45 protein-coding genes, 1 tRNA gene and 1 riboswitch (1 of these 47 running past the window's edge) are annotated in these 57,671 nt (G+C 34.9%); of the genes, 13 read left to right on the top strand and 33 right to left on the bottom strand.

The window, feature by feature from the left end; all coding sequences use genetic code 11:
* The 4 genes from DXU93_RS14960 to DXU93_RS08755 all read right to left on the bottom strand — a co-directional run.
* Positions 1-190, bottom strand: a 190-nt coding sequence (locus DXU93_RS14960; protein ID WP_133296833.1) for a hypothetical protein, incomplete at its 3' end; no start/stop codon positions are given.
* Complete coding sequence (locus DXU93_RS08745) at positions 187-468, bottom strand: T9SS type A sorting domain-containing protein (protein WP_116880906.1); 282 nt, start codon at positions 466-468, stop codon at positions 187-189. The genes DXU93_RS14960 and DXU93_RS08745, both read right to left, overlap by 4 nt.
* Before the next feature lie 19 nt (positions 469-487).
* Positions 488-1,237: a hypothetical protein gene (locus tag DXU93_RS08750; protein WP_116880907.1), complete on the bottom strand. Its 750-nt coding sequence runs from the start codon at positions 1,235-1,237 to the stop codon at positions 488-490.
* Positions 1,234-3,345: a T9SS type A sorting domain-containing protein gene (locus DXU93_RS08755; RefSeq protein WP_123776093.1), complete on the bottom strand. Its 2,112-nt coding sequence runs from the start codon at positions 3,343-3,345 to the stop codon at positions 1,234-1,236. Before DXU93_RS08755 ends, DXU93_RS08750 begins: the two co-directional genes overlap by 4 nt.
* Positions 3,346-3,546: 201 nt before the next feature.
* Between DXU93_RS08755 and DXU93_RS08760 the strand changes: the two genes are divergently transcribed.
* The 3 genes from DXU93_RS08760 (at position 3,547) to DXU93_RS08770 (ending at position 6,716) form a co-directional block, all read left to right on the top strand.
* Positions 3,547-4,113 carry an AraC family transcriptional regulator gene (locus tag DXU93_RS08760; RefSeq protein ID WP_116880909.1) on the top strand — a complete coding sequence of 189 codons (567 nt, stop codon included), beginning with the start codon at positions 3,547-3,549 and terminating at the stop codon, positions 4,111-4,113.
* Between the two features lie 138 nt (positions 4,114-4,251).
* Positions 4,252-6,477: a heavy metal translocating P-type ATPase gene (locus tag DXU93_RS08765; protein ID WP_116880910.1), complete on the top strand. Its 2,226-nt coding sequence runs from the start codon at positions 4,252-4,254 to the stop codon at positions 6,475-6,477.
* A gap of 26 nt (positions 6,478-6,503) precedes the next feature.
* On the top strand, positions 6,504-6,716 hold the full coding sequence (locus DXU93_RS08770; RefSeq protein WP_116880911.1) for a heavy-metal-associated domain-containing protein: 213 nt from the start codon (positions 6,504-6,506) through the stop codon (positions 6,714-6,716).
* Between the two features lie 64 nt (positions 6,717-6,780).
* Here the strand turns inward: DXU93_RS08770 and DXU93_RS08775 are convergent, their stop codons facing one another.
* From DXU93_RS08775 to DXU93_RS08815, 9 genes are all read right to left on the bottom strand, one after another.
* The gene (locus tag DXU93_RS08775; RefSeq protein ID WP_116880912.1) at positions 6,781-7,287 is read right to left on the bottom strand and encodes a hypothetical protein; all 507 of its coding nucleotides are present in this window, start codon (positions 7,285-7,287) and stop codon (positions 6,781-6,783) included.
* A gap of 15 nt (positions 7,288-7,302) precedes the next feature.
* Complete coding sequence (locus DXU93_RS08780; RefSeq protein ID WP_116880913.1) at positions 7,303-7,584, bottom strand: hypothetical protein; 282 nt, start codon at positions 7,582-7,584, stop codon at positions 7,303-7,305.
* A gap of 108 nt (positions 7,585-7,692) precedes the next feature.
* Complete coding sequence (locus DXU93_RS08785) at positions 7,693-9,045, bottom strand: T9SS type A sorting domain-containing protein (protein ID WP_165851371.1); 1,353 nt, start codon at positions 9,043-9,045, stop codon at positions 7,693-7,695.
* A gap of 138 nt (positions 9,046-9,183) precedes the next feature.
* Positions 9,184-11,472, bottom strand: coding sequence for a LamG-like jellyroll fold domain-containing protein (locus tag DXU93_RS08790; RefSeq protein ID WP_116880915.1), 2,289 nt, complete (start codon positions 11,470-11,472; stop codon positions 9,184-9,186).
* A 179-nt stretch (positions 11,473-11,651) separates the two neighbouring features.
* Complete coding sequence (locus DXU93_RS08795) at positions 11,652-14,438, bottom strand: GEVED domain-containing protein (RefSeq protein ID WP_116880916.1); 2,787 nt, start codon at positions 14,436-14,438, stop codon at positions 11,652-11,654.
* Positions 14,439-14,758: 320 nt separating this feature from the next.
* Entirely contained in the window at positions 14,759-17,638 is a 2,880-nt protein-coding gene (locus DXU93_RS08800; protein ID WP_116880917.1) for a GEVED domain-containing protein, read from the bottom strand.
* A gap of 194 nt (positions 17,639-17,832) precedes the next feature.
* Entirely contained in the window at positions 17,833-20,703 is a 2,871-nt protein-coding gene (locus DXU93_RS08805) for a GEVED domain-containing protein (protein ID WP_116880918.1), read from the bottom strand.
* 230 nt (positions 20,704-20,933) lie between these two features.
* The gene (locus DXU93_RS08810; protein WP_205679250.1) at positions 20,934-23,402 is read right to left on the bottom strand and encodes a TonB-dependent receptor; all 2,469 of its coding nucleotides are present in this window, start codon (positions 23,400-23,402) and stop codon (positions 20,934-20,936) included.
* Between the two features lie 82 nt (positions 23,403-23,484).
* Positions 23,485-23,582: riboswitch (TPP riboswitch) on the bottom strand.
* Between the two features lie 24 nt (positions 23,583-23,606).
* Positions 23,607-24,056, bottom strand: coding sequence for an SRPBCC family protein (locus tag DXU93_RS08815; RefSeq protein WP_116880919.1), 450 nt, complete (start codon positions 24,054-24,056; stop codon positions 23,607-23,609).
* A gap of 142 nt (positions 24,057-24,198) precedes the next feature.
* Between DXU93_RS08815 and DXU93_RS08820 the strand changes: the two genes are divergently transcribed.
* A complete protein-coding gene (locus DXU93_RS08820; protein ID WP_116880920.1) occupies positions 24,199-24,351 on the top strand; it encodes a YqaE/Pmp3 family membrane protein in 153 nt (50 codons plus the stop codon).
* A 110-nt stretch (positions 24,352-24,461) separates the two neighbouring features.
* Positions 24,462-26,603: a hypothetical protein gene (locus DXU93_RS08825; RefSeq protein ID WP_116880921.1), complete on the top strand. Its 2,142-nt coding sequence runs from the start codon at positions 24,462-24,464 to the stop codon at positions 26,601-26,603.
* Between the two features lie 73 nt (positions 26,604-26,676).
* On the opposite strand, the gene DXU93_RS08830 is transcribed toward DXU93_RS08825, so the two are convergent.
* The 4 genes from DXU93_RS08830 to DXU93_RS08845 form a co-directional block, all read right to left on the bottom strand.
* Positions 26,677-27,375 carry a CoA transferase subunit A gene (locus tag DXU93_RS08830; protein ID WP_116880922.1) on the bottom strand — a complete coding sequence of 233 codons (699 nt, stop codon included), beginning with the start codon at positions 27,373-27,375 and terminating at the stop codon, positions 26,677-26,679.
* A gap of 11 nt (positions 27,376-27,386) precedes the next feature.
* The gene (locus tag DXU93_RS08835; protein WP_116880923.1) at positions 27,387-29,918 is read right to left on the bottom strand and encodes a transglycosylase domain-containing protein; all 2,532 of its coding nucleotides are present in this window, start codon (positions 29,916-29,918) and stop codon (positions 27,387-27,389) included.
* Between the two features lie 165 nt (positions 29,919-30,083).
* Positions 30,084-30,836 (bottom strand): uroporphyrinogen-III synthase, encoded by a 753-nt coding sequence (locus DXU93_RS08840; RefSeq protein ID WP_116880924.1) that lies wholly within the window; start codon positions 30,834-30,836, stop codon positions 30,084-30,086.
* Between the two features lie 36 nt (positions 30,837-30,872).
* On the bottom strand, positions 30,873-31,526 hold the full coding sequence (locus tag DXU93_RS08845; RefSeq protein WP_116880925.1) for a DUF4271 domain-containing protein: 654 nt from the start codon (positions 31,524-31,526) through the stop codon (positions 30,873-30,875).
* Positions 31,527-31,683: 157 nt separating this feature from the next.
* On the opposite strand from DXU93_RS08845, the gene DXU93_RS08850 reads away from it, so the two are divergent.
* The gene (locus DXU93_RS08850) at positions 31,684-32,883 is read left to right on the top strand and encodes an acyl-CoA dehydrogenase family protein (RefSeq protein WP_116880926.1); all 1,200 of its coding nucleotides are present in this window, start codon (positions 31,684-31,686) and stop codon (positions 32,881-32,883) included.
* A 211-nt stretch (positions 32,884-33,094) separates the two neighbouring features.
* Positions 33,095-33,168, top strand: a tRNA-Ile gene (locus DXU93_RS08855).
* Positions 33,169-33,860: 692 nt separating this feature from the next.
* Here the strand turns inward: DXU93_RS08855 and DXU93_RS08865 are convergent.
* The 6 genes from DXU93_RS08865 to DXU93_RS08890 form a co-directional block, all read right to left on the bottom strand.
* Entirely contained in the window at positions 33,861-34,568 is a 708-nt protein-coding gene (locus tag DXU93_RS08865; RefSeq protein ID WP_116880928.1) for an energy transducer TonB, read from the bottom strand.
* Positions 34,569-34,666: 98 nt separating this feature from the next.
* Positions 34,667-35,356 (bottom strand): response regulator transcription factor, encoded by a 690-nt coding sequence (locus DXU93_RS08870; protein WP_116880929.1) that lies wholly within the window; start codon positions 35,354-35,356, stop codon positions 34,667-34,669.
* On the bottom strand, positions 35,349-36,977 hold the full coding sequence (locus DXU93_RS08875; protein ID WP_123776094.1) for a sensor histidine kinase: 1,629 nt from the start codon (positions 36,975-36,977) through the stop codon (positions 35,349-35,351). Before DXU93_RS08875 ends, DXU93_RS08870 begins: the two co-directional genes overlap by 8 nt.
* A 176-nt stretch (positions 36,978-37,153) precedes the next feature.
* The gene (locus tag DXU93_RS08880) at positions 37,154-38,167 is read right to left on the bottom strand and encodes a radical SAM/SPASM domain-containing protein (protein ID WP_116880931.1); all 1,014 of its coding nucleotides are present in this window, start codon (positions 38,165-38,167) and stop codon (positions 37,154-37,156) included.
* A gap of 52 nt (positions 38,168-38,219) precedes the next feature.
* Positions 38,220-40,619, bottom strand: a complete 2,400-nt coding sequence (locus tag DXU93_RS08885; protein WP_116880932.1) for a DUF5686 family protein — start codon at positions 40,617-40,619, stop codon at positions 38,220-38,222.
* A gap of 2 nt (positions 40,620-40,621) precedes the next feature.
* Positions 40,622-41,713: a peptidylprolyl isomerase gene (locus DXU93_RS08890; protein WP_116880933.1), complete on the bottom strand. Its 1,092-nt coding sequence runs from the start codon at positions 41,711-41,713 to the stop codon at positions 40,622-40,624.
* A gap of 217 nt (positions 41,714-41,930) precedes the next feature.
* Here DXU93_RS08890 and DXU93_RS08895 point away from each other — a divergent pair, with 217 nt between their 5' ends.
* A complete protein-coding gene (locus tag DXU93_RS08895; protein WP_116880934.1) occupies positions 41,931-43,049 on the top strand; it encodes a glycosyltransferase in 1,119 nt (372 codons plus the stop codon).
* A 206-nt stretch (positions 43,050-43,255) separates the two neighbouring features.
* On the top strand, positions 43,256-44,218 hold the full coding sequence (locus DXU93_RS08900) for an OmpA family protein (RefSeq protein ID WP_116880935.1): 963 nt from the start codon (positions 43,256-43,258) through the stop codon (positions 44,216-44,218).
* A gap of 179 nt (positions 44,219-44,397) precedes the next feature.
* On the opposite strand, the gene DXU93_RS08905 is transcribed toward DXU93_RS08900, so the two are convergent.
* The 9 genes from DXU93_RS08905 to gcvH all read right to left on the bottom strand — a co-directional run bounded on the left by DXU93_RS08905 (position 44,398) and on the right by gcvH (position 52,340).
* Complete coding sequence (locus DXU93_RS08905) at positions 44,398-45,201, bottom strand: ABC transporter permease (protein WP_116880936.1); 804 nt, start codon at positions 45,199-45,201, stop codon at positions 44,398-44,400.
* Positions 45,198-46,094: an ABC transporter ATP-binding protein gene (locus tag DXU93_RS08910; protein ID WP_116880937.1), complete on the bottom strand. Its 897-nt coding sequence runs from the start codon at positions 46,092-46,094 to the stop codon at positions 45,198-45,200. Before DXU93_RS08910 ends, DXU93_RS08905 begins: the two co-directional genes overlap by 4 nt.
* Before the next feature lie 66 nt (positions 46,095-46,160).
* On the bottom strand, positions 46,161-47,663 hold the full coding sequence (locus DXU93_RS08915; RefSeq protein WP_116880938.1) for a hypothetical protein: 1,503 nt from the start codon (positions 47,661-47,663) through the stop codon (positions 46,161-46,163).
* A complete protein-coding gene (locus DXU93_RS08920) occupies positions 47,663-49,225 on the bottom strand; it encodes a hypothetical protein (protein ID WP_123776095.1) in 1,563 nt (520 codons plus the stop codon). Before DXU93_RS08920 ends, DXU93_RS08915 begins: the two co-directional genes overlap by 1 nt.
* A 7-nt stretch (positions 49,226-49,232) precedes the next feature.
* Positions 49,233-50,051 (bottom strand): 3'(2'),5'-bisphosphate nucleotidase CysQ family protein, encoded by an 819-nt coding sequence (locus DXU93_RS08925; protein WP_116880940.1) that lies wholly within the window; start codon positions 50,049-50,051, stop codon positions 49,233-49,235.
* Entirely contained in the window at positions 50,044-50,775 is a 732-nt protein-coding gene (gene deoC / locus DXU93_RS08930) for a deoxyribose-phosphate aldolase (RefSeq protein ID WP_116880941.1), read from the bottom strand. The genes DXU93_RS08925 and deoC overlap by 8 nt, the downstream gene beginning before the upstream one ends.
* A gap of 92 nt (positions 50,776-50,867) precedes the next feature.
* The gene (locus DXU93_RS08935) at positions 50,868-51,536 is read right to left on the bottom strand and encodes an energy transducer TonB (protein ID WP_116880942.1); all 669 of its coding nucleotides are present in this window, start codon (positions 51,534-51,536) and stop codon (positions 50,868-50,870) included.
* Positions 51,537-51,578: 42 nt separating this feature from the next.
* Positions 51,579-51,956, bottom strand: a complete 378-nt coding sequence (locus tag DXU93_RS15195) for a VanZ family protein (RefSeq protein WP_123776096.1) — start codon at positions 51,954-51,956, stop codon at positions 51,579-51,581.
* Positions 51,957-51,959: 3 nt separating this feature from the next.
* Complete coding sequence (gcvH, locus tag DXU93_RS08945) at positions 51,960-52,340, bottom strand: glycine cleavage system protein GcvH (protein WP_116880944.1); 381 nt, start codon at positions 52,338-52,340, stop codon at positions 51,960-51,962.
* Positions 52,341-52,679: 339 nt separating this feature from the next.
* Here gcvH and prfB point away from each other — a divergent pair, with 339 nt between their 5' ends.
* The 3 genes from prfB (at position 52,680) to DXU93_RS08960 (ending at position 55,662) form a co-directional block, all read left to right on the top strand.
* The gene (gene prfB / locus DXU93_RS08950; RefSeq protein WP_116880945.1) at positions 52,680-53,765 is read left to right on the top strand and encodes a peptide chain release factor 2; all 1,086 of its coding nucleotides are present in this window, start codon (positions 52,680-52,682) and stop codon (positions 53,763-53,765) included.
* A gap of 71 nt (positions 53,766-53,836) precedes the next feature.
* Entirely contained in the window at positions 53,837-54,811 is a 975-nt protein-coding gene (locus DXU93_RS08955) for a hypothetical protein (protein WP_116880946.1), read from the top strand.
* Between the two features lie 188 nt (positions 54,812-54,999).
* On the top strand, positions 55,000-55,662 hold the full coding sequence (locus tag DXU93_RS08960) for an SCO family protein (RefSeq protein WP_116880947.1): 663 nt from the start codon (positions 55,000-55,002) through the stop codon (positions 55,660-55,662).
* A gap of 64 nt (positions 55,663-55,726) precedes the next feature.
* Here DXU93_RS08960 and DXU93_RS15040 read toward each other — a convergent pair whose 3' ends face one another.
* On the bottom strand, positions 55,727-55,867 hold the full coding sequence (locus DXU93_RS15040) for a hypothetical protein (RefSeq protein ID WP_165851372.1): 141 nt from the start codon (positions 55,865-55,867) through the stop codon (positions 55,727-55,729).
* Between the two features lie 132 nt (positions 55,868-55,999).
* Here DXU93_RS15040 and DXU93_RS08965 point away from each other — a divergent pair, with 132 nt between their 5' ends.
* Positions 56,000-57,671, top strand: partial view of a BamA/TamA family outer membrane protein gene (locus tag DXU93_RS08965; protein ID WP_123776097.1) — the 5' portion only. The gene runs 20 nt beyond the window's last position; the window shows 1,672 of its 1,692 coding nt (coding positions 1-1,672); its start codon is at positions 56,000-56,002; its stop codon lies off the right edge, out of view.

Below are 57,671 nucleotides of genomic sequence, written 5' to 3' on the forward strand. Positions count from 1 at the left end.
TCTTTTGTCTTTGAAAAACAACTCCCAATTCTCCTTTTACAGAATTGTAAGTATTGCCATTTTCTGCAGAATATAATAAAGGTCCATAAAGGCTAAATGAGGTTTTCACAACTAAACCCATATTTCTATCTTCCTGCGAATTAGCAAATCCAGTTATCAAAAATATTATTATAAATATTAATACTCTCATAGCTTAATCAGTTTAAAGGATCTATTTTGATTGATAAAAGTGAGGATGTACATGCCGCTTGAAAAGTTCGCAGTGTTCACTCTTGATTGTCCCTTCTCAATTTCATAGTTACCTATAACTTTTCCTTTTGCAGACTTTAAAACCATTTGGTCTTTTTGAGGACTTCGGATAGAGATATGATTTTGGAATGGGTTAGTAGAAAATTCTGCAACACCTGTGAAACCAAGGGTCATTTTCCTCTCATAAGCCATTTTTATATTTGGATTCTCGGGTTTCATATTTTCAATTTACGGAAAATTATTGGGGTTTGGGTTTGTTTTTAAAAGAGAAGGAGTAAGCTAAGCCTAATTGTACATCGAGCATGTGGAAATAATGAGTTTCTGAGGGAACCTTTTTTAACTTTTCATAAATATCCTCATCTTCTTTCCATTCGGCATACTTTGTTTTCATTATTCTTAAACCGTATCCTACACCAAGATTGACATTAAAATTTTTATTAATCTTAAAAGTGTAACCACCAGTTACACTGCTGATAAATGGCGTAGAAATATAGAAGTAAGACCAATACTCTGTTTTAGGTGATGGATATCCATTAAGAAGAAGGGGATAATCCCTAAAACCATAAGAGTCATTTAAATAGGCAGACCTTGAGTTTGTTGAAACTTCACTAGAGATAAGAAATGAAATATAAGGTGAGAATCGTGTGTTTCTATTGAAAATTATAGCCCCTCCTCCTCCTAAGAAGTGACTCCTATATTTAAAAAACTTTTTGTTAAGTATGCTACCAAAGAAATCACTAGGAATAAAATTACCTGATAGTTGATAATTTACGAAAAAGTTAATTTTGCTTTTCTTAGTAGACAATTCCATACCTAAACTTGTATTAATACCTAGAAAGGACTGTTCAATGTAAGTTGTATTAAAGGATTTATGAAAAACATAAAATGAATTGGTGTTTGAAATGGAAACAACCGGTTTTAACTCAACTTGTGTCAAAACATGTAAAGAAGAAATAAAGCAAAATAAAATTAAAGTTTCTCTAATCATCGTTTTACAATTTTAAAAGTTTCACCTTGTCCAACGAAACGAACAAAATATATCCCACTCGTTAATGCTTCAGTTTGTAAACGATTTTGGCCACTTGAAATCCTTTCCTTTAGAATAATTCTTCCAGTAGGATCCTTAATTATCATCTCATCATCAACTGGACTTTCTACAATAAAGTAATCTTCAAAAGGGTTAGGGTAAACTTTTAGTGAAGGCGCTTGAGTCAAGGTATCATGGTCAATAGCTAAAAACTCCTTTAAAAATACATCTGTTGAATCTTCTGTGATATCGTTGTTTTGCATCATGCCGTTATAATCTTCACTTTTGGCTACAAACCAAATTACAGGTCTGTTTTGCCAATGTTCTTCAACATAGAGTTCGGGGTAGCGGAGTTTAAGCTTACCTCCAATTGAGCTTAATTTGTTATCTGTAGAGATATATTGGATTGTACCATTTATATCTCCATAAAAATCAACATCATAAGTTTTTAAAGTTAAAACGTCATCAACTTTTAACACTTCTAAATTTTTAATGTCGTCCCATTGAAAATTATATAATGAATTTACTGGGTTATTTCCTGGGTTATTCCAACCAACATTATCACATATTCCTCCAGAACTTTGTGTATAAACATTGTAAGTTCTGTTTTTTATGTAACCTACAATTATTTCTTGGTTACTTGAAACATACGATTGCATCTCGACTGCCTCAACATCATCATAATCATTTTCTTTTAATTTTCCTTTCCCCATCCCATGCTTCCAATCGCCCCAGCCATCACTCAAGGTATTAATCACATCATCACCATTCATGTGGTTTTGGGCTCTAAAAGTGTTCTTCCAAAGTTCAATATAATTTGCAGTATGTTCCGCTCTACCATTCCATAAGTGAAACCCAGCAACTCCGGTGAAACCGAGGGTCATTTCATCTACAGAACGTAAATCATAATTTGAACAAGAGCTATAACTATCACGTATACCACCTTCTGGAATAATTACAGGAACAGGGTGTAAGTCATTAATAGCTCTTTCAATATTTATGTCTTTTACGAATTTATACATAGAAGAATTACTAGAAACAATTAACTCATTTGGTTTCACATAGTAAGGATTAAACCCTATAATATCAATACTACCCAAAGCTATACTTTGTTTATCAAAAACGTTAGCTGTTGCCCCCATATCTATACCTACTAATTGACGATTCCATGAAAGTGAATCTTTAATATATCTTGAGATAACATCATGATAATTAGAAACCGCATTCCTTACAATATTATGTTCAGGATGATTTTGATCTCCAAACGGTGAGCCTCCAACTGGATGGGAGTTTAAATGAAAAGGTTCACTTAATAGCTCCCATTCATAAATTTGAGTTGAATAACCATAACGTGATAATATATAACGCGTACGTTGTTTATGGTAATTTAAGTCTTCCTGGTTTGTAAACATTTCATGTGGTTTTTTACCTCCGGGACCGGGATCATCATTGTAGCAATAGTATGGATAATTAGCATTTATATGAGTACCATTAGTGTCAAGGTGCTCCCAACACCAATCAGGGTAATAATTACGGTACATAAACTGCGATTGGTACATTAAATCATAAATCATTAGTCCATCATATTCTTCACATAAATCAATAAGCTTATCAATTTCTGAAGCGTAATGCAATCTGTTATAATAATTTCCTTTTTCTTCAAATTCAATTGAACTTGACCATGGCATCGCAACGAATCTAATAAATTTCGGTTTGTTAGGATCACCATATTGATTACCTAAACTGAAGTAACTCTCTACTTCGTCAAGGTAATCATTCCACACTGTAATATCAGTACAATTTTCGGTATTTGGAGTTATACTAGAAAAATTACCACCACACTCTTGCCCCGTGTCTCCACCTGGAGAAGGAAAATTCTGCCCAACAGGGAAAATCATACGACCATCCCTAGTTAAATTTCTTTTGTTTGAATGTACTTGAACATATCCAGGATCACCGCTCTCTATTACATTAAAGTTAAATGTATTTGAACGGTGAACCATTTGACCATTTACTTTTATTTTGATAAACTCGCCTGTGTGTGTGTGTGTGTGTGTGTGTGTGAACACAAATTCATTAGGGTGTTTTTCATAATAGTAGTATTATATAAATCACATCTAAGCTAAGAACAATTTATTGATTTTCAAATATTTTCTTATTTTTTTTATTAGCTATATGCTGTTGACGTAGGCATATTGCATATAGTTTAATGCTTATGGCCTAAAGTCAAATCCAAAAACTTTTAGTAATTTCGAATTACAATTTAGGTCATGACAAAAACGCTTCACATAAAAAATATGGTTTGTCCACGGTGTATTGCCGCAGTGGAAAAGGTGATGCTTCAATTGGAAATACCTGTGGAGAAAGTTGAGTTAGGTCAAGTTTATCTCAAACACGTTTTAAATGACGATCAACTGAAACAACTAATGACAGCACTTCAAACTTTAGGTTTTGAATTACTTTCTTCTAAAAATGCACAACTGATTTCAGAAATCAAGACGCTAATTATTGAGCAAATTCACCACAAAAAAGAACCATTAACCCAAAACTTCTCTGCATTTCTTAGTGAAGAGTTAGGATATGATTATTCTTATTTGAGTCGCTTATTTTCAAACATGGAAAAAATAACCATTAATCGTTTTATTGTTGTTCAGAAAATTGAAAAGGTAAAAGAGCTACTTTCTTATGGTCAATTATCGTCAGCCGAAATCGCACATCAACTCAATTACAATAGTGTTGCATACCTTTCTGGTATTTTCAAAAAGGAAACCGGTATGACCTTGACGGAATATAAGGAGTCTAATGATTTGAAGAGGAAAGGGATTGGTGGTTGGTAAGGGTGATTTGCAAATCACCCTTACCAAATCACCCATACAAAATCACCCTTACCAAAAAATCATATCCTTTTCGCAGAAAAGTGTAACACATTTTATAAATACATCCTTGATATTTGTAACTCATAAATACAAACAAAAATGAGCACACAAACAATAGAAAAATCTACTTTTCCAGTTACTGGAATGTCATGTGCAGGTTGTGCCTCGAGTGTAGAGAATATTCTAAAAAAAACCGATGGTGTTTCAAATGCTGAAGTCAATTTTGCATCAAATACTGTTTTGGTAAGCTATGATACACAAATTGTAAGTCAAGAACAACTGCAATCGAACTTGCAAGGCGCTGGATATGACATCATCATCAATTCAGAAAATGCCGAGGAGGAACAAACAGCTTTACAAGACAAAGAATATAAGGAAGTTAAGAAAAGAACACTTTGGGCAGGAATATTGACTTTACCTGTTTTTATTTTGGGAATGTTTTTTATGCAATGGGAACCTGGAAAGTACATCTCGCTTATATTCACCATTCCTGTATTGTTTATTTTTGGACGTAGTTTTTTCATCAACACATGGAAACAGGCCAAAAACAAAAGCGTAAACATGGACACATTAGTCGCTCTGAGTACAGGAATTGCTTTTACCTTTAGTGTTTTCAGTACTTTTTTCCCTTCTTTTTTTGAAAGTAGAGGAATTGAAGCCCATGTTTATTATGAAGCTGCCACTGTAATTGTGACTTTTATTCTATTGGGAAAAGTTTTTGAAGAAAAAGCAAAATCGAATACCTCAACAGCTTTGAAAAAGCTAATGGGATTACAGCCAAAAACTTTGCGTGCAATCATAAATGGTGAAGAACAAGAAATTCCAATTGATGCAGTTGAAAAAGGAAATACAATTATCATACGTCCAGGTGAAAGAGTTCCAGTAGATGGCACAGTAATCAAAGGAAATTCTTTTGTAGATGAAAGCATGATTACTGGTGAGCCTACAGCTGTTGAAAAAACAAAAGGAGAAAAAGTTTTCGCTGGAACAGTAAATCAAAAAGGAAGCTTTCAATTTAGGGCCGAAAAAGTGGGGAAAGACACTTTTCTTTCACAAATTATTACGCGTGTTCAAGAAGCGCAAGGAAGTAAAGCTCCAGTGCAAAAGTTGGTCGATAAAATCGCGAGTATATTCGTTCCAACGGTAATTGGAATTGCAGTTTTAACTTTTATCATTTGGATGATTGTTGGTGGAGAATTGGCTTTTTCCCATGGATTAACCACTGCCATTGCGGTATTGATTGTTGCTTGTCCATGTGCTTTGGGTTTAGCCACACCAACTGCCATTATGGTTGGTATTGGTAAAGGAGCGGAAAACAACATTCTCATAAAGGATGCCGAAAGCTTAGAATTGGGACATAAAGTAGATGCGATTATTCTCGACAAAACAGGAACGATCACCAAAGGCAAACCCAATCTGACAGACGAAAAATGGTTAATCAAGGAAAACAAGGAAGTTTTGCGTTCTAAACTATTGGCATTGGAAGCTGATTCAGAACATCCTTTGGCTGATGCAGTGATACGAAAATTAAAAGAAGATGGGATGACGCCTTCTCCAATGAAAGATTTTAAGAGTATTACAGGACAAGGAGTTCAGGCTGTAGATGAAGAAGGAAAAGCTTATTTCATTGGAAATAGGGCTTTAGTTAAAGCACAAGGAATTACAATTGACGAACAACTTAATGAAACAATACAAACTTGGCAAAACGAAGCTAAAACGGTAGTTTTCTTTACAGATGAACAACAATTGATTGCCATTTTAGGAATTGCAGATGAAATTAAAACGAATTCTGTTCAAGCAATTAAAGACTTGAAAGATTTAGGTGTTGCAGTTTACATGTTAACAGGAGATAATCAAAAAACTGCAGCAGCTGTGGCAAAACAAGTTGGAATTACAGATTTCAAAGGGGATGTTATGCCTTCTGACAAGTCAGATTTCGTAAAAAAATTGCAAAAAGAAGGTCGTATTGTAGCCATGGTTGGAGATGGAATAAACGATTCTGAAGCATTGGCTCAAGCAGATGTAAGTATCGCAATGGGACATGGTTCTGACATTGCGATGGATGTGGCCAAAATCACTTTAACCACTTCAGATTTAGCAACAATTCCAAAAGCCTTAAAACTGTCATCAAAAACGGTAAAAGGAATACGTCAGAACTTATTCTGGGCCTTCTTTTATAATGTAATCAGTATTCCAATTGCAGCTGGAGTGCTCTATTCAGTAAATGGATTTTTACTCGACCCTATGATTGCTGGAGCAGCGATGGCCTTTAGTTCGGTTTCTGTGGTATTGAATAGTTTGAGGTTGAAACAAGTGAAATTATAATTTGAAATTTTTAAAAAATAAAAAACATGAAAACATTAAAATTTAAAACGACATTAAAATGTGGAGGTTGTGAAGAAAAAGTCACACCCGGAATAAACAATATCGAAGCCATAAAAGAATGGGATATCGATTTTGGAAGTGATGATAAAATACTTACGATTAATGCTTCAATTGATGTTTCTAAAGAAGTGATCAATGCCGTTGAAAAAGTCGGATTTGAAATAGAACAAATCGATTAACCAAAAGAGTAATATTTACGTGTTCGGCTGATGGTACTGATTTACATTCAGCCGAATGCTTTTACTATAAATTCTTAAACACAAATCCAATATTAACTATCGGACCTTGGCCGATATTTCTGCCACTTAAGACATAGGCAGCACTTAGATAACTTCCAAACCGTTGTCCTAATGGTTTGTAAAATGTACCCCCAACTTTATGATAACTTACCCCTAATTCACGGAATGAAGGCGGTGCTGGAGTTCCTTTGTAATCAAATCCACCACTGGTATACATGTTTTCATACCAAAAATCAAAATAATATGTTGCCGTAGCTTTTCCAACTTTTAGACTTGCATTTGTTGCATTAGGTACAGGATCAAATTTATAATTATAAGCGAACTGAGCTGTTGCAAACCATGCTCCATTCTGATAATGCAATACTGGTCGAATGTCTAAGATTTTTGCTTGTTGACCAATTGCATCAACTCCACCCACTTGGTAATCGGCAAGGTTTGAAGAATACCCACCGGCAAGGCTAAATGAAAGTACACCTTTTTCTAATCTCTTTTGAGCGATAAGATATTTCAAAAATAAACTTCCATCTTAAATGGAACTTTCATTTCCTATCATTACATAGGGAATATTCAAGTAAATATCGAAACAATCGGTTATTCCTGAAGCTACTGTCAGACTCGAATAATAAATTTCTCTAGAAAGAGATATTTTATCAGTTCCTGCAAAGTAATGCGAAGCAAATTCTACCCCTCCACCGATGGCAAGTTCTATATTTCCTTTTCCCTTATAAAAACCATCAACACGACCTTGTGCAAAGGAGAATTGAACATTAATTATTAAAAAGACAGCAACAAATAAAATGTATTTCATAATCAGAGTTTAGAATTGAATGATGAAAATTGGACTGTAATAATCCTAATTCAAGGAGCGGTCACAACAAAATCACCATTTGATATACATTCTAACACCGATTCCTCCTTATTGTTTTACCACTTTAAAAGTTTTACTTTCATCTGTATTATAAATCCTTAGCGTATAAATTCCTTTTTCCAGATGATCAATTGAAAGTGTTACTTTCCCAGTATTATTGAGTGCTGAATTTTCAAGCCTCACTGTTCGACCATTCATGTCTAACATTTCAAATTTTAAGGCTGACACATTAAAAGAATTTTGAATATTTATGTGAGTCGTTGCTGGATTTGGAGCAATAGAAATTTGATTAAAAGCATTATTATCAATTCCCAGTCCACATTCAAAAACATTTAGATTAACAACTGCGGTGTCATCATCGCAATTGGTGTTTTCAACAACATACAAGTAATCATAACTCCCAGGAATGCCTGGTGCTGTAACCATTGAACCAGCCACTTGATTACCAATAAAGTCATACCAAGTTCCACCTAAAGAGCTGTTTCCACTTAAAAATGAAAAAAGGCCAACCGGTTCATTCTCACACACCTGACCTTGACCATTGTTACCTGCCTGATCATATGAGTAAAAAGTTATCGTTGCTACGGTTGTATCATAACAAACTAATCGTTCGATATAAAAAACCTCGTATGTCCCCCCAGGATTCAAAGTAGACACATCAAAACCAGCTCCATACACCAAATTAGGTTGACTTGGATAAGACCAATAACCACCTCCATTGGGTTTCACAATTATACTATCATCTAAATTCACTAAATCACCTGTAATACAAACGGTTGCAGATCCATCTTGACCTGTTGTACTCACACAGTTATCAATGCGCACTTCATCCAATAAAATATCATTGTAAATCGGATGATTTGAAGTTAATGTTTGATTGACCATAAAACGCACTTGAATGGTTTGATTCATAAAAGCCGATAGATCATAATTTTGAAATAGCCATGCTGTTGAATCTCCTGATAAAGTATCCAAATTTGTCCAAGTTGTTCCATCATAAACATCAATGATTAACGGATTATTATCTCCTGGATAATTGGTGTTATCACTATACCATTCAAAAGATAAATAAGGCGTTGTTAATGGAGTTAGATTTATTTCTGGGGAAATTAACATCAAGCTGTCTGGATTTGGATTAGATCCATCTGCTTTGGCAAACGTTCCAACAGATCTACCATTGTTTGCGGAACCGTAATCACCTTGGTCATTAAACATCCAGAAATTTTCAGGACTTGTGTGTACAATTGAAGACAGGTTTTCCCAACACTGCGGGATTATACCACTATCAAAAGCTTCATAAAAAGGAGCATCAGTTGGGGTACATTGTGTTTGGGCCAAGGCCTTAAACCCTAAACCACTTGACAATAAGATGAGAAGTAATATATGTAGATGTGTTTTCATATGTAGTGTATTATTCGTGGCTAAACAACCAGCTAATTTCATTGCAAATTAAAGAATATCAGCGGATAATAAAAATATACACATAAAAAAAGCGCCTCTCCGAAGAAAGACGCTTTAAATTAACAATTAACTTTTTGACTATTGTTTTACAACTTTAAAAGTTTTGTAACCTTCATTGTTATATACTCTTAGTGTATAAACACCATTTTCTAATTCATCAATTGATAAAGTTGTTTTTGTTGCATTATTCAAGGCTTGATTTTCTACCAAAACTACACGCCCATTCATGTCCAACATTTCTATTTTTAAATCAGAAGTGTTTGAAGGGTTTACAATGTGTAATTGTGATGTTGCAGGATTAGGATAAACTGAAAGTTCAGTAAACATTTCACCTTCGATTGAAAGATAATCACAGTCGGATCTAACAACTACCTCCGCGATAGAAGTATCTGCAGGACAAACACCATTATCTGCGATATATGTATAATTATACGTTCCCGGTACATTTGAGGCGATTGGCTGTTGAGTTGTCAATAAGCTCCCTGAGAAATCGTACCATTCTCCCCCTAGATCAATTTGACCTGACAAAATACCGATTAAATCGATTGGTTGATTCATACATACCTCAACAGTACCATCTTCCCCTGCTTTTGATTCGTCGTACACATTTATTGTAGCTATGGTTGTATCATAACACACATAACGTTCGACATAATAAACATCGTAAGAACCTGGTGTTAGATATTCAAAATTAAAGACAGAATCTTGTGTCAGAAACGCAGGTTCATTTGGGAAAGACCAAATACCTCCTCCATTAGGTTTTGTAATGATTCCATTATTTAAATCAATAGTATCTTGAAAAGCACAAACATTCACACTTCCATCTTGACCTCCAAGGCTAATACAGTCATCCACTCTAATTTCATCAAGTAATATATCGTTATACCAAGAATAACTATTTGTAACAGATTTATTGACCATAAAACGAACTTTTATATCATTCCCTTGATACGTTGATAAATCGTAATTAACAAAAATCCATTCAGTACTATCACCTCGTAAAGTATCTATCAAATTCCATGAGCTACCATCAAACACTTCTATGATCAAAGGAACATTATCACCTGGATTGTTTGTATTATTACTAAACCATTCGAATGACAAGTAAGGAGTGTTTAATTGAGAAATATCAATTAGAGGAGTAACCAACATCACACTATCTGAGTAGGGTGAATTCCCATCAACTTTAGTAAATTCTCCTGCATTTTTACCATTATTTGCTGCGCCATAATCACCTTGATCATTAAAATTCCAAAAATTATTTACACTTGTACTCGGATCTGAAGATAGATTTTCCCAACATGTTGGTTGCGCCGCACTGTTGAAACCTTCATAAAATGGTGCCACCTCAACTCCACATGCTGTTCTAATAGATATTGGTCCTAATGTATAATCGTCATTACCGTTGTTACAATTTTCAGTAATTATTACAGAGTAATCAGTATTAGGCGTTAAACCAGTGATACTTTCAGTTGTTGATGTACCTGTAATTGTACCAGTACTTTGAAGACCTGTACCAGGCGTAAATCCAGCAGGACCATATTCAAATATATAATCATCATTCCCTGAACCATGATCCCATGTAAAATCAAAGCTAGTTGCAGTTACATTGGAAAAGCTTGTATTGGTAATTACACCACAAACAATATTTAAGGGCAATGTTTGATTATATGTAGAAGAAATTTCAGCAACGCTTAAAGCTCTATTATATAAACGAAACTCATCCATTTGGCCATCTAACCCTGTATTACTAGATCCTCCATAAGATCCAACACTAAAATTACTTCCGCTAATTGTCAAATTTGTTGATTGCACTTCTGAGTTAACAGAAACTCCATCTACAAAAACTTCACTCATTCCTGTTGATGCAGTATAGGTTATTGTAACGACACTTCCGCCTGTTACGCCTAAAACATTGGGAATTTCTAAATCTGTCCATCCAGTCCCACGTAAAACAAGACCATCAGTAGGTGCGACCCCTCCAGCAAAACATCTGAAAGATCCTGCTGTTGCATCCCCAAAAATATACCTAGTTCCCGATGGTTCATTCATATTCACCCAAAAAGAAATTGTCCAATCACCTGTCAATGATGTTGAATAATTTGTATTAATATAGTTTGTTGTCCCTGAAACTCCAGACCCTTCTAATGCAGATCCAAACTGACCAATTCCAGATTGAGATAAAGATCCGTTAATGGTTCCTGACCCTGAACTTCCTGGATTCGCATGATTAGTTACCATTGTCCCTGACTGATCAAATTTGTAGTACAAAATTTCAGGAACATTAAATGTTGTTTGACTGTAGGTATAAAAACTAAATAGTAGAATACATATACTACAGAGCAAATTAATAGATAATTTTTTCATCAGTATTTTTTTTGTGTTTGATCAAAATTACATTATTTATTTCAGTAAAAAAAATATAAAATTCCTGATTCAAATTCTATATACCATTTTTTAAAAAACAATCATAATTTGCATCTACTGACACATACAAAAAAAGCGCCTTTCCGAAGAAAGACGCTTTTAGTTAAAAATCAACCATATTATTGTTTAACAACTTTGAAAGTTTTGTAACCTTCATTATTGTAAACTCTTAAAGTATAAACTCCATTTTCTAAATGATTTATTGTTAATGTTGCTTCTGAAGCATTGTTCAATGCTTTATCTTCAACCATTACAACCCGACCATTCATGTCTAACATTTCGATTTTCAATTCAGAAGTGTTAGATGGGTTAACGATATTTAGTACTGATGATGCTGGGTTAGGGTAAACTGAAACATCAGCAAACATTTCACCTTCGATTGATAAGAAATCACAATCTGGTCTAACTGATACTTCAACCACAGCAGTATCCGCAGGACAAACACCATTATCTGCAATATACTCATAGTTATAACTTCCAGGTATATTTGCAGCTATTGCTTGGGAACCTACAAGAGTTCCTTGATAATCATACCATTCTCCACCTAAGTCTACATTTCCTGAAAGAACACCATAAAGATTAATTGGTTCGTTTTGACATACTTCAATTACACCACCTTGACCAGCTCTTGATTCATTATAAATATTAATAGTGGCAAAAGTCGTGTCATAACACACGTTTCTCTCAACATAATACAAATCGTAACCTCCTTCAGAAAGAGAAGACACACTAAGAACTGAATCTTGGTTTAGGTATTCTGGATGATCAGGAAAAGACCAATTACCAGAACCTGTTGGTTTAACAATAATATTATCATTAAGGTTCACTGTATTGTCAAATCGACATACATCAAACACACCATCAACTCCTCCTAAATCAATACAATCATCAACTCTTACATTATCGAGTAAGATATCATTATACCATGAATAATTTATCGTTACTGATTTATTCACCATAAAACGAACTTGAATGATATTATTTGCAAAAGCATTTAAATCGTAGTTAACGAATCTCCATTCAGGATCATCACCTTTAAGGGTATCAATGTGATTCCAGTTTGTACCATCAAACACTTCAATAATCAATGGAACATTATCTCCTGGATTTTCTATATTGTTACTAAACCATTCAAAAGAAAGGTATGGGTTTGCTAATTGAGAGATATCAATTTGAGGAGTAATCAACATCACACTATCCGCATAAGGAGAATTACCATCTACTTTAGTAAATTCTCCTGCTAATCGTCCATTATTAGCAGCACCATAATCTCCTTGATCATTGAAATTCCATGAGTTATTACTACTTGAACTAGGGTCTGAAGACAAGTTTTCCCAACATTGTGGTTGAACTGCATTGTTAAATCCTTCATAGAAAGGAGCTACGGCAATACCGCAGTCTGTATATTGTGAAATTGGTCCTCTCCAATCACTTGAATCACCAGCTCCACAGTCTGTACGTACATAAAACTCATATTCAATACTTGGGTTTAATCCAGTCACTGTAAAAGGGTTTGTTGAAGCGACAACTTCTGTTCCGTTACCAGGAACAAAACCTGACAAACCATATTCAATCACCCAGTTTGTAGCTCCATTCAGTTCATTCCATTCTAATTCAACACTATTTGTTCCTACAGAAACTGTATCAATTTCAATTGGAGGAAGACAAGAAGGAGAAGTCACTATATCCAAAGTATAATCCTCAGCTTCTGCGCTAGACCCTGAACAAGCACCAGGATTACTTCCGAAATAGTCAGAAACAACTCTCATTCTGTACTGTCCAGTAGTTGTTCCAAATGGGATCATAAATGAACCTGAAGTTGGCATTGATGTATATCCAGAAGATGTATAAACTTTTTCTGCAGAACTAAAGTTGAAATCATTGTCATAATCTACATAAATAGAAGTACCATACGTAGAAGTGTTACTTGCTTCAATTGTAAAGTCAATAATCTGAGTTTCATAAGCTTGTAAAACAATTGATGTAAAATCAGAATATCCAGCTGCCGTTGTTCCAGCCCCTGAATTTAAATTACTTATATCCTGAACACCTCCAGTTGTTGTAAAAGAATTAATGTGTTGGGGTGAACCACTCGTAATTGTGAAATCACAATATTGATTAGAGAATGAGTATGGACCCGACCAGGCACTTAAATCACCCCCACCACAATCGGATTGAACATAAAAGTCATATTCAGACAATGGTGAAATTGTAAAAGTGTAAGGATTACTCGTAACTCCATTCACAAGAGTACCATTTCCTGGTGTAAATCCTGCAGCACCATACTCTACATTCCATGTTGTAGCAGTATTAACTTCTGTCCATCCGATCTCAGCAGAAGTACTGGTTAAATTTGATGTATAAATATTTTGTGGCGGTAAACAAGAAGGTATATTGACGATCTCAATAGTATAATCTTCTGCTTCAGCGCTAGATCCTGAACAAGCATCAGGGTTACCTCCTAAATAGTCAGCAACCACTCTCATTCTATATTGCCCCAATGCCGTACCTGCAGGAACAGTAAATGAATTAGACAATGGAAATGAGACGTAGCCTGAAGATCCATATACTTTTTCAGCAGAATCAAAGGTGAAATCATTGTTCCAATCAATAAAAATTGATACCCCGTAAGTTGAGGTATTATTAGCCTCAATTGTAAAATCAACCGTTTGCATCTCATAAGATTGTAAAACAGTTGAGGTAAAGTCAGAGTAACCAGCTGTAGTTGAGCCCGCTCCCGAACCTGTGTTATTGATATCTGATACAGCTCCCGTAGTAGCAAAACTATTAATATGCTGGGGATTACTTGATGTGATGGTAAAATCACAATAACTTTGTGCATTAAGGTTTGAGCTTAGTGCAAATGCACCCATAAGCAACAAACCTTTAAAAAATTTTCTTTTCATAAATATTTTATATAGTTTATACAATAGGGCCCAAACATAAGTTCATATCCGAATTAAGACACAGTAAACCTGTTTAATATTTCTTAAACATTTACACATCTAAATACACGGTAAAGCCCAATTTATAAGCAATAATTAACAAAAAAAATTAATCTAAGACAACTAAAAAAAAGTAACTAACTGTTATCGTGCCTTTTTCAGTTCGCACACACGAAAGAATGGTTACACCAATTCCTTTTAAAAAGAAATAAAAATTACAAGCTAATTAAAAAAAAAGCGCCTTTCGCAAGAAAGACGCTTTAAATTAGAAGTTAACTTTATTATTGTTTTACTACTTTGAAAGTTTTGTGACCTTCTTTATTATAAACTCTTAACGTATAAACTCCATTTTCTAAATGGTTTATTGTTATTGCTGCTTCAGAAGCATTGTTCAATGCTTTATCTTCAACCATAACAACACGACCATTCATATCTAACATTTCTATTTTTAATTCAGAAGTATTAGATGGGTTAACGATATTTAGAACTGATGAAGCTGGGTTAGGGTAAACCGAAATATCAGTAAACTCTTCTCCTTCGATTAATAACCAATCACAGTCTTGCCTTACTGTTACTTCAACAATAGAAGTGTCAGCAGGACAAACACCATTATCAGCAATATATTCGTAATTATAAGCTCCAGGAATATTTGCAGCTATCACCTGAGAACCGACAAGTAAACCTTGATAATCATACCATTCACCACCTAAATCAACACCTCCTGATAGAGCACTATATAGACTTATTGGTTCATTTTGACATACTTCAGCTACACCATCATTCCCTGCGCTTGAAGGGTTAAATACATTAATAGTTGCGATTGTTGTGTCATAACAAACGTTTCTTTCAACGTAATAAACATCATAACTACCAACTGGTATACTTAAAACGTTGAATACAGAATCCTGAGTAAGGAATACTGGTTGATTAGGGAATGACCAAATTCCTCCACCATTTGGTTTTGTAATAAGACCTCCGTTTAAGTTAACTGTACTGTCTAATCTACAGACATCCAAATCACCGTCAATCCCTCCTAAATCTATACAATCATCAATTCTCACCTCATCAATAAGAATATCGTTATACTGAGCTAAAGAGTTTGTGGCAGTTTGGTTAACCATAAACCTCACTTGAATAATATTTCCTATGAATGAACTTAAGTCATAGTTTGTAAATAACCATTCAGGATCATCTCCTCTTAAAGTATCAATAAGATTCCAGTTTGTACCATCAAACACTTCGATAATCAACGGAACATTATCACCAGGATTATTTGTATTGTTACTAAACCACTCAAATGAAAGATATGGATTAGTCAATTGAGATAAATCAATTTCAGGAGAAATTAACATCATACTATCAGGTGTAACTGAAGAACCGTCAGCCCATGCGAAGTTACCAGGAGTTCTCCCGTTGTTAGCTGCACCATAACCTTGTACTCCTGAAAATTTCCAAAAATTATTTGTACTTGTACTATTTAAACTAGAGAGATTTTCCCAACATTGTGGTTGAATACCGTTATTAAATCCTTCATAGAAAGGAGCCACAGCAACACCACAATCAGTGTATTGAGTAAATGGACCTCTCCATGCACTTGAGTCACCAGAACCACAATCTGTTAATACATAAAAATCATACTCTGCACTTGGATTTAAACCTGAAACAACAGCAGGATTTGTATTCACACTTATCTGCTGTCCAGCACCAGTACCTTGAGCAAAACCACTTAATCCATACTCTATCACCCAATTTGTAGCTCCATTTAATTCATTCCATTCTAGTTCAACACTACTAGTACTTACACTAACGGTATCGACATCAATTGGAGGTAAACAAGAAGGAGGATTTATTATATTCAAGGTGTAGTCTTCCGCTTCACCATTACTCGCGCTACAAGGGTCTGGAGAAGAGTTGATATATGCAGCAACAACTCTCATTCTATATTGACCAACTGGTGTTCCAGCAGGTATAAAAAACGAACCACTTCCTGGTAATGCCATATAACCACCAGAATTAAACACTTCCTCAGATGATTCAAAATTAAAGTTATTGTTGAAATCAACAAAAATTGACACCCCCCAAATTGTTGAAGTATTACTCGCTACCATATCAAAATCAATGGTTTGCGTTTCATATGCATCAAGCATTGTAGTTGTGAAATCTGAGTAACTTGGAGACGTTGTTCCAGGACCAGAATTTTGATTATTGATATCAATAATACCTCCAGTCGTTTGGAAAGAGTTGATCCATTGTGAAGAACTTGTAGTTGTAAACGTACAGTAAATATTATTAAAAGCATAAGGACCTTTCCACTCACTTAAATCACCTCCTCCACAATCAGATTGCACGTAAAATTCATAATTTGTTTGAGGAGTAATTGTAATATTTAATGGGTTACTATTTGTTCCTGTTACTTGTCCAATATGTGCACCTGTTCCTACTGCAAAACCAGGAGCTCCCCACTCAACATTCCATGTTGTGGAGCCATTAGGATCAGTCCATGATAATTCCGCAGAAGTATTTGAAATATTTGCCGCTAACAGATTATCTGGTTTAAAACAAGTTGGTGCTTCAAACAACCTAACATCATCCAATAATATATCATTATAAAAAGCAGTACCAGGCACTGTTTGATCAATAGAAAACCTAACTTGCACAGTAGCACCTGTAAAGGCTGATAAATCCAAAATTTCTTCTTGCCAAGCAGGATCATCACCACTAAGGGTTGTAATCGTTGTCCAAGTTGTTCCATCATTCACCTCAACTTTCAGAGGCATATTATCTCCTGGGTTATTTGTATTATTACTGAACCAATCAAAACTTAATGCTGGTGTCGTTAAAGGAGACAAATCTACCATTACCGTTGTAAGATCGGTACTCGAAGGGTTTGGTGTAGATCCATCAACCCATGCATAAGTTCCATTTGAACGACCATTTGAGGTAGCTCCATAACCGGGAGCACCCGTAAACTTCCATAATTCATTGGCTGAAGTACCCCCTGAAGTAGTATTTGTGTAACATGACGGCAAAGAACCACCACTAAACTCCTCAAGATAAGGAGCCACTTCTGGCGGACATTGAGCGTTAGAAACATTAGCAAACGAGGCTACGGCTAAAAGAGAAAGCCCAATCCCCTTTACTTTCTTGTAAAAATTGTTCATAAATCGCGTGTTTTTAATTAAAATAATAGGTTAAAAATAATCATTCCAAATCTTTTAACAAAACTTTAAATAATTTATTCACCCCTATTATCAAATAAATCATAGCTATAAAAAAGTAGATCATTTGCGTTGCAGGGCAAAAAAAAAGCACCCCTTAAAAAGGGATGCTTTCCAAACATAGTTTTATGATCAATCTATTGCTTCACAACTTTAAAAGTTTTATGACCTTCATTGTTATAAATTCTTAATGTATAAACACCGTTTTCAAGATGACCTATTGATAAAGTCGCCTCCGAGGCATTGTTTAAAGATTGGTTTTCAACCAATACAACACGTCCATTCATGTCAAGCATTTCAACCTTCAATTCTGAAGCATTGGATGGGTTAACAACGTTTAGCAATGTTGTTGCAGGATTAGGGTAAACTGAAAGATCAGCAAACATTTCTCCTTCAATTGATAAATAATCACAGTCTGGCCTTACAGTCACCTCAACAATTGAAGTATCCGCTGGACAAACTCCGTTATCTGCTATGTATTCATAATTATAACTTCCTGGAATATTTGCAGCTATCGACTGAGAACCTACCAAAGTTCCTTGGTAATCATACCATTCACCTCCTAGATCAACATTCCCTGATAAGGCTCCAAACAAATTCACTGGTTCATTTTGACAAACTTCAACTACACCGTCTTCACCTGCTCTAGACAAATCAAAAACATTAATTGTAGCAGTTGTAGTATCAAAACATACATAACGTTCTACGTAGTAAACTTCGTAAGAACCTGGCGCTAGATAATCAAAGTTAAACACAGAATCTTGCGTTACAAATGTTGGTTCAGAAGGGAAAGTCCAGAAACCAGTTCCATTAGGCTTTGTAATTAGTCCATTATTCAAATCAAGAGTATCTTCTAACCTACAAATGTCAATTGAACCATCGATTCCTCCTAAACTTACACAGTCATCAACTCTTACTTCATCCAATAAGATATCATTATATTGAGCCAATGAATTTGGGAAAGTTTGATTAACCATAAATCTTACCTGAATAATATTACCTTGAAATTGTGTTAAATCAAAATTTGTAAACATCCATTCTGTATCGTCCCCCATTAATGTATCCAACAAGTTCCAATTCGTTCCGTCAAACACTTCGATAATTAAAGGAACATTATCTCCAGGGTTATTTGTATTGTTACTAAACCATTCAAAAGAAAGATAAGGATTTGACAATTGAGAAATATCAATTTCAGGAGTCACCAACATCATACTATCCGGTGTTGTTGAAGAACCATCAGCCCATGCGTAAGTTCCAGCAGCTCTACCATTATTCGTTGCTCCATAACCCGGAGTTCCAGAGAATTTCCAGAAGTTATTTGCACTTGTACTTGTATTATTTGATAGATTTTCCCAACATTGTGGCAGCACAGCATTATCAAATGCTTCATAGTATGGAGCTACAGCTATCCCACAATCAGTAAATTGAGAAAAAGGTCCTCTCCAAGCACTTGAATCACCCGATCCACAATCTGTCATTACATAAAAATCATATTGTGTACTCGGATTTAATCCTGAAATGACAGTTGGATTAGTACTAGTACTTGTCAATTGACCAGAACCCTGAACAAATCCAGTTGTACCGTATTCGATAATCCACTCAGTTGCACCATTAAGCTCAGTCCACTCTAACTCAACCGATGTAGTTGTAACCTCAACCGTATCAATATCTGTTGGAGGCAAACATGAAGGCGGAGTGATAATTTCTAATGTAAAGTCAGCTGCCGACCCCCAAGTTTCGCTACTACAAGGTAATGTATTTGCGTTCGCATACTCACCTCTTACTCTCATACGATAAGTTCCTACTGGAGTTCCAGCTGGAATAGTAATTTGTTGCGTCATAATAGAAGAACCATAAGAAGTAGAAACCATTTCTGTTGCGTGATCAAACACAAAATCATTGTTCCAGTCAACCCACGCTCTTACGGTGTAACTATAAGTGGTTGGATCATAAGAGGAATTTAAATCAAAAGTAAGTGTCTCATAAGCCTGTAACACCTGCGCTGTCTCATCAGTAAACCCACCTGCCGGGTAAGAAGTAGCAGTATGTGAAACATCTGCAATTGCACCATAGGTTTCAATTAATGAAAGAAATTCTGATGTGCTTGTGTAAACTGGTAAACAATATGTATTTGAAAAAGCATAAGGGCCACTCCAAAAACTTTCATCACCACCACCACAATCTGTTTGAACATAGAACTCATATTCAGTTGATGGTGTAATGGTAATTGTTAATGGATTACTATTCGTACCAGTAGATTGACCTATATGCGCTCCTGTACCTACGGCAAAACCAGGCGCTCCCCATTCTACATTCCACGTCGAAGCACCATTATTCTCAGTCCATGTTAAGTCAGCAGAAGTTGCAGAAACATTAGACACAGCCAAATCAGTTGGTTCGTGACAAGTAATTGGATTCGCTATTCTAACTTCATCCAACAGAATATCATTATAAAATGCTGAAGAGGAAGTTACAGTTTGATTTGACCTAAAACGAACTTTAATAAGATTACTTCCTGAATACGCACTCAAGTCATAATATTCTGTTTTCCATAGTGGATCATCCCCCATCAAGGTATCCAAATCATCCCAATTCGTACCATCATATACTTCAATAATCAATGGAACATTATCACCAGGATTATTTGTATTGTTACTAAACCATTCGAAAGAAAGTTCTGGACTTGTTAATCCTGAGACGTCTATCTCTGGAGTTACTAATTCAACATTTGCTACCTCTGGAGTAGACCCATCATTCCAAGCATAAGAACCTGCAGGTCGTCCATTTGCAGTCGCTCCATATCCGGGAGCTCCTGAGAATTTCCAGAAGGCTGATGTACCTGTACCTGAGGAATTATTTTCCCAACATGAAGGCAATGCCCCTCCAGAAAAGCTCTCTGTCCAAGGAGCTACCTCAGCTGTACACTGAGCATTGGATGTTGTTGCGAAAGACGCTGCTGCCAATAAAGACAGGCCAACCCCTTTCATTTTTTTGTAAAAATTATTCATAAATCGCGTGTTTTAAAATTATAATAATTTTACTAAAGTAATTGTTTTTTTAATATTAACAAACAATTTAGCAAATGATTTAACGAGGAGTAATAGCTCGTTTAGCGATGAAATTAAGCCATTCATCTAAAACATCTAATAAAAAAGCCCTTTCCAGACAATATTCTGAAAAAGGCTTTTTTAATTTTTTTTACAAAATCCTAAAAATGAAAGTTGTTTTATTTGTCGTGCTATAATTTTATTAACAATCTCACTAAAAAGTTTCTTCCTGCTTGTGGATAATAAAAGTTTTCTTGAGTTCTTGAGCCATCAACAAGGTATGAAAAAGTATAACCATTGTTTTCATACAGCTCATTAAAAACATTATTTACGCGACCTCCAACTGTTAATTCTTTTATTCCAAAAGCGCTGAAAGTGTATGAAACATCTAAGTGACTTACGAAGTAGGCGTCCATTGCACGATCTTCATTAGATGTATTATCCAAATATTGTTTTCCAACATATTTACTCATTAAACTCACTCTCATTCCTTTTACTGGAGCATAATTCAATGTCAACCCCGCGATAAAAGATGGAGAAAATGCCAAATCAGTCGTCTCATGTAAAATTTCTTCTTGTTCCAGAGTATTGAACGAAGCATCATAACTATCTACATACTCTATAAAGTTGTGGATTTTATTTTGACTCATTGAAAGGTTACCTGTAATTCCAAGTTTTTTGAACATTTGGTAACCACCTTCAAGCTCTAATCCTAACCTGTAACTATCCTCTACATTTGTTCGGGTGTACCCACCAACATCATTGATTTCTCCTGTTAATACTAACTGATTCTCATACTGCATATGATAAACATTAGCATTAAAGAAAGCTTTCTTCACATTCATTTTATACCCTGCTTCTAAATTGTAAAGCACTTCATGTGAAGGTCTGTTTTCAACTGTTTTCTCTCTAAAATCTTTACGTACCGGTTCACGATTTGCTATCGCATAAGATGCATAAAGCGATTGATTTTCTTTTAATCGGTAAGACAAACCTGCTTTTGGATTGAAGAAGTTGTAATAAACACTTTGTCCTATTTCTTCTATATTACCATTCACTTCATCTATACCTAAAAAAGAATAGTCAATATGTCTGTATTGTAAATCAGCAAAAAATGTGAACTTTTTCCATTCATAACTAGATTTTGCATAAAGATTACCATCGTACTTAGTTGAAGAGTTGTTATAGTAATCATCTCCTTTTTCATTATTTGGCATATACTCTGCCCAAATGACTTCACCAAAATGATCTCCAACATATTTATTTAAACCACCACCTAACACAAAATCAAAACCTTTGAAATTATCGTAGTTAATATTAAAGATACCACCACCAAAATGATTATCGAGCCATCTTCTTCTAATTAAATCCATGCTTGTTATGGTTTCAGAATTTACTACTATCGGGTCAAAGCCATATTGTGCAAAGTCATCATCATTTTCATAATTCTCGTAATAACCTGCTCCTCTCGTATAATGTGCTGCGGCTTTTAAATACCAATTTTTATTGAATTGATATCCATAATGCAATTGGTAGTGATCTTGCTGATAATTATCTGTTTCATTATCATAGGTATAAGCGTTATACGTTCTTCCTGATGTCAATAAATTATCCAACTCATCATCAGACAAACCATTTCTAGCTGCATAATCCATCATTGCTTGTTCATCTCCCTCTATTCTACTTTCTGGAGTTCCATACCACGCTTGGTAAGTCTTTTCCTTACCACTAAAAATATTCAACCTTAGCGTCGATTTCTTTCCATGATAAGCTCCCGAAAGGAAAAAGGATTTTAGGTCTGAACTCGCTCTATCAATATATCCATCTGATTTAATTCTTGACAATCGAGCGTCAACAGTAAATTTATTGTTGATCATTCCTGTACCAACATTCACCGAATTTCTGATTGTATTGAATGAACCTCCTGAATTGTCAATTACAGCATAAGGTTCTTGCTTCAACTTGTTGGTTGCAATATTAATACTTGCCCCAAAAGCACCAGAACCGTTTGTAGAAGTTCCAACTCCACGTTGCACCTGCATACTTGAAATTGAAGAAGAAAAATCAGGCATATTTACCCAGAAAACTCCTTGAGATTCCCCATCATTCATTGGAATACCATCAACGGTAACATTTGTTCTTGTCGGATCTACACCTCTAATTCGGTACCCCGTGTATCCAACTCCTGCTCCAGCATCTGAAGTCACAACAGTTGAAGGTGTTGAACCTAGCAAATAAGGCAAATCTTGACCATAATTTTGCTTTTCAATGTCCTCCTCACTGATATTGGTGTAAGTCGTCGGCGTATTTTTATTCGCTCTTACGGCCCTTACATCAATCCCTTCTTGCATTAGCACATAGGTATTCAACTCAAAATTTACCACCTTACTTTCAGTAAGCTGAACTGTTTTCGACATTGTTTCATACCCAAAAAAGCTGGCCTTCAACTCATAGGTTCCTTTGCTAAGGTTTGTAATTTTGTAACTCCCTTCTGACAAGGAGATAGCACCGGTTCTTTCGCCAACAACAGTGATTTTAGCACCTTCCAAGGCTTCACCATAATCGTTTTTAACTTTTCCGGAAATTTGCAATTGTGCGATTGCACTCGATGACAGCAACAATGCCGCTGTTAAGGCTTTCATAACATTTCTTGTTTTCATGTTTTTAAACATTTAACAAGAATCAGGGGCTAATTCTTGGATTTATAATCCTCCGATAATGATCGGAGTCGAATTAACTCTATTCATATTTAGTCATCTTCCCGCCGCAGGTACTAGCCTGATCCGGTTCAATGGGTGTAATCTCAGTCCGTCGTTAAACAGACACCCCTTAGAGACGGCGCAAATATATAAAGTTAATCTTAACTAATTAAAAATCTCCTTCACCTTTTTATTACGGTAATTAAAAATCTCTTGAACTTTGGACTTTACCAATAAGGCATGGGCGATTTTACCGATAAAACCAAGCGGTAAGACATAGGTTAAAACATCTTCCATTTCAACTCCTCCGTTTACAACTTTAAAATGATGTTCATGGTGCCAGATTTTGTAGGGTCCTTTTCGTTGCTCATCCACAAAATAGGACTGGTGCTTTACATGTGTGATTTCAGTGATCCAATTCATTGGAATATTTAATAGAGGTTTAACAGTATATTCTATCATTAATCCTTCGTACATCTCTAAAGGAATTTCATTTTTCACATCAAACCCCATATAATCAGGTGTAATCTTCTTAAGATTAGCAGGAGAAGAAAAAAACTTCCAACACGTATCAATATCCGTTGGTATAAATTGTTTATGCTTAAGTTGAAACATATCTACTTTTCTATACAAACAGTCTAAATACAACTTTGTTCAACAATAAAACTTCAAATTATAAAATTTTTTAAAACATAAGTCTTCAGTCCATTATATCAAATAATAATTGTATTTTAAAGACTTAAACAAAACTATATCTATGTCTATATTAACGATAATACTTAATCTATTTATTCCGCCACTTTCTGTATTTCTACAACATGGTTTGGGCGGAAAATTTCTAATCAGTTTATTACTTACCTTCATCGGTTGGCTTCCTGGTGTTATTTACGCCTTCTATGTCACGAAATAGATTTAGCATTGAACTGTAACCAATCATAAGTATTTCCTTTCCATAAAATCTATAGAATCGATTTCGAATTTATTGATTCTGATCATTATCTTTGCATTAAAACGAATAGAATGAGTAATTTTAAACATAGGTATTTCATTTTCAATCTAATCTTACTTTTTTTCGTCATTCCGTTTAAATCTCAAGGTCAAATTAGTTCAGAAAAAATCAGGTTATTCTCTCAATTTTCTGAAGTCCAACTAATGATTGATACAAATATTTACAAATACACTTTAGATCGCATATACATCGAAAACGAATGGAAACTACCTTTCGAATATTCAGATCCTGAACCAACTGTTGAATTCAGGGTATTTCCTAGAGGTATTGTAGAGGGTGAACCACAATGGAAGTTAACACCAAGTAATGATTATCAAATTTTAGATTCACTTAGTTTAAACGCAGAAGGTTACTATCAATTTAAAGTTAAATTTGCTGATCTCACAGACATCAGTTTTTTGAAAATTCAATTGGAACGTGAGGGCAAAGTACTATCTATACCTCTTTTCCAACACACCCATACTTACGCAACAATATACCCTGGTGAAAGTGATCTTTATATTGGAGATGAAAAAACATTTGAACTCGTTACAAATCACCCTGAAAACATAGTCATCGATCCATTATGGAAACAAAAAGATGGGTATGAATTTAGAATTCACCGCAGTGATGGAAAAATTTGGATATCATTTATTCCCACTGAAACGGGAAATATAGAAATGGACTTTGTCATTAAGCTATATAGACCAAATTTAACTGGTAGAAGAGCTAAATACACCTTAGAAAAACAATCTTTCAATTTCAATGTAAAGGGATCAAGATTAAAGTTCTTGACCTTCGAAGATAAAGAAGTTATTTGGGAAAGAAACAATACAAAAGGAATTGAGTTACAAATTGACAATCACAGATTTCTAGCCATCAACAAAACTTATAGACTAGAAGCTACAGATCAAAAAGGAGGACCATTAATTGCCGAGCTTTATACTGTAAGACGATTAAGCAATGATAAAGTTTTGTGTATGTTTAGACCATACAATTATCACAAAATATCAACTGGCTATCTTTACATAAAAGATGGTGATGCACCTAAATTCATTACCAATATCAATATCTTACCTGAGCCAAAAATCAATCAAGTAAGTATTCTAAGACAAGGTGGAAGTTGGGTAAAATCTAGGCAAGTATACCCAGGAGAAGTTGTTGAAATCAGACTAGAAGGAGAAGGCTTAAGTAGAACTGATTTTCAATTTGAAGATTTAATAGACATTTCTAATGATAGCTTAATTAAAAACGAATCTGTAGCACATTATTTATTAAAGGTTCCAATTGATATTAGAAAGAAAAGTATCAATATATATTCTGGAAACAAGAAAACCGGAGTAATGTTAGACATCATAGAATATCAACGTCCGAAAGAACTTGATTTTGTGATTATTGAATATGGTGGAACACCCGTAGTTGCAAAGGATGCTACACAACCGATCCTACATGAGTCAACAATAGGAGATGTAAACATTCAGTTTGACAATCAATACATTGATGATGCTTTTGAACTTTATGGAAAACAGTTTTTAGAGATTGAAGTACGTATCACAGACAATAATAACAAGTTAGTTGAGAAACAAATAATTGATGACATTGTAGTTTGTCCTGGATCAAACTCTCCAAGGAGCTTTTCTTATACAAGCTCAACGGGATGCATGAATCAACCCATTTCCATTAATGATTATCTTTCTAACAAGACACATGCAATGGAAGATTGGGCGAAAATAGAACTCATTATTAAACACAGGAAGAACATATACGGTGGACAAGGATACACCAGTCGTGTAGAGATCATAAAATCAAAATATGTCACGTTTGATGTTGATTTATCTATTCCAGCAGGATTAATCATCAAGAAAGTTGGAGAACCTGGATTTCCTGGGCTAAGTGGTATTTCTATTTCGATGTTAGCTCAATTCTCTTTTTATCAACGTGATGAAATTCAGAAATTACGTCCCTTCAAAATTGGTTCTGGATTTTTAGCTAAGAACGCATTTAATTTCAATGAAAATGCAGAAAGAGATTTAGGAATTGTTGTCTTAGGCTCTGTATATCCAACGACAAAAAACCGAAGATTTAGTTTCCCCTTATATGCAGGAATGGGATATTTTTTGAATGAGTCTAAATTCTTCTTTTTGATTGGACCCGGAGTGAGTATCAACTTCTAAAACATATAAAATAGAACGCAAAAAAAGCAGTACTCCAATTGAAGTACTGCAATATCAACTCTATAGTATTTCCTTAGTCTTTTTGACGAACTGTCACTTTTTCAATACGCTTTTCAAACTTATCTCCTTGAAAAATACGTTGAACGAAAATTCCAGGTGTATGAATTTCATTTGGATCAAGCTCACCAGCTGGAACTAGTTCTTCAACCTCAGCAATTGTGATTTTACCCGCCATTGCCATTACAGGATTAAAGTTTCTTGCCGTTCCTTTATAAATCAAGTTTCCTTCAGTATCACCTTTCCATGCTTTTACAATTGCATAGTCTGCTGTTAATGCCGTTTCTAAAATATGAGGCTTACCATCAAAATCACGTACTTCTTTTCCTTCGGCTACTTCAGTTCCATAACCTGCAGGAGTAAAGAAAGCTGGTATCCCAACACCTCCAGCACGACATCTTTCAGCCAAAGAACCTTGAGGAATTAAGTCTACTTCTAATTCTCCTGACAACATTTGACGTTCAAACTCATCATTTTCACCAACGTAAGAAGAAATCATTTTTTTAATTTGTTTCTTTTGTAGCAACAAACCTAAACCAAAATCATCAACACCTGCATTATTAGAGATACAAGTTAAATCATTCACTTCTTTCTTCACTAATTCAGCGATAGAGTTTTCTGGAATACCACATAATCCGAAACCTCCGAGCATTAAAGTCATACCAGATTCAATACCTTCGCATGCTTTTTCTACGTTATCAACTGTTTTTTTCATATATTTTCTTTTTAAATACTCAATTCTGGCAATAGCTCTTTGTCTTCTCCTTTATTTTCGCCATTGCAATTGTATAATGAATTTTCATATCCATAAGGTTTCTCAAATTCTTCAGTTGATATATGAATATTAGGATCTTTATAAACCTTCTGCATCATATATCCATAAATTGGTAGTGCTAATCTAGCACCTTGCCCCCATTGCATTGAACGAAAACGTACAGCCATATCTTCAGCTCCTACCCACACACCAGTAACCAAATCAGGAGTTAAGCCCATAAACCAACCATCAGAATTGTTTTGAGTTGTACCTGTTTTACCCGCTGTTGGTTGTGTTACACCACCCCAGTCACCACGCCAAGTTCCTCTCAAACTTGCTCCTGTTCCTGAAGTCACCACTTTTCGCATCATGCTTAAAGTTGCATAAGCCAATTCTTCTGACATTGCTTCTCTGGCATTTGGCGTATGATCATACACCACATTTCCATTTCTATCTTCGATTCTTACGATTGAAGTTGGTTCGGTATAAATTCCTCCATTTACAAATGCAGATTGTGCACCAACCATTTCAAGTAAAGACAAGTCCATCACTCCTAAACACATAGCAGGAACGATATCTTGTTCACGGATCTCAATATTCAAATCCCTCATTAATTTGGCTACTGCTCTAGGTCCTGCAACACCTCCCATTTTTGCCATTACAGCAACTGTGATATTATTCATCGAATTAGCCAATCCTTCTTCAAAAGCAACAGGCTCACCTTTCATTTTTGAACCAGAGTTTTTTGGACACCATTGTGTCATATCTTGAACACCAGATCCAGTTTGAACATCAACACAGTAGGAAATATTTGGTGTTGTTTCACAAGGTGTGATTACACCAAACTGCATCCCTGCAGAGTAGATAAATGGTTTAATTGTTGAACCTACTTGTCGCTTTCCTTGAGCAACGTGATCATAGGCAAAATGATTAATATCAGGACCACCTACCCACGCTTTGATGAAGCCAGTTTGAGGTTCAATTGACACCAATCCTGCACGCATAATATTTTTATAATAGCGAATAGAATCATTTGGAGTCATCACCGTATCAATATCACCATTCCAAGAAAACACTTTCATATCTATTGGCTTATCGAAGGAAGCAATGGCTTCTTTTTCAGACACTCCATTTCTACGTAAACTACGGTATCTTGTAGAACGTTTTCGTGCACTATTCATTAAGTTTTCAATCGTATTTTCCTTAATATCATAAGCAAAAGGAAATTTATCCGTTCGTTTATTATTCTTAGTAAATGGTTCTTGAATGTTTTTCTTCAAATGCTTTTTCAGTGCATTTTCGGCATGCCTTTGAATATCAACATTAATCGTTGTAAAAATCTTCAATCCATCACTATAAATATTATAGCGCTCTCCATTTGGTTTTTGATATTTATACTCACCATCTTCATTCTTTTCGTTGAGAATATCAGTGATTTCACCTCTTAATGATTCTCTAAAGTAAGGTGCTAATCCTTCTTTGTGATCTACAGACTGATAATCAGTAACAATAGGCAAAGCTTTTAAACTATCATATTCGGCTTTTGTAATTGTACTGGTTAAAGCTGGATTATTTTTTGAGGAGTTTTCATACCACTTGTAAAGTACAGTATTTCTTCTATTTACAGCACGTAAAGAGTCAGCCTCTCTTTCCTGTGCCATTTGCTCTTCAGTAACTTTATCTTTTGAAATATTTAATCGGGCAGACAACCTACCAGAGTAATCCTTCACTGTAAAACCATAGGGATTATATAACCCTGGATTTTTACACATCCCAACTAGAATTGCGGCTTCTTCTTTATTTAAATCCGCTGCAGTTTTATTAAAATACACCTTTGCTGCACTTGATATTCCCACTGCGTTTTGCAAGAAATCAAATTGATTAAGGTACATCGTTAAAATCTCTTTCTTCGTATAACGTTGTTCTAGGCGCAATGCAATCACATTTTCCTTTACCTTCTCATAAAGTCTTCTTTCGATTCCGCTCATCCTAGAAATACGTTCTTCTTCCTCTGTTTGACCTAAGCCTTGAGCACGAGCAGCTCTTTTTTCTTCACGTTCTTTAAAGGTGAAAATCAACTTTGCCAACTGTTGCGTAACAGTAGAAGCACCTCCAGCCTCTCCCATATTTGCTATGGCACGACCAACAGCTTTAACATCAATTCCTGAATGTTCAATATAGCGCTCATCTTCAGTCGAAATCAAAGCTGAAATGACATATGGTGAAATTTCATTGTAAGGCACGCTGGTTCTATTGATCGCCCAGTATTTTCCTAATTCCGACACCCCATCATCAGCAAAGATTGTAGTTGCCAATAACTCCTCTTGATTTTCTAGTGTGGATACGGAAGGTAACGATTCACTATCTGTTTGAACATAACGTAAAAAAAGGATGAACCAAAGTGGTGTTAAACCAAGAATCCAAAACAAAATAATCAAAAATCTTGAGAATGGTTTTGAAAATTTCTTCCTTTCTTTTTTTTCTTTAGTTTCTTTTTTTGCCATCAGTTTTTATTATGAAAAGTTAAATTTAATCATATTTACGATAATCAATAAATGCCAGCGTTAGAATTATACTTTTTTTGTAAAAATGCCTGAAAAATTAAAAAATTAGCACAAAAAAAATCGCCTCATTTACACAAGGCGATTTCATTTTACGATTGTATCTTTTTATTTCTTTTTCTTCTTTGCTTCCTTGATGTAATGCTCAATTGCCATTGACATTGAAGGCAAATTAGGCTGTGGAGCATGAATATCTAATTTCAAATTATTGTCAACGATTGCTTTTGCAGTAGTTGGACCAAACGCAGCAATTAAAGTATCATTTTGCTTAAAGTCTGGGAAATTCTTCAATAACGATTCAATTCCTGATGGTGAGAAAAACACCAAAACATCGTATTGAACACTTTCTAAATCAGACAAGTCAGAAGCTACTGTTCTATACAATACCACTTTAGAGTAGTTAATTTTTTCCTTATCTAAAGTTCTTGGAATACTCTCTCTTAAAATATCTGAACAAGGGAGTAAAAACTTTTCTTTTTTATGCTTCTTAATTGCATCAATTAAATCATCAATTCTTTGCTTTCCATGGAAAATCTTACGTTTTCTGTAGGTCACATATTTTTGTAGGTAGTAGGCTACAGCTTCTGAAATACAGAAATACTTCATAGAAGTAGGCACTTCAAAACGACATTCTTCAGCCATTCTAAAATAATGATCAACAGCAGTTTTTGATGTTAAAATTACAGCATTATGATCAGAGAAATTTACTTTCTGAGATCTGAACTCAGCTTTATCAACACCTTCTACATGAATAAACGGTCTGAAATCAACTTGTAGGTCATAGTCCTCAGCAAGTGATAAATACGGATTCTTACTTGTTTCCGGTTCCGGTTGTGATACTAAAATCGTTTTTATACTCAAAACTAAGCAGTCTTTAATTCTTATAAATAGTACGAATTATCTAATGAAATTAGGCGATAGAACAAGGTAACCTACCATGATCGGCCAAATTTCCAAGGCGCAAAGGTACAAAATTATATAGAACCACAATACTTTATTATGAATAGCCATAAAGATTCCTCTAACTAACCTTATGATATAAAACAGTATAACCACATAAAACAAGCATTTTGGCATATATTGCGATAAATCAGGGTTAAGAATCCAGATAATTAGTAATGGAATGATAACAATCCCTAGAATGTGTGTGATAAAATTTAACAGGATAATATTCTCCCTTACTTTCAAATATTCACCACTAATGAAATTCACAAAGTAAAGACTAAATAGTTGAAAAAAATAGATTGAAGCAGGTAGAAAAACCATCCAATATGCTGTTCTATCAAAGTATAGCAACACCATATAAATTGCTAAACCAGAAACAACAAAGTAATTGAGCAACATCAAATAGTTGGTAAGGTTTCTAAAACTCAAGTTTTCTTTGGCTTCGGGCAAGGTAGAAGGCGGTTTAAAAAAGGCTGCTTTCATTTGAGCAAACACCATTTCTTTTTGACTTTTTATTGCAGAAAGTACAATGATTGTTGCCAACAAAGCATAAATCAACCAATGTGGAAAGAACTCTTCCCTTAATGTCAATGCTATATCTTTCATTTCACTTTACTATAAAAAAAGTCTCAATAGATTTTAAACTCGATTTACTTTAATCAACCACAAAATTAAGAAAATATAAGTTGCTATTTTTCTAATTAGTTTAATCATTGAATAAACAAGATAAATCGTTAAATTTACATCGAAAAAAAAATTGACTATGAAATCAGATTTATATACACACCCAGATTATTACGCATTAGACGATCTATTAACAGACGAACATAAACTTATACGTGACACTGCAAGAGACTGGGTCAAAAAAGAAATGTCTCCAATTATTGATGAGCATTATGAAAATGCAACTTTCCCAATGCACATCTTAAGTGGATTAGGTGAAATTGGTGCATTTGGACCTTACATCCCTGAGGAATATGGAGGTCCAGGTTTAGACCAAATTTCTTATGGTTTAATCATGCAAGAATTAGAAAGATGTGATAGTGGATTGAGATCTACTGCATCTGTTCAAAGTTCTCTTGTGATGTATCCAATTTGGAAATATGGTTCTGAAGAACAAAAGCAAAAGTATTTGCCAAAGATGGCCACAGGAGAAATGATTGGTTGTTTCGGTCTAACGGAACCTGATTATGGCTCTGATCCTGGAGGAATGGTAACCAACTTCAAAGATATGGGTGACCATTATTTATTGAATGGCGCTAAAATGTGGATTTCAAACGCACCATTTGCTGATGTTGCTGTTGTTTGGGCGAAAAACGAAGAAGGAAGAATTCACGGATTACTCGTAGAACGAGGAATGGAAGGTTTCTCTACACCAGAAATGCATGGAAAATTATCATTGCGTGCTTCTGCAACTGGAGAATTGATTTTTGATAATGTAAAGGTTCCTAAAGAAAACTTACTTCCTGGAAGAAGTGGACTTGGGGCTCCACTATCTTGTTTAGATTCTGCACGTTTTGGAATTGCATGGGGAGCACTTGGTGCAGCAATGGATTGTTATGATCAAGCATTGCGATACTCAAAAGAAAGAAAGCAATTTAATGTTCCAATTGGCGCTTTCCAATTGATGCAGAAAAAACTAGCTGAAATGATTACAGAAATTACAAAAGCCCAATTATTGACATACCGATTAGGTCAGTTGAGAAACGAAGGTAAAGCAACTTCTGCTCAAATTTCAATGGCGAAACGTAATAATGTAGAAATCGCATTAAACATCGCCAGAGAAGCAAGACAAATGCATGGTGGAATGGGAATCACTTCAGAATACTCAATGATGCGCCACATGGCTAACCTTGAATCTGTTGTAACTTATGAAGGAACACACGACATTCACCTTTTAATTACAGGAATGGATGTAACTGGAATTCCAGCTTTTACGCGTGAGATGCCAACCAAAAAATAGGCTTTGCAAGAAGTTTGTTCAAAGCCGTAGCTTTTATATATAATTGAAAGAGCGGAACATTTGTTTCGCTCTTTTTTGTTTTATCTTTTTACCTTCTGCTCAGACAGATTGAGAATAAAAAACATTTTTTTCATTTATTATTGCAATTAATCTAGGATAATATTATTTTTGCAATCGCTTTGTATCAAACACAAGGCAATTAGTTAAAACCGGTCCTATAACTCAGCTGGTTAGAGTATCTGACTCATAATCAGAAAGTCCCTGGTTCGAGTCCAGGTGGGACCACAAGTCAGTATTGAGAGAAGAGAGTGAGTACAGAAGTACTTACTCTTTTTTTATGCGGTAAAGTTTGGTTTTACCGCAAAGTTCGCGGAGGTTTCGCAGCGGTTGAGTTCGCTAAGTTTTTCACTTGCAGTGAAATTGATTCACCTGTATGCTCAAAACTCTTGCTCAAAACTGATTCTGGTGTTCACTCTTTTTTTATGTGTTAAAGTTGGACGAGAAATTTGGTTTTACCGCAAAGTGCGCGGAGGTTGCGCAAAGTAAAGCAGAGGTTATGCTCGATAAGTTTTTCACTTGCAATGAAGTTTGTTTAACCCTCTATGCTAAATACTCTTGCTCAAAACTGATTCTGGTGTTTGCTCTTTTTTTATGCGGTAATGTTGGACGAGAAGCTTGGTTTTACCGCAAAGTTCGCGGAGGTTTCGCAGAGATCGAGTTCGCTAAGTTTTTCACTTGCAGCGAAGTTGGTTTACCTGTATGCTCAAAACTCTTGCTCAAGACTGTTTCTGGTGTTTGCTCTTTTTTTATGTGTTAAAGTTGGACGAGAAATTTGGTTTTACCGCAAAGTGCGCGGAGGTTGCGCAGAGGTGTGCAGTGGTTTGTAAGATCAAAACTGATTGTTAGTAATTGACATAAAAGAAAAGGCTCACATGTTTCCATGTAAGCCTTATATCATTATTATTTCCTTAAATTAACTATTGAAGAATGAAATTAATTTTCACAATTTTAGTTGAGCGAACATATTCTCCATCTTTAATTCCAGGTTTCCATTTAGGTGAAGATTTTACAACGCGTTTAGCTTCTTTCTGAAGCGCATAAGGAAGTGATTTATTCTTCACTTCAACATCTGTAATTGTTCCATCAACTTCAACAACAAATCCAACATAAGCTGTTCCTGATTCTCCAGCTACAATACTCATTTCAGGGTAAACAAGCGTTTTGCTTAAGAAAGTCCTCCAATTTCCTTGAAACTGTGCATCATAATCAGGAAAGTCGACTACTTTCCCTAATTCTGGAGCTGGTCCAGGGTCAACATCAAAATTACCAGAAGTAATTGATTTCAGTTGCTTTGATGTAACAGCCAGCTGAGTGTTCTTATTGGTGTTTTTTACTTTCTTGAGCTGATTCAATAAATCTAATGAAAAGACAGGTGTAGTTGGTTCTACCCTTGTTTGAACCTTTACTACCTTAGGCACTTCAACAATAGGTTCTGCTTCTTTCTCTTCGATCATAACTGGCAGGTCGACTGCTTCTTCAACACGTAGTTTTTTCTCCTTGATTTCTACTGGAGTTCGATAAGTGAAGGCCATTAAGGTTGCTGATCCAACAATAAATAAACCCAATTGAAAAAATACTTTTCTTTTGGATTCTAAATCGAGTTTTGGGTTTTTTCTTTTCATCATAACATTAAAATTTAATAGTGATGATGAATACTAAGCAAATTCTTTACCAAACTCTAGAGGTAAAGAATTTGCTGGGCTTAGTGATAAATTTACAGAGATTATTGATCAAGCAATTTAAAGCCTTTACCATGAATATTCATGATCTCAATTTTTTCATCGGCTTTCAATATTTTTCTCAATTTAGCGATATAGACATCCATGCTTCGTCCGTTAAAGTAATTGTCATCACCCCATATTGAACGTAAAGCGGCTTGTCTATCCAAAATTTGATTTTTGTTTTTCGCTAAAAGCTTAAGCAATTGACTTTCTTTGGTTGTCAATTTCACTTCTTCTTCATCTATATTAATTACTCTTTTCATTGGATCGAAGATAAAACGACCGATTTCAAAAGTATCATCCAATACCTCATCACCATCAGTTGTACGTTTCAAAATAGCTTCAACACGTGCTACCAACTCCTCCATACTGAATGGCTTTGTGAGGTAATCGTCTGCACCAAGTGAAAAAGCTTCTAATTTATCTTCTTTCATTGCTTTTGCAGTCAAGAACAAAATTGGAACTTTTTTATCAATTGTTCTTACTTCTTTTGCTACAGAAAAACCATCTAATTCTGGCATCATTACATCCAAAATTAAAAAGTGGTAATTTCCTTCATTAAATTTCTCTAATGCTTGTTTACCATCTCTAGCAAGGTCAACTTCATATCCCTTTGCCTTTATGTAAGATTCTAATAACATTCCCAAGTTATTGTCATCTTCACTCAATAGAATTTTTACTTTATCACTCATTTTCCTTAGATTTATTTATGATTAAAACGAAGCTTGACCCTTCGCCAAATTTACTTTTAACACTTATATTCCATCCCTGAACATCAGCAATGGCTTTTACATAATTCAGACCTAATCCATAACCTTTTACGTTATGAACGTTTCCTGTTGGCACACGATATAACTTATCAAAAATCTTATCTAAATGCTCATTTTTAATTCCTATTCCTTTATCTTGAACTGTTAAACGATATTTTTCATCCGAGAGTTTTTCAGTTTTTACTAAAATATCAACCTCTTTCTTACTGTATTTAATCGCATTGTCCACAAGATTTGAAACCAGATTATTCGTATGGACTTCATCACCAATAAAAGGCATCAAACCAGATGCTTGTTCCAATCGAATTCCTCCATTTTGAATTCTGATTTTAGACTTAGAAACTACACGAGAAACAATTTCGTTTAGCTCTAATTCATCTTGCTTCATCTTGATATCACCACGATCTAAAACTGCTGTTTTCAAGATTTGTTCAACAAGACCTCCCAGACGTTTATTTTCCTCACTAATCATTTTTATAAAAGGAGTCACCGTTGTCATATCATTGTTGGTCATATCCTTATCTGAAAGTGCTTCACAGGCCAAAGAAATCGTACTAATCGGTGTCTTGAACTCATGGGTCATATTCGAGATAAAATCATTTTTCACCTCTGCCAACCTCCTTTGATGAAGGATGGTTTTAAACATGACTACAAATGACAGCACAACCAACAAAACGAGTAAAATACTTACCGTAAGTGTTAACCACATTTCATTGAAAAGCACAGTATTCTTTTTCGGGAAGTAAACATGCAAGTTCAATTCTTCATCAAAAATATTACCTGGGAAAAGACGAACCTCCTTTGTTTTAGAAGTATCAATCTTTAAATTGTATCGATCTGTATACGACGGAAATTCTATAATTTCATCATCTTCATTAAAAATAGCATAATTGAAAGTTGTTTTTAGTCCTTCAACTTCAAATGTTTTCGAGATCATTGAATCCAAGAAAGCCAAATTTATTCTTTCAGCAGGTGCTGTTCCTCCATTATTTCTAAAGGCTGAAACCATCAACTCATTGATGTACTTCGATTTTTTGAACAAACTATTGACCACACGCTTATCTAACTGGAAGGCCAAATCATTTGGATTACCTTCATCATCTTTCTTCGCTCCTTCTTTCACATAAGAAGCCAACTCGCTAATGTCTCTAGCCAAAACGCTGTGCTTCGCAGTAACGTGTGTCAGAGAGTCGTATGAATCTCCTTCTATTTGTAGGTATTTCACATCTCTACCGTTCTCATAAATAATTGTGTCCTTTATGGATACGGATTCTTGAACAGGCACGAGATTTTGAAACTCTTGTTTTAAGGCTTGCTTATATTGTCCACTAAAATCTTTTCCAAAAAATGAAGTATATCTTTTGAGATCAGATGCCTTTTCATGACGAATCACTACTTTAGACAATACATTTTCCATCTGATTATTAAGTTCTTCTGACTTCTTTTCATACAATTGAAAAGCTTGATACAACTGCAACACAACGAGTGTTAACAAGGCGGTACTGATCAGTATGATGATATGTTTTAATTGTATTTTCCTCACTTCAAATATCTAAATTAACTGTTAACCCGTCACTACACCCAAGCTTAACCTTTTTTAACACCATGAAAAACCACTATAAAATGAATTTACAGGAACATTAGAAATGTGTAATAGGTTTAAAATATCTCCTTAAAATTAAAAAAAATAATGGATTGAAGGTGCGTTTTAAGGATGAACTATGTCCACACTTTTGTTCCTTCTGAACAGTTTTTGCAAATATCAATTTTAGAGCGATCAGAAAACACTTGATTTCTGAAATCTTTATAGCTTTTAGCTTTCCAAAGTGTCTTAAAATCGTTTTGAAGCACATCGCCCAAAACATGTTTTGCATCTTTATCAAAACAGCATGGAACAACCTTTCCATCCCAAGTGAGTACAGTTGATGACCACATTCTCCAGCATTGGTTCTTCAAAGCATATTTACTCTTATATGTACCGTCCTTCATTTTTTTATAACGGGCATATTTTTCATTTTTAGGCATCAATGGATTACCGTTTTTATAATCGTAAAGTTGGGCGGTTTTCAACCTTACTTCATCAACACCTAAAGATTTACCTAGCTTAAATACCTCATCTGTTTCATGTTCATTAGGTGCAACAACTAAAAACTGAAAAATCAAATGTGGAGTATTGCTTTTAAGTTTTTTCTTCGCGGCAATCATATGTTTCGTTCCGCTGATTACTTTTTCCAACTTCCCTCGTTTTCTATATTGAGCGTAAGTTTCTTGGGTCAATCCATCAATGGAAATAATCATGCGATCTAATCCCGACAATACTATTTCTTCAGCTTTTTCGGGTGTAATAAAATGGGCATTTGTAGAAGTTGCTGTATAGATTTTTCGTTTATGTGCAGCAGAAATTAGCGTTAAAAAATTAGGATGTAAAAAGGGCTCACCTTGAAAATAGTAATTGATATAAAATAACTGTTTTCCCAATTGATCAAGCATTTTTTCATGATCCTCAAGATCTAGTCTTCCCGTTGCTCGAGTAAATTGTTTTAATCCACTGGGACATTCGGGACATCCTAAATTACATGCTGTTGTAGGCTCTATACTCGCTGAAAAAGGCAAACCTTTGGCATTCACACGATTGAAGTTTTTAGCCAAAAAATATGAATAATAGAGTTTGATCAAATTCCAGCTTCGAAGCACTGAAAACTTTTTAAGTATATTGATTTGATCCTTCCACATTACCCACAAAGTTAAATATAAGCCAAAGACTAAACAAAGTGGAGCTCACTTCTTATAAAAAGTTTAATCGCACGGAAACCTTATAAAAGAAATTGTCTTTTGTTTCAGCAAAAGCATGTTTTCCATAACGGTAGAATGTACCTAACCCAAATCCTAATGGACCGAGTTTAATTACATAATCTGCAATTACCCCAGTTTCAAAATAACCTTTATCTGGTGTTTTAAAATCAAATCCTTTATGATCTGTTCTGTTTGACATTTCACCATATCCAGCTGCATTATGAATCACAAAAACAGGTTCCGACCAAGATGATTTATTCTTAATTGGCAAAAAGCTATATCGTGCGAATAATGCAGAATATTTATCCGTGTAAAACTCTGTTGGCCCCATTGTTTCAAAGGTATTGGATACTGATAAAGTATAGTTTATTCCCGTTCCTTCAACAAACTGTTGCAACATTAGCGGAACATTTCCATACGTTAATCCACATTTACTCACCAATTGAATTTTTCCAGCTCCTCTAATGGTAAAATCTTGATGTACCATAAAATTTAGACGGTAATAATCATAATTTGCATCAAAAATACCACTTTGTCCTTTCACCGCTTTAAGGGTTAATTTTGGCCACTTTGTACCGAGTGATACTCTTCGATTTTCAAGCATCATGATGCGTTCTCGAATATTCCAATTGATGACCACACCAGCCTCGGCAATATCAAATTGACTTTGTGTTCCGTTTTGTGAAAACAAAGGCGCATAATAGTATCCGTCTGAAATTTTAAAGCGTTTATAATTGGCAAACACTTGAACTTTCAAGTTTTGTCGAACCAATCCACTCAAATTAACTCCTGCAACACGCTCTCTATCCATCAAACTCACAAAGAAATCTCTGTAAATTCCTTGTTCTGTTAAATTAAATGAATTACTGTAATAATCAGTGTTTCCACGCTCGTGAACATCGTCTTTGTAGAGGAATTTCAACTTAATGTTTCGTTTCTGATTCAATGTAAAATTCACACTTCCTCCTCCTTTCCATTCTTTATCATTTGTTCCGTAAGCGAAATATCCGGCCGCACCAAAAACCTTACTCAGTCTATAATTGGTTTCCAATCCTAATCCTAAACGCAAACCTTCGTAGCGATTAAAATAGGCCACTTGCCAGACTGGAATATTGAAAATTCCTGCTGGTATTTTTCCGGTAGTGACTACTTTTCCAAAAAACACAAGTTTATCTAAATTAGCTTCACTTGCTACGCTATCAATAACTTTGTAGGTTTCACCTTCTTTTCCAGATGCTGTATTTCCGCGTACTTCGTGTAAACTTAGGGAATCCCTTAGCGCACCTTCCTCTACCTCTACAGAAACAGGACTAAACAATTTAAAATCGGGTTCTCTAAATTCAACGTCGTTGATATAAACAGAACTTCTTCCAATTAATTCAACAGCCCCTTCAATTTCAATTCCACTGAAGCCAAGGATCGTACTAATTTTAGAAGGGAACCATTTTTTATTGGCCGTCATTTTATATTCTTGAATGATTTTTACATTCACAATTCCACTCGCTTCATGTGGCTCCGCAATCACTCTTTCAATGGCCCAACTACTTGAACGCACGTATAAATATCCTTCCAAACCATCAAAATTCTTCCCTTTTCGTGGTCGAAACTTAATCGTGTATGTTGTATCTTGGTCTTGATGTACAACGGTATCTTCAAGGATGAATAAATAACGACGTAACCCTCCTGGAGCAATTGGGTTAATATAACTGTCTTGATTCAATTCAAAATCATTTGCATAAAATGAAAAAGATTGAAATTGATTGACAAGTGTAGCAAACATAGGATCCTTTACACCTGAAACATTGTAAGACTTTATTACTTCTTTGTCATAGTTTGGTGGTGAAAAAGTTCGTTCTGCTTTCGTTTCTGTTAAGAAAATGTATTGTTTATCAAGAAATTCAAGGGCATCAATTGTAGATGTATCTGTTATTGTATCACGCAATATTCCTTCCTCCAACTCTCCTGTTACATATAATTTCGAATATGAATTATAAGTAAATGCGTCATTTCGCATTGGATCATTATCCTTCTTCTTGTCCATCACATTTTGTATGATACGATGAGCCGGATTTTCTCCTGGTTTTATGACTACTTCATCGTAAACTTGTGCATCTGGTGATAGAAAAACAATAGGATTGTCAATCAAGTCTGCTCCCTTAACAATGGTATCGCTGTATTCAAAGAATCTGAAAATATAAACACTAGAAGCTTTAATTTCAATGCTTTGCTTCCCATCAATATCAGTAACAAATGTTTTAGATCGATCTTCAATAATCTTGGTGAAAGCTACTGGAGTTTTAGAATGAGCATCTAAAACCTGTACCTGCGTTTTTTGAGCGTAAAATGAATTCGACAAACAAAATAACACAAACAATAACAGCGTATTTTTCATCCTTATTTAGTCAGTTTTAAAACTTCAATCTTGAAAATCAAATCAGAATATGGTGGAATAGTTGGTCTACGTCCATTTTTTCCATACGCTAAGTAGTAAGGAATATATAAATCGATTTTAGTTCCTTCTTTACTCAATCCTACTCCTTCATTAAATCCAGGAATCAAACTCATCTCAAGATAATTAAATTCAAGTGGTTTATTTCTGTCATAAGAAGAGTCAAACTTCTTTCCAAAAACCAATTCACCATGATAATGCAAACTTACCTTATCACCTTTTTTAGCCAATTCTCCTTCCCCTTCTTCACGTATTACGTAAACTAAACCTGATTCAGTTTGAATAGCTTCTGGCTCCATTTCTTTAACTAAATCGTAAAAATAAGTTTTGTATTCTTCTTTTGATTTGGCTTTCGCTTCAATTAAACGCACTTTATTTTGAGCTTGTAATTTCTCCATTCTCAAACGCTCTTTTTCAACCTCAGCCTTCTTGATTTCATACTCTGTTTCAAAGATTTTTGAAGCATTATAAAACCATTTGTATTTTAAGCCTTTACGAATGATTTCAATTTTTTTTATGGTATCTCCTTGGTCAATTGCATCCACAACATCTTGACCTTCCATTACCTGACCAAAAACTGTATGTTTACCATTCAAATGTGGTGTGGCTTTGTGCGTAATGAAAAACTGACTTCCATTAGTGTTTGGACCAGCATTCGCCATAGATAGAGATCCTTTTGTGTGTGGAATTCCATTATCTGCCTCATCCCAAAACTTATATCCAGGGTTTCCGTTTCCACCTCCTGTAGGGTCGCCTCCTTGAATCATGAAATTATCAATCACTCGGTGAAAAACAATACCATCATAAAATGGCTCTTTGATTTTAATAGAATCGAAAACCTTTAACTTTCCTTCTGCTAAACCTACAAAGTTAGCGACAGTTAAGGGCGCTTCATCTTGATGCAACTCAAGAAAAATATCTCCTTTATTTGTTGAAATGTTAGCATAGATACCTTTTTCCAGATCTAAATCTTTACTCTGTGAGTATGAAAAACCAGAAAAAATGATTGCAAAAACAGCAGTAATTAATAATCTCATAATAATCTTTTAGTAACGCAAAAATAAGAAAACTCTTTATTTAAACCATATATAATTCAGCTCATTAAATGTTAGTGATTTAACCAAAAATTGATTCAATCTATTCTATGTGAATTAAAAGTGCCAATAGGCGTGATTAACCTTCGATCTTGAATCTACGAAACTTTCCTATAGGACAAAAGACAAATTTACTTGCTAAATCCTTACTTTTGAAGCAATGAAATCGAAGAAAGTAATTGTTTCTGTTACCAATGACCTTTATACTGACCAAAGGGTACATAAAGTATGTAGTTTTCTTCATGAAAACGGCTACAACGTACTATTGATAGGAAGAGAACTAAAAAACAGCAAAGAAATAACAGACCGTCCATACCGTATAAAACGTTTTAAACTCGTTTTTACGAAGGGCGCTTTGTTCTATGCCACCTATAATTTGAGACTTTTTTGGTTCCTAATCTTTCAAAAGTTTGACCTTTTATTGAGCAATGATTTGGATACTTTACTGGCCAATTATTGTGCGCACAAATTCAATAGAAAATCGAGATTGGTATATGACACACATGAATTATTCACCGAAGTTCCAGAATTAACAGCTAGACCAAAAGTAAGGGCGGTTTGGTTAAAAATTGAAGAATGGATTTTCCCAAAACTCGAAGATGTTTACACCGTAAATGAATCAATCGCTGCAATTTATTCGCAAAAATACAAGAAGAAGGTGCATGTGGTTAGAAACGTTTCTAAACTTTGGAAGCCCGAAACAATAATGAGTAAAACTGAATTGGACTTACCTATAGACCGTCACATTATTATTTTGCAAGGTTCAGGAATCAATGTTGATCGAGGAGCTGAAGAAGCAGTTATGGCAATGCAACAAGTTGAAAATGCACTTTTCATTATTGTTGGAAGTGGCGATGTCATTCCTGATTTAAAAAAAATGGTTGAAACTCATCATTTAGAAGAAAAGGTAAAGTTTATAGGTCGCGTTCCCTACAACACCATGATGAATTACACTTATCATGCAGACCTTGGATTAAGTTTAGATAAGGACACTAATTCAAATTATAAATACTCTTTGCCCAATAAAATTTTCGATTATATCCATACGGAAACTCCGGTAATTAGTTCAAATTTGGTTGAGTTGAAACGTGTGATTGAAAAGCACAATGTAGGAAGAATTATTCATGAGCACAGCGCAAACGGAGTTGCTGAAAGCATTAACACTATTTTGAGAGATCCAGATTTATTGAGAGTTCTAAAAGAAAACTGTATTAAGGCCGCTCATGTCGAGAATTGGGAACATGAAAGTAAAGTCTTAAAAAAGATATATTTGAATTAACCAAGTAATTTAATTTTAACAAAGTTGAATTCAATACCACGATAGAAATCAAGTTCAACTTTCATAAAATGACATGCAAAGCTATATAGTAGTGTCATTCCAAATTTCCAAAGTCAACAATCAACTGTTTAAAATTATAGCACCATCAATGAAAAATCAATCCAAACATTATCGAACTTTACATCAAATGTATCATTAAAGAAATTATGCGATCAATATTTGGAGTGTTAGTTATGGCGTTTGTTATGGGATCTTGTGTTCCAGCGAAGAAATACAACGATTTATTAGCCAAGGAGCAAAACTGTGCTGAAGAATTGAAGAAATATAAAACTTCATCATTAGATTATGAAGCGCGATTAAAAACAGCACAAGCAAGAGCAGAAATCATGCAAAAAGATGTTGTTCAGTTAAAGGCAGACACTTCAACTTTAGGGAATAAATACCGTGCATTGCAAGCCAAATACAAACAATCCGTATCAATGGGTGAATCTTTTGAAGAGCAACTGGATAAAATCAAAGATAGTGATGCAAAACATTTAGCCAGAATGCGTTCTGAATTGGAAGCAAAAATTATTGAAACACAAAGAAAGGAAGATGCTTTAATGGCTGCCGAAAAAGAATTAAAAAACAAGCAAATTTTATTGGCCGAAAGAGAGCAAAGGGTAAAAGAATTAGAGGAAATCATTTCACGTCAAGAAACTGCAGTTAAAGCTCTTGAGATGAAAATCGCACAAGCACTTCGTGGATTTGAGAACAAAGGATTGAAGGTAGAAGAGCGCAATGGCAAAATCTATGTTAGTCTAGAAGCCAAGCTATTATTTGCCTCAGGAAGTACAAAAGTAGAAGCTGAAGGAAAGAAAGCGATTATCGAATTGGCAAGAGCTGTTGAGGGAGACGACGATTTAGAGATCATTGTAGAAGGCCATACAGATACAGATGCTTTATCAAGTGCTAGTCACCCAAAAAACAACTGGGAACTTTCTGTTTTAAGATCAACATCGGTGGTTTCTATTATGACAGAAAACACGAACATTAATCCAATGATTCTTTCTGCATCAGGACGTTCTGAGTATCATCCTATTGATCCAAATGACAAAGCAAAAAACCGTAGAATTGAAGTAATCATTGCGCCAAAGTTAGACGCTTTATTTGAGTTGATTTCAGAATAAGAAATAATTGAAAAAGGTACTGAATACTTTAATTGAACAAGTACAATATTGTTTATAAGGTGGCCACACTGTGATTAGTAGTAAACAACTATTTTCTACAATTGAATCACGCATCGAATTCACTGTGAAACATCACATTGCTGTTCTTGACATTGGTATTAACAGAACTTGATCAGAACCTACAAATCTCTATCGTGTAGAATAAAGTAGGAAACCATAAAGAAAAGAAACATATATCCACAGCAAACAGCGAGGTTAATTGGTGTATCCAAAATAACTGGAACATTTCCACTTCTTTGCTGTCCGGCTTCAACAACCTCTTTTAAAATGGGAAAAGGCGTTAACTTGGAAAAGGCGTTCAATGGCATATATGCATAGACCGTTTGAAATCCATTAAAAGAAAAGGACACACCGATTATCGTTTCCACCATGAAGGAAAGAATAAAAAGAATAATGGCTACTGCAGTTTTCTTAACGAGTACAGCAATAAAAAAGGCAAAGCTGAAATAACACAAAGTCTGCAAAAAATAAGCTCCAATAATTTCAAGTCCTTCAGTAAAAGGCAGTCCATCAGTTGAATTGACCAATCCGAAAATAAGCCCAGTGGCAAAAGTGTATAGGGTTATAATCAAGGCAAAAACTAATACAACCAAAAACTTACTGAAAATTGCCTTTGGCAAGGAGAGTCCGTCAATTAAATGTTGGCGAAAGGTTTTAAAATTAAATTCATTGGTAATGATAATCACTGCTAAAACACCCATCAAAATATTAAAATAACTGGCTGAATAGGTTGCAATTTCCCATATATAAGGAAAAATAAAAGGCTTCCAAAATGGAGGCAATAATACCGCCATAAAATTAGTGATGAATGAAGAAATAGTATAAATCACCACAGGTAAAACCAAGAAGTAAATAAAGAATATTACCTGAAGAGATTTAAGTTTCCTAAGTTTAAGGAATTCAATTTTGAGTAGTTGTTTCATGAGCTTACGATTTCTAAGAATGTGGATTCAAGATTTTTTCTATGAAGACTTAAAGAACTTAAGTAGATTCCTTTTTCTGCAAATATTTTATTGACCTCGGCATTTGTACGCTCCTCACCTACACTGATCAAAATTTCTCCTGACAAATCTTTAATGTATTTAAATTCTGGTATTTCTTCAATAGCATTCAACAGCTCTTCTCGATTATCCGAATTCACACACAATAATTTGTCTTGAATCAGAATTTCTTCCAATGTTGCCTCTTTGATTAACTTTCCACTTTTGAGGATGGCCACATGTGTACACACTTTCTCAATTTCATCTAGAATATGGGAAGCAATAATGATGGTTTTACCAGTTGATGCAACATCTAAAATAAGTGAGCGAATCTCTGCTATCCCCTGAGGATCTAACCCATTGGTTGGTTCATCTAATACCAATACCTCCGGATCGGCAAGTAATGCACTTGCAATGGCGAGTCTTTGCTTCATTCCGAGTGAAAAAGTCTTGAATTTGGCAGACTTTCGTTTCCATAAGTCAACTCTTCTTAGCACCGTTTCAATTCTATCACTGACATTATCCATAGATTTTATTTCCGCAACAATTTTTAAATTGTCAACAGCATTCAAGTAAGGATAAAAATTTGGGGTTTCTAATAAAGCTCCGATGTTTTTCCGGTTTTCATCTCTTTGATTATTTCCAAACCAATTGAATTTACCATTATCCGGTTTAATTACACCAAGTAATATTCCAAGTGTTGTCGTCTTTCCGCTTCCATTGGGTCCAAGTAGACCGTATACTTGTCCTTTCTTTACAGTAATATTTAAATCTTGTAAAGCCTGAACATTCTTGTACGATTTACTTAAACTATTGGTTTTTAATATATCGGCCATTATTGCAGTGTTTCTTATAAAATTAAATTTTTAAATGCAATAAACACCAAATTCTTTGTCTTTTTATTAGAAAGTAAATGAGCGATCATTCCATAAACTCGTTCTAATGCCACCGAAAACCATGAAATGAGTATCGTAATTTGGACCTAAGCTATTATTCAATTCTATACCTGGTCGAATAAACGCGTCTATCATGAGTTGTTCAGATATGCGATAGCTTCCTTCTAAAGAAAGATTGAAGCGGTTCACCTGTCCATCTCCTCCAATTCTAAATCCATATTCATAAGGATAATGATCGTAAGGTTGGTAAACGTCAGCGCCATAAGAAACCGAATCATTACTATTTGCTCCTCCTTGTTGAACAAAGAAAAAGCGTCCAGTTAATGTAAAATTCGAATTGAAATGCATACTTGCTTCAGAATAAACTTCTACAAAATTGGAACTCAACGGATGTGCCAATGGTTTTCCTTGGTTTCCATAATTTGTTGATAAACCAAGATGAGAATACATAAATGGTCTGGCAAAATTCAATTCTGTTTGCCACCTCAACTGACCTTTTGCTAATTCTTTCTTCCCTTTAAATCCGATTTGTCCACTGTACTTATTAGCCCACCAACGGGTCCTATTGATCAATTCATTCAATACAAAATCATCAATAGCCAACTGACCATAAATCATTATTCGGTCAAATTGATAACTTGTATTTAACCCAATTAAAAGTCGATCTTGAGAACCTAAACTGTATTCAGTTGGACGATAAAAGAGAAAAGGATTCAAATAGGCCGCTTCATATCCACGGTTCAACAAAGTGTCTTTGGGAGCAAAAACTACAGATTCAAATACTCCAATCTGAAAACGGTCTGAAGCTTTATAATTGAAGAAATGTGTTGATGCAAACTTGCGGGTCAAATCTTCATTTGGTCCTTCCTTAAAAAATTGATAAATATTCGTTACTTCGATTTTCCAAATCTTCGTCGTCAATTGTACAAAAGGATAAGGCGCTGTATAATCTCCGAGTAGCATTGAACGCACACCTTGACCAATAAAATGCTGATCAATTCCAGCTTGAATATTGATGAAAGAATAAGGCGTAAAACTCATTCTAAACCTCGGCTGTAATCCGTAGGTCATTGCTCCATCCTGCGTATTTAAGAAGTCTGTTCGGTAAATACTTGAATAATCTAAATCGCTTCCTTCTCTTTGGTAGGCGTTTCCCGTTAAAATTAATCTTGCGTAAAATTTATCTGAGAGTTGCGTTGTGATTCCAAAACCTGCACCTGCATTTAACGAATAGGTATTTTCCTTAACCATTTTATAGGAACCTAGCACATTAAGAACAGGAAAGACATTAAAATAATTGTTTTTGTATTTTTCCTTTTTTGAAAACCAAGGCAATCGATACCCCGGTTGGTAGGGACTAGAAATATTTGGTAAGACAGGACTTACGCCTAAGGCATTACTTTCGTAAAATGCATCATAATTCAAGTAATTTACTTCCGAATTAATTTCTTCCTGGGCAATGTAAAAAGTACATTGAAAAAGCAGCGCTATGACAAGTAGGTTTTTCATTAGAAATCAAAATATTGGTTAGTTAATGCAGTACGAATTCCTAGTGAGATTACGCCATAGTTTACATTATGAACAATCGATTCTGAAACACTAGTTCTGTAATTTAATTCTACAAAGGCACGTAACCTTGTTGCGGGATTTAACTCATATCCAATCTGAACACTTGTATTCATCACCTCAACACTTTCTTGTGTTAGCTCAGCATTCTTGGTGTAAAACAGCATTGTTTTATCTTCCATAGCTTGATTTGCGTTGTAGTACACGATTTTACCATCAATAAAGAAACCTTTTACAAGGTAATTTGCACGGACGATTAATTCTTGAAAGCCATTACCCAAAGTATGCGCGAGTGGCAAGTTAAAATGAGTATAAGAAATTCTTTCATTGTCGGCAGCATATAAGCGAGAAGTTGCCATATTGGCCTCAACTTGGAAATTTAAATCTTGAATTTCAAAGATATTTCCATTGCGGTAACCAAGTTGCAAACCATATTCTTTTTGCTCAAAATCATCACTCATTGCCTGTCCATAGAGCATGTGGTTTTTATGAAATTGCCAAGCAAAATTAATTCCCACCAAATTTTTCATATCTACATTTTCCGTACCATTTGCAATAGTGTTTACACCTATCACAGGTTGATAAAAATAAGGACTCACCCTTTGACTTGTATGGGCATAGTCTCTCGCATAAACTGTAGATTCAAAAAGACCAATCACCAATGAAGGTGTAGGAGAATAGCTCAAATAATGCAAGCCAATTCCTTTTCTTTCATAAGGCGCCTCAACCATCGTTGTATTTTCCTTTCTGATGAGATTTAATTGTTTCCCTCGCATTAAAGTATAGGTCAAACCATCAATTATTTCCCAATCTATTGTTAAGTTGGTGTAATTATGAGAATTGTCCGACATCAACATTGAACGGTATCCCCAACCATAAAATCGAGGTGCATTTCCATATTGAATCGTCAATTGATCAATGGGTTTTAAACGAATATAACTTACAGAAGAAGCATAATCATAACCTGTATTTTTAAACGGCTTTGTTCTTCCACCACCAGGAATAACAGCATTTTGTGGCGCAAAAGCTTGAGGGTACAACTCTCCTCTGTCGCTAAAATACTCACTTTGATACCTTACAAAACGCGCTTGATTTTCGTAAAAAGCAGTGTAAAATGAAAGCTTATCATTGAGGTGGCCAAAGGCTTGTGCTCCTCTTGTATTTTGAAACAAATAATCGTTACTATTTTGAAGGGCCTCTTTACCAATAGAAGTATTCAGTAATGGGTCAATGGCCAAAAAGAAATCAGATCCGGATTTTTGAACGAGATGTTCATGAAACAGTTTTCGAGTGATCCATCTTTTTGTGGTGTCTTTTTCAGGCAAATTAAGCTTAGCTTCGGTATAAGAAATAGGAAAAAATCCATTTCCTACAACAGCATTATTTGCATTAGAAAAAATAGCTTTGTCTTTTGCGATTGATGAACTAGGAATCAGTATTTCCTGGGTCCAGACATAGCTAGACAAAATCGTAAAAAGGCCGAGGGTAAATTTAGTCAGTTTCAAATTCGTGTTATTGAAAAAATTCCATAGATAGTTGCATACTTGCTTTCGATGCAACAAAATAAGGATTTTTAAGTTCTTTCTTATTATAGACAAGAGATTTTCCTGTTTTCACATCAATTACTTCCCCTCCGATAGCTTCGTAAATAGCATGACCTGCGGCTATGTCCCATTCCATTGTGGGAGCAAAACGAGGATAAACATCAGCTGTTCCTTTCACCAAATCAAAAAATTTAAGGGCAGAACCCATTCCTGTAGAAATGAAGGCTCCATAATTTTGCTCGATGTATTGTGCTAGTTTGAGTAAATTCCCAGAATAATGACTACGTGAAGCAATAATATGAATAGGCGAATTCACCTTAGGAAGTTGTTCTAACTTCTTCCATTTTGATGGATCTAATGCATCTTCATAACTGGTTTGAAATGCACCAGATGCTTTATTTCCAAGAATAATTTGTCGATTTACCGGAGAAGCGATCAAGCCAAAGGCTGGTTTACCTTTTGTAATATGTGCGATATTAATCACAAACTCGCCATTTTTCTTTATAAACTCTTTGGTTCCATCAAGTGGATCTACACACCAATTCTCCTCCCATTGCGAACGGATCTCGAATGGTTCTTTTTCAATTTCCTCTCCAGTGATTGGAATATCCGTTGTTTTAAGGTGTTTGGCAATAATCTTGGAAGAACTCAAGTCAGCTTTTGTAACCGGACTTCCATCTTCTTTTATAATCTTTTCAAATTCATCATTGTAGATTTCCATAATCGCTTCAGAAGATTCCAAAGCGGCAAGAATCGCTACTTGATATTTTTGAAATAGTTTAGTCATTGATTAAATTGCTTACGAGTGAACTCGCTCCGATTCTTAAATATTCTGGTGTTATAAAGGATAATCCCAAGTGTTTTTCAACGCAATTAAGGTATTCTATTGCATCGTCATAACTTCTAACTCCACCACTAATTTTTAATCCAACCAGACCTTGCTCTTTATTTTCTGCGATAACTTTTGCCATTACTTCAACTGCTTCGATTGTTGCTCCTGGAAACTCCTTTCCTGTTGAAGTTTTGATAAAATCTGCACCACCTTCAATTGCCAATTCACTCGCTTTTCGAATGCGCTCTGGAGATTTTAAATAACCTGTTTCTAAAATCACCTTCAGTTGTTTATTCGGCATCAAAGCCTTAAATGCTTTAACTTCAGAAATGACAGCATCGTAGTTTCCATCGTCGAACTCACCAAGATTTAAAACAATATCAATTTCATCCGCTCCATGGTTTAGTGCAAGCTGACATTCTTTGAGTTTTGTAGATAAATCACCTTGCGAATTTGGAAAATTCCCAGCGACAACAGCCAATTGAATTGAAGATGATTTTAATTTTTTTGCAGCGAGTTCTGTAAAATTTGGAAATAAACAGATTGCTGCGACTTGAAAACCTTGCTTTTGATATTCCAAGGCGGTATCTAAAAATGAAGTTACGCTATTCTTCGAATCAAAAGAATTCAAAGAGGTTAAGTCAACCAATCCACAAATTTGTTTTTTTGTCCAAGTCATAAATAAAGATATTATGGCACAATTTACGAAATATCGTTTACAAAAAAAGCCTATCCGAGGATAGACTTTAATATTATTGTAGTCAATAAATTTTACTGAAGCGTAAAGTTAATTGGAATACGACATCTTGTTCTTACAGGCTCTCCATTCGCTTCACCTGGCGCCCATTTTGGCATTTGGCGAACTACACGACGAGCTTCAGCATCAATTTCTCTTGACACACCTCTAAGGATTTTTACTTGTGTAATTGAACCGTCTTTATCTACAACGAATTCAAGGAACACTTTACCTTGATCACCCATTTCCATGGCAACCTCAGGATATTTTACATTTTCTGCAAGGAATTTTTTCATTGCTGCCATTCCTCCTGGGAATCCAGCTTCCTTATCTGGATAATCCACAATAGGAGCTTCTGGTTCTGGCTCTTCTTCAGGCTCGATGTCAATTGGTGGAGTTTCCACAACAATTGGCTCATCTTTATCCTCATTTTTCTTTACCTCTATTTCTTCTGATGGTGGTGGAGTTATTTCCGGTTCTTCAACTTCTTGCACAACCGGCTCTTCTTTTGGCTCCTCTACTACTTCTAATTCTTCAGGAATTTCCGCTCTTTCACGTGCTTCATTTTGATCAGAAACAATCGCTACCTCTTCCTTAAATGAAAAAGACAAGGTTACAAGACTTCCAACAATAAAGAATCCTAAAAAGATTAGTGGCAATCTTAATTTCTCGTTATCTACCTGTGGATTTTTCTTACTTTCCATAACTTTAATTTTTTAATTTTAACTACAATTATAATACCAAACTTATTTGTAGGAATTATAATAGATAATTTTGAAAATCAGTATCCCAAAAATACAACCTATTCCATTAGCAATCAAATCTAAAACTTCAAAACCTCTTGTAGGAAGAAATTCTTCTTGAATTAATTCGATAGCAAAACTCAAAAGCATTGTTCCAATCACGGTGATATGAAAAGCTCGTCTCCGAACACCGATGTAAATATTTTGTCTTTTAAGTCCAATCACCCAAAATAGACTCATCAAAGAGTACATAATAAAGTGGGCAACCTTATCAACATTCCTAAACTGCACTTCGTCTATACTAACGCTTGAGCTAGGAACGACGCTTAATGTTATGACTAAAGCCGTCCAAATTAAGCTAGGAAGTATAAATCGTAACACGACTTACTTTCCAATCAATTCTTTATAGTCTGCACTACTCAATAAGTCATCCAAACCATCCTTGTCTGAAACTTTGACTTTAATCATCCAACCTTCACCATAAGGATCAGAATTTACAAGCTCCGGATTAGACTCTAATTCTTCGTTGAATTGAATTACTTCTCCAGCAACTGGCATAAATAAATCCGAAACAGTTTTTACTGCCTCAACAGATCCAAAAACTTCCTCACGGTCAAGCTCTTCCCCTTCAGTCTCTACTTCAACAAAAACGATGTCACCTAGCTCACTTTGAGCGAAATCTGTAACACCAATTGTTACAACATCATCTTCAATTAAACACCATTCGTGGTCTTTTGTATATTTTAAATTTTCAGGAATGTTCATAGTTTCTCAATTTTGGATTCAAAAGTAAAATTTTTATGTGAAAATACTTTAGTTTTCTTGAAAATATTGCGTTTCATTTATTGAAGCAGAATTAAGCCCCTACTATTTAAGCACATCACTATTCTGAATTGCCTCATAACCATGACTCACTTCAACTTATGATGACTTTTTACATTGCTTTATTTGGATAAATTCCGCTTTTATTTCGGTTATATATACAGCTCAAAATTTCGTTATTTTTTCAATTTTTGAAGAAATACAGGGTATAAACATCAGTTTAAGCTGCTAAAATTGTATAAAATAGACCTAAAATACTTCCAAAATTTTACTTTTGTGATCATGGTAAATAGCGACCAAATAAAAGACCTTAAAGAACGAATCGAAAACTTGTTCACCTACTTGTCGATCGATGAGAAAAAAAGAGCAATTCATGAAAATGAATTAGCAGCTCAAGATCCAACTTTTTGGGATGATCCTAAAAAAGCGGAAATTTTATTGAAGAAAAATCGTCAACTAAAATTCTGGGTTGAATCTACGGAATCCTTAACTCAAGGAACTGAGGACTTAGAAGTTTTGATAGAATTCTTCAATGACGGTGCAGGTTCTGAATCAGAAATCAATGAATTGTACGAAAAAATCATTGGTGATTTAGAAAATTTGGAACTCAAAAACATGCTTTCTGGAGAAGAAGACAACTTGAATGCTGTTTTACAAATTACGGCTGGTGCTGGAGGAACAGAAAGTTGTGATTGGGCCAACATGTTATTGCGTATGTATTTAATGTGGGGGGAGAAAAACGGATACAAATTAAAAGAACTCAATTATCAGGAAGGTGATGTTGCTGGAATCAAAACAGTAACTATTGAGTTTGATGGAGATTTTGCTTTTGGTTATTTAAAAGGTGAAAATGGTGTTCACAGATTGGTGAGGATTTCACCTTTCGATTCTAATGCGAAACGACACACTTCATTTGCTTCCGTTTATGTTTATCCATTAGTAGATGATTCGATAGAAATTAATATCAATCCGGCAGACATCACATTTGAGACTTTCCGTTCAGGAGGTAAAGGTGGTCAGAATGTAAATAAGGTAGAAACAGCAGTTCGATTGAGGCACGAACCTTCAGGAATTGTCATCGAAAATTCTGAATCAAGATCTCAACTTGGCAACAAGGAAAAGGCAATGCAATTATTAAAATCGCAATTGTACGAGCTTGAGCTGCGTAAAAGAATGGAAAAACGTCAAGAAATCGAATCTGAAAAGAAGAATATTGAATGGGGCTCTCAAATCAGAAATTATGTAATGCACCCTTACAAACTGATTAAGGATGTAAGAACAGGTCATGAAACAGGAAATGTAGATGCCGTAATGGACGGAGATTTAAACGAGTTCTTGAAGGCCTACCTCATGGAATTCGGTTCTTAATAAATCATAAACTCTTGAAAGTTATATTATTATTTCATATTTTGTAAAAATCAATTATTAAATCAAGTAAAATGTCTGAAGAAACAAACGAAACAAACGCACCAAACAAATCGAACTCAGGAGTATGGATCTTGATCACTATAATTGCTTTATTGGCAACAGGTGTTCTTGGATGGATGTATTCTAAGGAATCAAAATCATATAAAAACTGTCAAACGGCAAATGCACAGCTTGAAAAAGAAATGAAATCGATGAACGAAGCCTTATCAGGTTACATTGATGGTGCTACAATGGATTTGAAGAATGACTTTCAACAAATGTTATCGACATATGATAAATTGATTGAAAAGGATGCTTCTAAATCAGATAGTTTACAAGCGCAAAAAGACAGTATCAACATGTTATTAGAACAATTAAAAGATACGAAAAACCGCAGTTATTATGAGATTGGACAATTGAAAAAACGTAACGAAAGATTACGTGAAATCATGAACCGATACTTAATCACAATTGATTCATTGAACACATTAAACATTGATTTATCTACGCGATTAGACAAGACAAGTTCAGAGTTAAATTTAACACAATCAGAACGTGACTCTTTAAGAAAACAAAATGATCAAAACGCTGAATTATTAACTAAAGGTGCAAAATTGAATGCCTTTAACTTCAAGAGTGAAGGATTGCGTTACCAAACTTTTGGAGGAAGTACAAAAGATGTAAACAGAGCTTCTAGAACAGAAATCCTATCGAGTACCTTCACCATTGGAGAGAATAAAATTGCACGAACTGGAAACAAGACCATCTACATGCAGATTACAGATCCAAATGGTCAAGTAATCTTCAAACGACCAAGTGATGTTACTCAAATTGCAGGTAGTGAAATTTTATACACTGGAAAACGAGAAATCAACTATCAAGGTCAGTTAATAGATATGACGATCGTATACAATCTTGAAGGAAGAGAAGTTGCAAGCGGAAATTATGTTGTAAAGATATTTGCTGACGGAGCATTGATCGGAAAAGATACATTTACACTGAAATAAGCAATTCAAAAAAAATAAATACGAAGGTCAAAGTTTAAACGCTTTGACCTTTTTTTATGGATTAAAATTACGTTCTCCACGCTTTAAATTACCTTCATAATAATGAAGACATATACATCCTAAATAAAACGTTAAATAGCTATTAAAGGATAGAAAAATCAATATTTTTGTAAGAAAAAACAGGGATTATGCGCGTTCTTCTTACGTTTATCATTTTAGTTATCGGGATTTTCACAGCTTATTACATGACAAAGTCATCCATGGAGCAAAAACAACTTCCAGTTATTCAACCGCGTGATGTAAATTCAGAAATGGTTGACCCGGAGATGGTTGACTTAGGAATTGGACATAGAATCAAAGATTTCTCTTTTAAAAATCAGAATGGAAAGGATATTCAACTGAAAGATGTGAAAGGAAAAGTGTTTGTAGCAGAGTATTTTTTCACCACTTGTTTAACAATCTGTCCTATCATGACTGAAGAGATGATGCGTGTTCAAGACCGATTTAGAGGAGAAGAAGATGTGAAAATTTTGAGTTTCACTGTTAATCCGGAGGTAGATACTGTAGAAGCAATGAAGGCTTATGCAGAAAAGCACAATGCGGAAGATGGTCAATGGCACTTTTTAACTGGATCAAAGGAAAATCTTTATAAACTAGCAAGAAATTCATTTTTTGTACTTAAGCCCGCTGAAGCTAAAAACTTGGGTGACGCCGGATCTGATTTTATTCATACCAACAATTTTGTATTAGTAGACCAAGAATTAAGGATCAGAGGATATTACGATGGAACAAGCAGTGAAGAGATTGATATTTTGATGGAAGACATTGAATTATTGCGCAAAGAAAAATAGGTGCAAAATTAATTACACCTATTTAATATCTTAAATCCGATAGCAATCGGACAAATCGCTCTTTTTAGTGCTGAGCTAAGTCATTTTGCTCTGTTTGTGTTTCAACATCACTGTATGCATCACATTTGGCTTTAGAAGAGCCACATGAAGAAGCGATTGAAACGATAAACAGACCAACGAAAGCCAAGGGAATCAATTTTTTCATAGCTTGTAAATTTATTTTATTCATATTATTTGTAAATATAGAGAGAAAAGAACAACTTAAAGAATATTCTTAGGTTTGATTTCATAAACTTGTAAAGAATAAAGCGTTAATAAGTACGTTAACAACTGTCGAATGATAAGAATACTATTCATACTAGGAGTTTTAATTTCCTTTCCATCATGGGGACAGAAATCTTATTATTTGTCATTTAATTCGCAAGAAGCCTCTCCTTTTCAACCGAAAAAAGAAATTTACCTAGACAGTAAAGAAGAAGTTTTTGAATATCTTAAAAAAACAAGAAGCAAGCATATTCGAAAAGGATATGTATTGGCTTCTATTGATTCTGTTCATTTTGAAGAAAACACTGCTGTGATCCATTACTATCGTGGAAGTAAATTTGAAAAAATAAAGATTGCACATAAAGATGAAGATGCTTACCTCATCAGTAAGGTACCAAGAATGAATGAGCGTATGATCGCCAAACTTCCTTTTGAACCTGAATTAGTTGAAGATCTTTTGAATGGACTAAGTGACCATTTGAACAACAACGGTTATCCATTTTCGAAAGTTTACCTTGAGGTAGAACACATTTCACCAGAAATTTCTGTTGCTCAACTTCACATTGAAAAAGGTCCTGAAGTAAAATTCACAGAAATATTTATCAAAGGAAAATCTAAAGTCGATGATCGCTATATCGAAAATGCGATTTCAATTTCAGAAGGAGATGACTATAATGCTGAGTTATTGAAAAACATCTCTAATAAAATTGAACAAATTCAGTTCATCAAAGAGATTCGACCGTATGAAATATTATTTACCCAAAAAGGTGCACAATTGTATTTATACTTGGAGAGTGTTCCGGTAAGTTTAATCAACGGTGTTGTTGGAATTCAACCTGATCCTGTTACTGAAAAAACTGTCGTTACGGGTGATATTAGATTAAAACTCTTGAATATTTTAAAACGAGGAGAAGAATTGGATATTAACTGGAAAAGTCTTCAACCACAAACACAAGAACTCGATTTATCCTTTAGTTATCCATTCTTATTCAACACCCCTTTCGGAATAGAAACGAACTTCGACCTTTATAAGTTAGACAGTACTTTCTTAAGTACAAATGTCAACCTCGGAATTCGCTATTTCTTAACTGGCGGAAGCTACATTAAGGTCTTTTATGAGGCCAACAACTCCAACTTACTATCGGGTGCTTCTTCAATTCCCAACAGTAACTTATCTTCAGCTTCCAATAATAGCTACGGACTAGGTTTATACCGAAATAGCGTTGATTATCTGCCTAATCCTTCCAAAGGACTTCGAATGTCTGTAGATGCCTCTGCGGGAAGAAGGAAAAGTAGACCTACTCAAGAAGACAGCACGACAATTTCAACGACATTTAGGGCGAATTTAAATTTAGAGGTCTTTTTCCCAATTGCCCAGCGCCATGTTATCCGATTGGCCAACAATACGCAAAGCTACTACGCACCAGAAATCTACCAGAATGAAGTTTATCGATTTGGTGGACTGAACACTCAACGTGGATTTAATGAGGAAGTTCTATTGGCAACGACCCTCACAACTTTCACGGCCGAATACCGTTTTTTAGTCGATCGGAAATCACATGCATTTGCCTTTTTTGATCAATCTTTTTATGAAAACAACTCAAATGATTATGTTAATGACCAACCCTTTGGATTTGGTGCTGGTTTCAGTTTTGGAACCAACTTGGGAATTTTCTCTATTTCTTATGCCTTAGGGAAGCAATTTGACAATCCGATTGAGTTTAGGAATGGAAAGGTGCATTTTG

The organism is Brumimicrobium aurantiacum, assembly GCF_003402975.1.
GTDB lineage: Bacteria > Bacteroidota > Bacteroidia > Flavobacteriales_D > Crocinitomicaceae > Brumimicrobium > Brumimicrobium aurantiacum.

Excerpts from the sequence above, each read along its gene's own strand:
- prfB (WP_116880945.1), top strand. The coding sequence starts at position 52,680 with ATGGTAAATAGCGACCAAATAAAAGACCTTAAAGAACGAATCGAAAAC.
- DXU93_RS08780 (WP_116880913.1), bottom strand. The coding sequence starts at position 7,584 with ATGAAATACATTTTATTTGTTGCTGTCTTTTTAATAATTAATGTTCAA.
- DXU93_RS08760 (WP_116880909.1), top strand. The coding sequence starts at position 3,547 with ATGACAAAAACGCTTCACATAAAAAATATGGTTTGTCCACGGTGTATT.
- DXU93_RS08820 (WP_116880920.1), top strand. The coding sequence starts at position 24,199 with ATGTCTATATTAACGATAATACTTAATCTATTTATTCCGCCACTTTCT.
- DXU93_RS08915 (WP_116880938.1), bottom strand. The coding sequence starts at position 47,663 with ATGAAAAACCTACTTGTCATAGCGCTGCTTTTTCAATGTACTTTTTAC.
- DXU93_RS08960 (WP_116880947.1), top strand. The coding sequence starts at position 55,000 with ATGCGCGTTCTTCTTACGTTTATCATTTTAGTTATCGGGATTTTCACA.
- DXU93_RS08750 (WP_116880907.1), bottom strand. The coding sequence starts at position 1,237 with ATGATTAGAGAAACTTTAATTTTATTTTGCTTTATTTCTTCTTTACAT.
- DXU93_RS08830 (WP_116880922.1), bottom strand. The coding sequence starts at position 27,375 with ATGAAAAAAACAGTTGATAACGTAGAAAAAGCATGCGAAGGTATTGAA.
- DXU93_RS08800 (WP_116880917.1), bottom strand. The coding sequence starts at position 17,638 with ATGAACAATTTTTACAAGAAAGTAAAGGGGATTGGGCTTTCTCTTTTA.
- gcvH (WP_116880944.1), bottom strand. The coding sequence starts at position 52,340 with ATGAACATTCCTGAAAATTTAAAATATACAAAAGACCACGAATGGTGT.
- DXU93_RS08885 (WP_116880932.1), bottom strand. The coding sequence starts at position 40,619 with ATGAAAAATACGCTGTTATTGTTTGTGTTATTTTGTTTGTCGAATTCA.
- DXU93_RS15040 (WP_165851372.1), bottom strand. The coding sequence starts at position 55,867 with ATGAAAAAATTGATTCCCTTGGCTTTCGTTGGTCTGTTTATCGTTTCA.
- DXU93_RS08790 (WP_116880915.1), bottom strand. The coding sequence starts at position 11,472 with ATGAAAAAATTATCTATTAATTTGCTCTGTAGTATATGTATTCTACTA.
- DXU93_RS08870 (WP_116880929.1), bottom strand. The coding sequence starts at position 35,356 with ATGAGTGATAAAGTAAAAATTCTATTGAGTGAAGATGACAATAACTTG.
- DXU93_RS08745 (WP_116880906.1), bottom strand. The coding sequence starts at position 468 with ATGAAACCCGAGAATCCAAATATAAAAATGGCTTATGAGAGGAAAATG.
- DXU93_RS08835 (WP_116880923.1), bottom strand. The coding sequence starts at position 29,918 with ATGGCAAAAAAAGAAACTAAAGAAAAAAAAGAAAGGAAGAAATTTTCA.
- DXU93_RS08850 (WP_116880926.1), top strand. The coding sequence starts at position 31,684 with ATGAAATCAGATTTATATACACACCCAGATTATTACGCATTAGACGAT.
- DXU93_RS08890 (WP_116880933.1), bottom strand. The coding sequence starts at position 41,713 with ATGAGATTATTAATTACTGCTGTTTTTGCAATCATTTTTTCTGGTTTT.
- DXU93_RS08825 (WP_116880921.1), top strand. The coding sequence starts at position 24,462 with ATGAGTAATTTTAAACATAGGTATTTCATTTTCAATCTAATCTTACTT.
- DXU93_RS08845 (WP_116880925.1), bottom strand. The coding sequence starts at position 31,526 with ATGAAAGATATAGCATTGACATTAAGGGAAGAGTTCTTTCCACATTGG.
- DXU93_RS08865 (WP_116880928.1), bottom strand. The coding sequence starts at position 34,568 with ATGATGAAAAGAAAAAACCCAAAACTCGATTTAGAATCCAAAAGAAAA.
- DXU93_RS08815 (WP_116880919.1), bottom strand. The coding sequence starts at position 24,056 with ATGTTTCAACTTAAGCATAAACAATTTATACCAACGGATATTGATACG.
- DXU93_RS08895 (WP_116880934.1), top strand. The coding sequence starts at position 41,931 with ATGAAATCGAAGAAAGTAATTGTTTCTGTTACCAATGACCTTTATACT.
- DXU93_RS08785 (WP_165851371.1), bottom strand. The coding sequence starts at position 9,045 with ATGAAAACACATCTACATATATTACTTCTCATCTTATTGTCAAGTGGT.
- DXU93_RS08770 (WP_116880911.1), top strand. The coding sequence starts at position 6,504 with ATGAAAACATTAAAATTTAAAACGACATTAAAATGTGGAGGTTGTGAA.
- DXU93_RS08765 (WP_116880910.1), top strand. The coding sequence starts at position 4,252 with ATGAGCACACAAACAATAGAAAAATCTACTTTTCCAGTTACTGGAATG.
- DXU93_RS08935 (WP_116880942.1), bottom strand. The coding sequence starts at position 51,536 with ATGGAAAGTAAGAAAAATCCACAGGTAGATAACGAGAAATTAAGATTG.
- DXU93_RS08795 (WP_116880916.1), bottom strand. The coding sequence starts at position 14,438 with ATGAAAAGAAAATTTTTTAAAGGTTTGTTGCTTATGGGTGCATTTGCA.
- DXU93_RS08925 (WP_116880940.1), bottom strand. The coding sequence starts at position 50,051 with ATGACTAAACTATTTCAAAAATATCAAGTAGCGATTCTTGCCGCTTTG.
- DXU93_RS08880 (WP_116880931.1), bottom strand. The coding sequence starts at position 38,167 with ATGTGGAAGGATCAAATCAATATACTTAAAAAGTTTTCAGTGCTTCGA.
- deoC (WP_116880941.1), bottom strand. The coding sequence starts at position 50,775 with ATGACTTGGACAAAAAAACAAATTTGTGGATTGGTTGACTTAACCTCT.
- DXU93_RS08805 (WP_116880918.1), bottom strand. The coding sequence starts at position 20,703 with ATGAATAATTTTTACAAAAAAATGAAAGGGGTTGGCCTGTCTTTATTG.
- DXU93_RS08900 (WP_116880935.1), top strand. The coding sequence starts at position 43,256 with ATGCGATCAATATTTGGAGTGTTAGTTATGGCGTTTGTTATGGGATCT.
- DXU93_RS08910 (WP_116880937.1), bottom strand. The coding sequence starts at position 46,094 with ATGGCCGATATATTAAAAACCAATAGTTTAAGTAAATCGTACAAGAAT.
- DXU93_RS08905 (WP_116880936.1), bottom strand. The coding sequence starts at position 45,201 with ATGAAACAACTACTCAAAATTGAATTCCTTAAACTTAGGAAACTTAAA.
- DXU93_RS08955 (WP_116880946.1), top strand. The coding sequence starts at position 53,837 with ATGTCTGAAGAAACAAACGAAACAAACGCACCAAACAAATCGAACTCA.
- DXU93_RS08810 (WP_205679250.1), bottom strand. The coding sequence starts at position 23,402 with ATGAAAACAAGAAATGTTATGAAAGCCTTAACAGCGGCATTGTTGCTG.